Here is a 55,258-nt window from a genome sequence, read left to right as displayed (position 1 = left end):
GGCGCTGAACGACGTGCGCAAGCTCCTGGGCCCCGAGGTGCTGGTGTCGCAGCAGTACACCAAGGGGTTCTGGTCGTCACAGGGCCAGCTGGTGCTGCATTGGACGCCGCCCGCCGCCGAAGAAGACGAATGGGATGACGAAGACAACGCCGCCCCCGCGGTGGCGCCGCGGCCCATCCGCATCACGGTGGAGAACACGGTGCGGCACGGCCCGCTGGCCGGCTGGCGCCCGGCGGCAGCGGTGATCGAGACGCGCATCGGCGCCGTGGAGGGTGTGGACGACAACATGCGCAAGGCGTTTGCCAAGGTCAGCGCCCCCACGCTGACCACGGTGCGCCACCTCACGGGCAGCCACGACATGGCGTTCGCATGGCCTGCCGGCGAGGTGGGCGAGGGCGCAGACCTGGTGCGCTGGCAGCCTCTCACCTACCAGATGACGCTGAACGCCGACCGCAGCCGCCTGAGCGGCGACTTTGCCTGGCCCGAGATCACCGTGCAGTCGCAGCCACCGGCCGATGACGCGGACGACAACGACGACGAGCCCGCCGCAGATGCCGGCGAGGCCGAGCGCTATACCTTCGCCATGCAGGGCATGAAAGGCGACTTCAAGGTGCACTTCCAGGACGGCCTGTGGCTGCTGGCGCCTGGCGAGGGCTCGGGCACCGTAGGCAAACTCACGGTCACGCGCGCGGGTGCAGCGGCAGGCGCTGGTGCTGCGCCCGGGCCGCTGGTGGCTCTGCAGGATCTGACGTACGGCGTCACCATTGCACGCAACGGCGGGCACCTGGGCTGGGTCAGCACCCTGCGGGGCACGGGCAGCGTGGGCTCCGTCGCGCTGGAGTCGGTGGAGCTGAACGAAACCGTGAGCCGCATTGACGTCGAGGCCGTGAAACTGGTGCAAAAAGCGCTGGCCGACGCCTACAAGAGCGACACGGACAAGAGCGACGCGGACACCGCGCTTTCTGCCGCAGCGGAAATGCCCGGGGTCGCGTCGCTGATGGAGGCTGTGCCCCAATTTGTGGCGGCCCTGCCTGCCTACGCCATGAAGCTCACGGCCAAGGTGGACGGCGAACAGGGCGAGCTGCAGTACGGTGTGGAAATCAAAAGCATGCCCGATGCCCAGCAAGTGGCAGAAGGCGCCTGGGGCCCGGCCCTGCTCAAGAGCGGTGCCCTGCACGCCAGCCTGCGCATGCCCAAGGCCTGGCTGCCCCGCCTGGCGCAGGCCGCCGGCGACAAGGCCCCCCGCCCCAGCACCTCGAAGCGATGCTGGGCATGGCCCAGGCCCAAGGGTTCGTTCAGCAGGACGGTGCCCATCTGGTCAGCGCGGTGCGCATGGAAAACGGCAAGGTCGTACTCAACGGCAAGGAAATCGCCGTGCCGATGGGGCGCCGGTGAACCTGGACAAGGGCCTTGCGGCGGCAACCGTGGTGCTGGCGCTCTCGGCCCTGGGCGCGGCTGCATGGGCTGCGCCCGCCCCGTGGTACTACTGGCGCAGCAAGGTGGATGGTGTGCGCATCTGCGCGCAAACATCGCCCGGCCCCGGCTGGGAGCGCGACAGCGAAGCCTACGCAGGCCCGGGCTGCCAGCCCCGGCGCAAGGTGCTCATCGTGCCCATGCGGTAGCGCAAGCAACAGCAGTGGCGGCAACGGCCACTGCCACTGCCAGCCCATGGCACCAGGGAGGTGTTATAAAAATAATAGCTGCTGGCGCTTGCTGCATAAGCGCTGGAGGCCAAAACAGCTTGCAATGCTGTGCATACGTTCGATAATGGTGGCAGCCCCCCAACGCACCCTGTAACGCATCCCGCACGCCCCATGACCGAACTCATCCTCATCCGCCACGGCGAGACCGACTGGAACCGCGAACTGCGCTTTCAGGGCCACGTGGATGTACCTCTCAACGCCACCGGCCACGAACAGGCCCGGCGGCTTGCCGAGCGCCTGGCCTTTGATCAGCTGGTGGTGGACCACCTGGTCTGCAGCGACCTCATCCGCACCCAGCAGACCGCCACGCCCAGCCTGCAGGTGCTGTTCCCCCAGGCCCGCATCGACACCCTGACCGACAGCGCCCTGCGCGAGCAGGCCTTTGGCGTGGTGGACGGCAAACGCGTGGACGACGTCAAGCTGGAGCACGCCGATGCCTGGGCCCAATGGCTGCGCTTTGAAGCCGACTACGCCATGCCCGGCGGCGAGACCACCCGCCAGTTCCACACCCGCGTGATGGACGCCGTGTACCGCATCGCCCAGCAGCACAGCGGCCAGACCGTGATGGTGGTCACCCACGGCGGCGTGCTCGACATGATCTGGCGCACCGCCCGGGGCACGGGGCTGGATGGTCCGCGCCAGAGCGACATTCCTAATGCGGGTTTCAACCGCGTGCGAGTGCAGGGCGATGCGGTGGAGGTGCTGGACTGGGCCGACGTGCGGCACCTGGCGGATTTGCCGGAGCAGCCGGTGTATGACCAGACCAAGTTGGTGGTGCGGTAAGGGGGCCTGGTGGTTTACCCGCCCGCATAGATCACGCCCGGGCGGGTACCGTCCAGGTCATCGCTGTTGGAGTCTTGCACGGGCTCCACGCCAAACTTGTGCCCCAGTGACACAAAGCGGTAGTTGCTGCGTCGGTCGGTGTACACGGCCAATCCTTGGGGGGTCAGCGCGATGGGATGCCAGTCTCCCGCCACGCGTTCATCGGTTTGCTGGCTGAGCAGCTTGCCGTCTGCTCCGTAGAGTCTCAGCTCGCCTGTGGCCGTGAGTTGCTGGCGGCCCTGGTGTGAGGAGAAAGCACGCACCGAGTACAGAACATGTTGCCCACCGGGTGCCAGCGTGAGAGCGGGCTCTGGGTCGTTGCCAGGCACACCCTCGATCCGTACGGCGCTGCGCTGCATGCGGTGCAAAAGCGCATAAGCCACGCCCTGGGTGTCTTGAGATGCGGTGTATGCGATGAGCACGGTGTTTGCCGATGCCGCGAGCGGGGTGGCAAATGTCCACGTTGCGGCATCCGGGTATTGCTGGAGCTCGGCACGGAGCTCAACGGCAGGGTCGATTTCAGCCGGTTGGGGCTTCAGCTGCCCGTCGGCTCCCTGGGTGATTCTGGGCGGTGTTCCGTTGAGTACATCAAAGGTGCCCAGGTCCCGTTGGCCTTGCAAGGTCCATGCAGGCACTGAAAAGTTGAGGAGGCTGTAAGGCTTGCGCCCGCTGGTGTCGTCGCGCAGCCACTGCGCTGACGCAACGATGAAAGCCGTCCCGCTGCCCTGGTGGTTGGGATCTGCCAATGTGACCGGACGTGCCAGGCAACTGTCGGGACGCACACCTGCTCCCGGCAACTTGGCCACAGCGGGAGGGAGGCCGCTGCGGTCTGCCAGCTGGAACCCAGATACCTTTGTCTGCTTGGCCAGATCAAGGTGATCCACGGAGCCATTGCAATACACCACATACATGTGTTGTGCCGTTTCTTCGCCTTCGGGTGCCTGGTGATCAAGTGCTGGAGCTGCGGTGCTTGCGTTCTGCGGGGAGCACGCAGTCAGAAGCCATGAAAAGGCCAGTACGCCAGAGACAGCTAGCAGACCGCGTGGGCGGGTGGGAGCGGGATCAGAAGTTGTCAGCACGTTCAGAAGTCCGATTGGGCCAGCACGTTTTCCACGTAGTTGGGGTCGCCTACCGTACCCCGGGCGGCTACGGGTACGCGCTCCCATTCGGCAAATCCCCGCTGGCCGCTGGGATCGAGCGTTACGAATAAAGCACCATTTTCCAGTCGAACCCTGTATTCATGCAGGCCATTGGCATATCCGTTGAAGCCGCGCAGCGTGTCCAGCTCAAGTTGCTCCGGGGTGTAGTCAGGTAATTCGACAGGTAAGACCGGGAGCCCCTGCGCCGTGCGTGCGCGGTTCCATGCGGTGACCAGATTGCGAAAGCGCTCTCCGCTGCGCACGTTGCGAGGGTAAGCGCGGGCAATGCGCTCTTTTTCCAGGTACAGCGCCCAGCCGCCACGTACGTTCTCTTTCCAGCTCCAGGTTTGATCGGCGGTGGGTGTGGGGCGTGTGAGCTGGCACAAACCCACTCCGCCAAGGCCATCGCTGCTGTACTTCGGCCAGTTACCAGGCGTTCGGAACTGTTGGAGCGAGCTTTCCTGGCGCATCTTTTTCCGGAACACCGCGCGGTTGGCACCGATGCTGTTGGCAAAGGCGCGTATGGCTGTGCCAGTGGGGTTGGTGCCCGCAATGGTCCACGTCGCCTGGGCGCGCTGCTCTGTGCCGCCGACGCGCAGGATGACTTGTACATTCAAAACGCCACCGCGCACTTCGGTGAAAGGAATTCGCCAACTGGCGCTGGCACTGACTTGCGGCGCGATGCGGCTGTGCTGTGTGCTTCTTCCGCCGCCAAAGGTGGCACTGGTAGCTGGTGAACTACCGTCAAATGCCAGGGTGGCCGACCATTCGTAAATGGGAGCTGAGCCTGCTGGCATGGGCTGATTTTGCAGGGTCGCGGTGACCACGATGGTTGGCATCTCCGCCTCGGCAGTGATGAAAAAGCGTGGACCAGCAGGCTGACTGGAAATGACGAGAGGCATGGGAGTTGCCGACGGTTCGCCTGAGGCGCTCTCTGTAGCACACGGGTGCGGGGAGTAACGCAGCCAACCAGTCAGCATGAAGTTTCAAAGCGCTTGATTGTCATTTCCGGACATCTGCGGAAACGGTTCAACGCGCCGTCTGAGCTGTATCTTGGTGTGACAGTCGTTACCCAACTTGCTGGTTTGGTAACCCCAATGCTGTATTGACCGCCCCCACCTGCCGCGCCAACCGCACCGACTCCGGCTGCGCATTCACCATCGGCTGCAATACGTTCTGCACCGCCGCCCACTGCCCATTGCGCTGCAGCGCATCCAGCCAGATCTGGTGAAACAGATCCCGCTGCGCATGGCTGCCGCCAATTTCCACCAGCCGGGGCAGGGCCACACCCAGTTTCTCCACCGCCGTCGCCCAATTGCCATCCGCGTGCGCCAGCAGGCCGTGTGCGGCGGGCACACACACCTGCTGCCACACGGTGCGCTCATGCGCCTCGGTGCGGGTGGCGGCGTGGGCTGCGATGTTGTCTTGCAGAGTGCGTGCGGCCTCCATGCGGCCAGCGCGGGCCAGGCCGTAGAGGTATTGCAGGTCCAGAAACGGCAACACATGGTCGGCCAGGCGCAGTGCCAGGTGGTCGGCCACGTCGCTCCAGCGGTCGCCGACATCCACGCCCGCCAGCTCCAGCCGGGCGAGCAGTGACACGGCGTTGATCTGGTCCTGCGTGTATTCCTTGACCACGCCCCACACGTGCTGGTCGTAGAGCGCCAGCACCTCGGCGTGGCGGCCCTGCTCCAGCAGGAACAGCGCCTGGTGCCACCAGTTGTGCGTGACCATGAAGGAGTTCAGGCCCGTCCATGTGTCGCTGACGCTGGCCATGAAATCGGTACCTTCGCGGATACGGCCCTGGGTCAGCATGACGTGGGCCAGCGCGTGGTGGGCCCAGGGTTCTTTACGGCACAGGGTGATGGCGTGGCGTGCGGCGGCCTCGGCCTCTTGCAGGCGGTGGCATTGCTCCCAGCCAAAGGCGAGCATGCCGTGCAGGTAGGGCACCTCGGCCGCAGCGGGCAGGGCCTGCAGCGCCAGGCGCAGCATGCCGGGCGAGTCGCCCCGGTTGAACAAATGGTATTGACCGAGCTTGAGGGAGGCGAGGTCGCGCGGGTGCAGGCGGGCTTGCTCCTCGTGCAGCGCGATGGCGCGGGGCAGGTCGCCATCCACCCACGCGGCGATGGCGGCCACAAAGCGCTGCTCACGCTCGCTGGCCTCTGCGGCACGGGCCAGGGCCTGGTCGATGAAGGGGCGGGCGTTGCGCGGGGCGTTGGCCGACTCGGCAAACATGTGCAGGGCGGCGCAGCTGGCTTGCACGATGGGGCTGGTGTCGGCCGCCGCGTTCAGCACGTTCACCGCGCGGGCTTCGCAAGCGATGAAGCCTTCCACAAAGTCATTCAGCGCGGCCGCGCTGGCCTGGTCGTGCAGCGTGACGGGGTTGCCCAGGCTGTCGGTCGTGCGGGTCTGCTTGGAGGATGGCATAGGGCCTTGTGTGTGGCTCAGCCGCCTTTGATGAGGGCCAGGTACGCGTTGCGCGTTTCGGCAGACACCGAGGCCACGAGCTGCTCGTGCGGGGTCTGGTGGCGCGCCAGCATGCGGGCGGTGGCGATGGTTTTGGACTTGCAGAACCAGTGGCAGGTGTGCTGCATGAGGAACAGCTCGGCCGACATCATGAAGGCGCGGTCTTTGGGCGCCAGGTGGCCGGTGTTCTGCACCACATGCGCGATGCCGCGCGCGTGGATGGCCAGGGCCTTGCGCATGTCAAAGGTGTAGCTGGGCAAAATTTTCTCCGCGAAGGGGATCGCCATGGCCAGGCGGCTGACCCGGGTATCGGGCTCGGGTTCTTTCGCGAATTCTGCGGCGAGCCGGCTGAATTGCTCGGTGAGTTGCGATTCGGTGGTGCTGAGCAGGCTCCAGATCTGGCTGCGGCGCTCATCGGTGCTTTCGCCCAGCGCACGCAGGTAGCCCTCGGTCAGGGCCTCCATGAGTTTTTCGATCTGGTAGTTGGCCAGGTGGCTGCCCAGCAGTGCGATGCGCTTGCGCTGCTCCTTGGCGTTGAGCATGTAGGTGCCCGCAGCGATCAGGATGGCCAGGATGAAGGTGTCCATTCGGTAGGGTGGTGTGGTGGGGTGTTGTGGGGTGGGGTGGGGCAGACCCTGGGCCGCCGGTGAGTGTGTGTGTGCGTGCGCCAGCGACAGCCTGCCAGTGCGCAAGGTTACCGCCAACGCCGCACCGGCACGCCCGCGGTTAGCCCGCGGGCGGCTGTGGCCAGGGCCTCTGGGGGTCGCGGATCAGCTCGAACGCACGGGCCACCTGCAGCACGCCCAGGTCGTCAAAGCGCGCGCCCGCAATCTGCAGGCCGATGGGCAGGCCGGTGGTGGTGTAGCCGCAATTGACGGAAGCAGCGGGCTGCTCGGACATGTTGAACGGCACGGTGAAGCCGATGTGCTCGAGTGGGCGAAGCGGGTCGTTGGTGGGCGAGGGCAGCTCGGCCTGGAAGGCCACGTTGGGCGCCACCGGCGAGATGACGTAGTCAAACGCACTGCAGGCCTTGACGGTGTTGACCCGCGTCAGGTGGAACTGGTGGCTGGCGTTGAAGACTTCAGCACCGCTCATGCCCGCAGCGCTGTCGGCCCAGGTGCGGATGTAGGGCAGCACCTTGTCGCGCCGCGCCGCAGGCAGGGCCTGCATGTCGATGTGCGAGCGCATGCGCCAGAAATGGTCCATGCCGTCGAGCATGGCCTGGGTCATGAAAGGCCGCATGGGCACGATGGTGGCGCCTGCAGCCTCCATGAGCCGGGCCGCGCGCTCCACGGCGGCTTTTACTTCAGGCTCTACGGGAAGGCCGCAGCCTGCGTCCAGCAGCAGGCCTATCTTCAAACCTTGCAGGCTGCGCGTGCGCCCGGCCAGCGTGTTGAACTGGCTCCAGGCGATGTCCTGGTAGGGCAGGCTCATGCTGTCGCGCGCGTCGGGCTGGCTCAGCACCTGCATCATCAGCGCGGCGTCGGCCACTGTGCGTGTCATGGGGCCGGCGGCGCGGCCCGTGTAGGGTGGGTCGATGGGGATGCGGCCCAGGCTGGGCTTCAAACTGAAGATGCCGCACCAGCTGGCGGGCAGCCGCAGCGAGCCACCAATGTCGGTACCGATGTGCAGCGGGCCGTAGCCTGCAGCTGCCGCAGCGCCACCACCGGCGCTGGAGCCGCCCGGGCCCTTGCTCAGGTCCCAGGGGTTGCGCGACAGCGGGTGGAAGGTGGACAGGCCCGAGGACAGCATGCCGTAGTCGGGCATGGTGGTCTTGGCCACGATGACGGCGCCCGCCTCGCGCATGCGGGCGGCGGGCGGCGCATCGGTTGCGGCGGGCACCAGCTCGACCGCGGCCGTGCCCAGCGGGGTCGCGTCGCCCTGCGTGGCGATGTTCTCCTTGATGGTTGCGGGCACGCCGTCGAGGGCTCCCTGGAGCTCGCCGCGCAGCCAGCGGGCCTCGGAGGCACGGGCATGGGCCAGCGCCACCTCGGGGCGCAGCAGGTAGGTGGCTTTGATGTGCGGCTCCCAGCGCTCGATGTGTGCCAGCACGGCCTGTGTGACCTCGACGGGGGACAGCGTGCGCTGGCGGTAGGCTGCCACCAGGTCGTGGGCGGGGAGGTCGTGCAAGGCGGTCATGGCGGGGGTGGGAAGTTTTATCAATAAAAAAGGCCGCCAGCGCTTATTGGTAAAGCGCTGGAAGCTATCTATTTAGGAGCTAATGGCTCCGTGCATTTCAGGTATCCAACGCGCTGGCACCGCTCGTAGCCCTGGATACTGGCACGGCCCAGTCGCAGGCAGCCGAGCAAGGGCCGCCCCGCAGCGAGGGCTGCGTCCCCCTGCCCGCATGGCGCAGCCATGCGAGAGCGGGGGAAGGCGCGAAGCGACTCAGGGGGGTGTCCGATCTCAACTCCACGACAGGGCCGACAGGTCATTCGCGAACACGGGCATGTCTTTCCACAGGCCCTTGAGGTTCTTGTTGGCCACCGTGATCCACTGGTTGGAATACAGGAAACCGTGCACCGCGTCCTCAGCCAGCAGGCGCTGCGCTTCGCCCAGCAGCCGTGCGCGGTCGGCAGGGCGGGCGGCGTTCTTGATCTGGTCGAACAGATCGTTGAACTTGGCGGACTTGTAGCCCCAGTAGTAGTCGGGCTTGGTGAAGTTGGCCAGGTCGAACGGCTCTACGTGGCTGATGATGGTCAGGTCGTAGTTCTTGTTGCCGTAGGTGCCGCTGAGCCACTGGGCCCATTCCACGTTCTGGATCTTGGCGATGATGCCCACCTTGGCCAGCTGGGCGGCCACCACCTCGCCACCCTGGCGGGCGTAAGGCGTGGGGGGCAGCGTCATGGTCAGCTCCAGCGGCGTCTTGATGCCGGCTTCGGCCAGCAGTTTCCTGGCCTTTTCGGGATCGAAGGGGTTGATGCCCGTGGTGTCCACATAGCCGAACGCGCCGGGCACATAGTGGCTGCCGATGGGCGCGCCGTAGCCGTCGCCAGCACCTTCGATCACGGCCTTGCGGTCCACGGCGGCGGCAATGGCGCGGCGCACGCGCACGTCGTCGAGCGGCTTCTTGGCATTGTTGATGGCCAGGATGGTCTTGGCGCGCGAGCCGCTCACCACCACCTGGAACTTGGGGTTGGCCTTGAACTGCGCGACGCTGCGCGGTGTGACGCGTGGGAAGGCGTCCACATCGCCTGCCAGCAGCGCGGCCACCTGCGCGGCGGGGTCGGAGATGAAGCGGAACGTGGCGCGCTTGATCCGGATGGTGGCCGGGGCGCGGAAACCGTTCCAGGCCGTCAGCACCACCGATGAGCCCTTGTTCCACGCCTGCAGCTGGTAGGGGCCGGTGCCCACGGGCTTGTTGGCGTTGGTGTCTGCGCTTTTGGGCTCCACGATGATGGAGGTGGCCTGGCCCAGCACGAAGAGCAGGTCGGGGTCGATCTCCTTGTTGAGCAGCACCACGGTGTAGTCGTCCACCACCTGCGTGGTGAGGCCCGCAAAGGTGCGCTTGTCCTTGTTGGTGCTTTTTTCGCCTGCTGCGCGGTCGAACGAAAACTTCACGGCGGCGGCGGTGAAGGGCTCGCCGTTGCTGAACTTCACGCCCCGGCGCAGCTTGAAGGTGTAGGTCTTGAGGTCGGGCGAGACTTCCCAGCTCTCGGCCAGCAGCGGCGACACGCTGCCGTCGGCGTTGATCTTGGTGAGCGTCTCGAAGATGTTGTAGTGCACGATTTCAGCAATGGCCGATGCCGCACCGGCGGTCGGGTCCAGGCCTGGGGGCTCCAGCGTCATCGCCAGCGTCACCGCATCTTTTCGGCCTTGCGCCAGGGCGGCGAGCGGGGTGGACAGAGGCACGGCGGCGATGGCGCCAGTGGCAAGGACGGTACGGCGGTTCAACATGGTGGGAGTCTCCAGACAATAACCAGACAAAAAAACCAGAGCAGGGCCCGCCGCAATTGCGGTGAGGGCACACAAAGCTTTCTACACCATCGCGTGCAACCCGGGTTATCCGTTTGTTGCTGCGGCAGCAGCCGCTGCCCGGCGTGCGCGTGCGCGGCCCGGCTGCACCTGCGGCACGGCGCCCACCAGTGCCTGGGTGTAAGGGTGCTGGGCGTTGCGGAACAGCTCGCCGGGCGCTCCCCGTTCCACGATGCGCCCCTGGTACAGCACCACCACTTCGTCGCACAGGTGGTTGACCACCGCGAGGTCGTGGCTGATCAGCATGTAGGTGATGCCGGACTGCTGCTGCAGGTCCTGCATCAGGTTCAGCACCTGGGCCTGCACCGACACGTCGAGCGCGCTCACGGGTTCATCGGCCACGATGAGGCGGGGCCGGGTGATGAGGGCCCGCGCAATGGCAATGCGCTGGCGCTGGCCGCCCGAAAATTCGTGCGGGTACTTGGAGAGGTCGTTGGTGCGCAGGCCCACTTGCGACAGCACCTCCCCGGCCTGCTCGCGCTGCTCGGCGCGCGTGGTCTGGCCTTGCGCCTGCAGTGGTTCGGTCACGATGCGCTCCACGGTCTGGCGCGGGTCCAGCGAACCGTACGGGTCCTGGAACACCATCTGAAAATCGCGACGCGCCTGGCGCAGTTGCCCTGCGGGCAGCTGGTGCAGGTTGCGGCCCAGCAGCTCTACCGTGCCGGAGGTGGGCGCATCCAGCGCCATCACCAGCCGTGCCAGGGTGGACTTGCCCGACCCCGATTCGCCGACGATGCCCAGGCTGCGGCCAGAGGCAATCGAAAAGCTGACGCCATTGAGCGCATGTACCTTGCCCGGCGGGTGAAACAGGTGCTCGCGCGGCAGCGTGTATTCGCGCACCAGGTCGGTGACCTGGAGCAGGTGCGCGGTGGGCTGGGCTGAGGTCATGCGGCCCCCTCGGCAGTGGTCCGCACGCCAGCACTTTGCGCTTCGGCAATGGCCTCGCTCCGAAGGCAGCGCACTTCGTGATCACCATCTTCGTCCGTAGCCACCAGCGTGGCGGGTGGCACCTCGTGGTGACAGGCATCCACCGTGTAGCTGCAGCGCCCTGCAAAGGGGCAGCCTGCGGGCAGGTCCACCAGCTCGGGCACTGTGCCCGGAATGGTGGACAGGCGCGGGCGTTGCCCGGGCGCATGCACAGCACCCAGGTGGGGCCGTGCGGCAAACAGGCCTCGCGTGTAGGGGTGCGCCATGGCAGAAAAAACCGAGGCGGTGGAGCCGCTTTCGACCACGCTGCCGCCGTACATCACCATCATGCGGTCCACGTTCTGCGAGATCACCCCGAGGTCGTGCGAGATCAGGATCAGCGCCATGTTGCGCTCGGCCACCAGATCGCTGATGAGGTCCAGGATCTGCTGCTGGATGGTCACATCGAGCGCTGTGGTGGGCTCGTCGGCAATCAGCAGGTCTGGCCCGCAGGCCAGCGCCATGGCGATGGTGATGCGCTGGCGTTGCCCGCCCGAGAACTGGTGCGGATAGGCGTCAAAGCGCTGTGCGGCGTTGGGGATGCCCACGCGGTCCAGCAGTGCAATCGCTTCGGTGCGTGCGGCTGTTGCGTTCATGCCCCGGTGCAGGCGCAGCGGCTCTGCCACCTGGCGGCCAATGGTGTGCACGGGGTTCAGGGCCGTCATGGGCTCCTGGAACACCATGCCCATGCGGTTGCCGCGCATCTGGCACATCTGTGCATCGGTGCGGCCCACCAGTTCCTGCCCGTCAAAGCGGATGCTGCCGGTGACCTGTGCGCTGTCAGGCAGCAGGCCCATGAGCGACATGGCAGTGATGGACTTGCCGCAACCCGATTCACCAATCAGGCCCAGGGTTTCACCGCGCGCCAGCGAAAAGCTCACGCCGCGCACGGCATCGGCCGGGCCCCGGTGCGTCTGCAGGCGGATGCGGAGGTCGGAGACTTCAAGCAGTGGCATGGCAGGGGATCGTCATCGTTCGCAGTAATTTCATCTCAGCAAAATGGGCCAGTGAAACTGGCGCGACCCGGGCCAGCGCCCCCGTGCAAGGGCCGCCCCGCCGCACTGGGGGCGTCCCCCTCCCGCGAAGCGAGAGAGGGGGAAGGCGCGAAGCGACTCAGGGGGTGTCATCTCTTCCTCGAGAGGCGGGGGTCGAGCAAATCACGCAGCCCGTCACCCAGCAGGTTGAGCCCCAGCACTGCCAGCGCAATCGCCATGCCAGGCCAGACGGCCAGCAGCGGAGCCTGGAACATCAGCGTCTGCGCTTCACTGAGCATACGGCCCCAGGAGGGTTGGGGCGGCTGGGTGCCCAGGCCCAGGTACGACAGGGCGGCTTCGGCCAGGATGGCGATGGCGAACTGGATGGTGGCCTGCACGATGAGCACCGACAGGATGTTGGGCAGCACGTGTTCCAGCGTAATGCGCCAGCTGCCCTTGCCGCAGGCGCGCGAGGCCAGGATGTATTCGCGCGACCACACGGCGTTGGCCGATGCGCGCGTGACGCGTGCGAACGTGGGGATGTTGAAGATGCCGATGGCGATGATGGAGTTGACGATGCCCGCGCCGAACACCGCCGTCATCATGATGGCCGAGAGGATGGCGGGAAAGGCGAACGTGAAGTCTGCCAGCCGCATGATCAGCTCTTCCACCCAGCCGCGCTTGGCCGCCGCCAGCAGGCCCAGCGCCGTGCCAATGGTCAGGCCAATGCCCACGGCGATCACGCCCACCAGGATGGAGTTGCGCGCGCCCACCAGCAGCAGCGAGGCGACATCGCGCCCAAAGGCATCGGTGCCCAGCCAGTGTGTGCCAGTGGGTGGTTGCAGCTTGTTGGCCAGGTCCATCTCGTAGGGCGACCAGGGCGTCCAGACCAGCGAGAGGGCGGCCGCCAGGACCAGCAGCAGCGAGAGCACGGCGCCAATGACGAAGCTGCGGTGGCGCAGCGCTCGGTACAGCCAGCCGGGCGCAACAACGGGAGGGGTGGCGGGGAGGGCGGCGCTCATGGCAAATCAGATGTCGCTGGCTTTGACGCGGGGGTCGATCACGGCGTAGAGGATGTCCACGACGAAGTTCACGATGACCACCATGGCGGCGAGCAGCATCACGCAGTTGCGCACCACGATCAGGTCGCGGTTGGAGATGGACTGGAAGATCAGCCGACCCAGGCCGGGCAGGTAGAACACGTTCTCGACCACGATGGTGCCCGCCAGCAGGTTGGCGAACTGCAGCCCCATCACCGTGATCACCGGAATCATCGCGTTGCGCAGCACATGGCCCCAGAGCGCCGCGCGCTGCGTGAGGCCCTTGGCCCGCGCCGTGCGCACAAAGTCTTCACGCAACACCTCCAGCACCGCCGAACGCGTGATGCGCGCCAGGATGGCCGCCTGCACCACGGCCAGCGCAATGGCGGGCAGCAGCAGGGCCTTGAGGGCTTCGAACGGGCTGCCGCCCGCATCTTCGGTCCAGCCCGGAAAGCCGCCGGCCGAGAACCATTGGAGCTTCACCGAGAACAGCAGGATCAGCAGAATGGCGAACCAGAAGTTGGGGATGGCAATGCCGATCTGGGCCAGGCCCATCACGCCCACGTCCCCCAGCCTGTTATGGCGCGATGCCGCATACACACCCGCCGCCAGCGCCAGTGCCGTGGTGATCACCATGGCCAACAGGGCCAGGGGCACGGTGAGGGCCAGGCGTTCCAGCACCAGCTCCAGCACGGGGGAGCTGTAGGCGTAGCTCTCGCCCATGTCGCCCACCATAAGGCCGCTGACCCATTGCCAGTAGCGCAGCGCGGCGGGCTGGTCCAGCCCCAGCTTGCTGGCCAGGGCGGCCACTGCTTCCGGCGCCGCGTCGGGGCCCATCAAGATCTGCGCGGCGTTGCCCGGCAGGATCTCCAGCACCATGAACACCACCACGGAAGCGCCGATCAGCGTGGCCAGTAGCGTGATGAACCGTTTGAGAAAAAACAGACCCATGGAGTGGCGTTGGAGAAGATGGCGGGCGCGGCGGAATTAATGTGTATACACAGCATAACGGCAAAAACATCCACGCCAGCGATGGTGTGTTGCAGTGTGGCAGGCGGGGCACATTCCACCGCGCGGGATAATACGCAGCATGAACCGCAGCGCACACTCTCTTGGCCTGGCCACAGGCACCGTGATCCGGGAGGCCCTATGGCACTGATGATCACCGATGAGTGCATCAACTGCGACGTGTGCGAGCCCGAATGCCCCAACCAGGCCATCTACCTCGGGCAGGAGATTTACGAGATCAACCCGGACAAGTGCACGGAATGTGTGGGGCACTTCGACGAGCCGCAGTGTGTGCAGGTCTGCCCCGTGGCATGCATCCCTGTGAATCCGCAGCATGTCGAGAACCGTGAAACACTGTGGCAGAAGTTTCAGCGCCTGCAGGCGGCCTCCTCGGTGTGAGATTGCAAGCCAAATCAGCCCTCAGCGCTTATGCAGCAAGCGCCAGCAGCTATTAAATCAGTAGTATTTCGTTTTCCCGCCGTCGCGGCTTCCTTCCTTCTTTCTTTCCATTCATTGAACGGAATCCGGCAAGTAGTTGGACCGGCGCAGGTGGCGGTTGAGCCACGATTTGCGTACGCACACCAGGGGCAGGCCCAGGAGGGCAAACACGGCGCCAGCATAGATGCCGGTGCGCTTGCATTCGTCGGAGGTGGTGAGCTCCTGCTGACAGCGCATGGCGATGTCGGGGCGCTGCAGCGCCTGCCAGTTCCATGCCATGAGCAGCAGGCCAAACAGGACCGCCAGCCATCCGAAGGTGCGAATCGCCCAGCGGGCGCGTCGGAGTTCGTTGTCGTTCATGGGCGGTGGGGTGTTTTGCGAGGCGTTTCAGTCTTCCGCCGGGCGCGGGGGCTTTGGCCGGGGCGGTTTCGTGGTGTGGATGAGCAAGGTCGCCTTGTCCATCTCGCCAGCCAGCAGGGCCGGGCAGGCTTTGAGGGAATGGGCAATGCAGTCTTCGATCAGCGTGCGCTGGTCGGGAGACGGTTTTTTGAGCACCCAGTTGGCCACTTCGCTTTTCACACCGGGGTGGCCGATGCCGATGCGCAGGCGCCAGTAATCGGGTGAGCCGAGTTGCCCGTGGATGTCCCGCAGGCCATTGTGTCCGGCGTGGCTGCCGCCGCGCTTGAGCTTGACCTGGCCGGGTGGGATGTCGAGTTCGTCGTGCGCCACCAGGATTTCTTCGGGCAGGATCTTGAAGAACCGCGCAAGGGATGCCACCGACTTGCCTGAGAGGTTCATGAAGGTCTGCGGCTGCAGCAGCCATACGCTCTGGCCATGCACCGTGGTGCGCGCCACCAGCCCGTGGTAGCTGCGCTCGGGCACCAGGGTGGTCTTGAGCTCGCGGGCCAGGGCGTCAATCCACCAGAACCCTGCATTGTGACGGGTGGCCTCGTAGTCGGGCCCCGGGTTTCCAAGGCCTACAAACAGCTTGATCATCTGTCGGATTATCTGTGGGCCAAGGCACGGCGAAACCGGACAGTCCGCGTGTCTGGCACAACTGTGGCCTGGGTGGGGTGTCTGGCCTGCAACGTTGGTAATGAAAAACGGCCCACACAAGGTGGGCCGTAACTCGGGCCAGTCTTGCCGGGGCAAGCCTGACCGTGCGGGAGAGCGAAGCTGTCCGTTGAAGGATTACTTCTTGCCCTTGCCCTTGCCCTTGGCGTCGGCTGCAGGAGCGGCTTCGGCAGGGGTTTCCACGACCACGACGGGAGGCACCACGGACACCAGCACGGGGTTGTTGTTCTGGCCACCACGGACCTTGGCCACCACGCCCTTGGGCAGCTTGATGTCCTTCAGGTGCAGGGACGTGCCCTTTTCCAGCTTGGACAGGTCCACGGCAATGAACTCTGGCAGGTCAGACGGCATGCAGGTCACGTCCAGTTCGTTCACGACCGGGTTGATCATGCACTTGTCGACCTTGACGGCTGGCGATTCTTCTGCGCCGGAGAAGTGCAGTGGCACCTTCATGTGCAGCTTGGTTTTTTCGTCCACGCGCTGGAAGTCGATGTGCAGCACGAGTTGCTTGAAGGGGTGGTATTGCACGTCGCGCAGCAGCACCTTGGACGTGGTGCCGGCGACTTCCATGTCCAGCACGCTGGAGTGGAAAGCTTCCTTCTTCAAGGCATGCCACAGTGCGTTGTGGTCCAGCTCGATCAGTTGGGGTTCGGTGGTGCCACCGTAGACGATGCCAGGCGTCTTGCCCGAATTGCGCAGACGGCGGCTCGCACCCGTACCCTGCTTGGCGCGCTCAAAAGCGACGAAGTTCATAGTTAGCTCCTGAAAAGGGTAGACCGCGACCAGTCCTACCCCGATTAAAAAAGACCTGTGACGCCTTCATGGCGGCAGGCCTGCGCATTGCTCCCGAACAGACAAGCCTCCCGAAGGAGGCCTGCGTGCAATCCGGCTGCAACGCTCCCGGGGGAGCGTGTCAGAACAGATTGTCCTGGTCCGAGAACAGACTCATCACCGATTCGCCCTTGGCAATGCGCTGGATCGTCTCTGCGATCAGCGGGGCCACAGACAACTGGCGAATCTTGGTGCAACCCCTTGCGTTGTCGTTCAAGGGGATCGTGTTGGTGACCACCACTTCATCCAGTGCACTGCCCTGGGCAATGCGCTCAATGGCGGGGCCGGAAAAAATAGGGTGTGTGCAGTAGGCGTACACCTTCTTGGCGCCACGCTCCTTGAGCACTTCGGCCGCTTTCACCAGCGTACCGGCGGTGTCGATCATGTCGTCCATGATCACGCAGTTGCGGCCTTCGATCTCGCCGATCACATGCATCACTTCGGAAACATTGGCCTTGGGGCGGCGCTTGTCGATGATGGCCAGGTCGCAGTTGAGCTGCTTGGCCAGCGCGCGGGCGCGCACGACGCCACCGACGTCGGGGGAGACCACAATCAGGTCTTCATAATTTTTCTGGCGCAGATCGCCCAGCAGCACCGGCGACGCGTAGATGTTGTCCACCGGGATGTCAAAGAACCCCTGGATCTGGTCGGCATGGAGATCCATGGTCAGCACGCGTGCCACACCCACCGCCTGCAACATGTTGGCAACCACCTTGGCGGTGATCGGAACACGGGTGGAGCGAGGGCGGCGGTCCTGGCGGGCGTAGCCGAAGTAGGGGATCACGGCGCTGATGCGTTCAGCCGACGCGCGCTTGAGCGCATCGACCATGATCAGCAGTTCCATGAGGTTTTCGTTGGTGGGTGCGCAGGTGGACTGCACCACGAAAACATCACGTGCGCGCACGTTTTGCTTGATTTCAACGGTGACTTCACCGTCGGAGAACCGGCCCACGTCGGCAGCACCCAAAGTGGTGCCGAGGTGTTGGGCAATTTCAGCTGCCATGCCAGGGTTGGCATTGCCGGTGAAAACCATGAAGTCGGGGTGGTTGGCTTGCATGAGCGTCCCAGCAGTCTGAAAAAAAAGCCCGTACGCGGAAAGCGTTTGGCAGGGGAAGAAGGATTCGAACCTTCGCATGCCGGAATCAAAATCCGGTGCCTTAACCAGCTTGGCGACTCCCCTACACAGGTCGACTGCCGAAGACAATCAACCCAAATTCTCACCTGATGCCCAGCCTGCCAGAGGATGAACCATCAGATTTGCACATTCCCTGACTTGCCAGCCCTGGGGAGGCTCTCTCAAGTCAGCATCGTGTGACATTTGCGCAAACACCGCACTGCCCGAGCCTGTCATCCGGCCTTGCAATCCGCGAAGCCGGAGCCATTCAATGGCTTCAGAAACGTCGGGGCAAAGTGCCTGGGCAACCGGCTGGAAGTCATTTCGACCGAAGTCAAAGTGTGCTGCAGCAAAGCCTAAGATTGTAGCACTATCTGAATCGCGTTTCAAATCGGGTGAAGAAAAAATTGCTTTTGTCTCCAAACCTGCTGCCGGCTTCACAACGACGAAACGCGCTTGCGGTATTTGCTGTGCTTTCTCAAGCGGCGTGATTGTCTCACCAATTCCCTCGACCCACGCGTTGCGGCCTCTTAAAAAAAACGGAACATCTGCGCCAATGCTCAGGCCGATGGTTTCAAGTGCTGAACGGGGCAGTTCCAGATTCCACAGCTTGTTGAGGGCCAGCAAGGTAGTGGCGGCATCCGACGAGCCTCCTCCCATGCCTGCCTGCGCCGGGATGCTTTTCAATACACCAATGTGTGCGCCCAACTTGCACCCGGTGGCTTGCTGCAACGCGTGGGCGGCTCTCAGTGAAAGATCCAGGTCCGGCAGAGTGGTGGCGCCCAGATCTTCGCGCGTGATGCCGCTTCCTGCGGTGCGTTCGAAATGAAGCGTATCGCACCAGTCGATCAGCATGAAGACCGACTGCAGCAGGTGGTAGCCATCCGCCCTTCGCCCCGTGATATGCAGAAAAAGGTTGAGTTTGGCCGGAGCGGGCACGTCATACAGCGATTGCATGGCAGAAACGGTCAGCGAACGAACATCAGGGGCCAGGCTAGCGCGTCAGCGCAATCCGTAGCGTTGCCTTCGGAGCGGGGTCATCGCGGCGCGCCACGAGGCGTCCGTCCTCCAGTGCAGAGAGGTCTGCGCTCCAGCCAGGAATGGTGGAATGTTCGCCCTTGAGCCACCCGAATAACGCAGCAACAGGAATCCGGGTCCCGGTGGCCTCCTGCAAAAGGGCGTCCAGTGAGTCGGAGGTCCGAGTCTCCTGGGCGCTCGTCAGCTGTGCGTGTCCGTCTTTCCACTCCAGCTGCGCAAAGCGATTGCCCAGCGGGCTCACCAGCACGAGTTCACCGCTTTGCGCATTGCCCCGCAACTCAAATATTGCAGAGAATGATTGAGATGGCTGCTCTTCCACCTGCAGGGCAATGCGCCCACTCCACATATCCGCATCATTGCCCGGCATCTTGACCGGCTGCGCACAGCCGGCCAGCCAGAACGCACTGAAAAACAGCAAGAGGGCCCCCCAAAGCCGCTGGGGGCCATGCAGAAACTCCTGGCGGACCAAGGGTATTGATTTCCCGTCCCGCATCAAAGGTTCACTCCGAGGCGTGCCAGCGTTTCTTTCAAGGTTTCGTTGCCGGGGCTGGTTCTCAATCCTTCTCTCCAGATCTTCATGGCAGCGTCCTTGTCACCGAGGCTCCACAGCACTTCACCCAGATGCGCCGCAATTTCGACATCGGGACGTGCCTTGTAAGCGGCTTCCAGGTGCCGCCTGGCTTCACTCTTGTTGCCCAGGCGAAATTCCACCCAGCCGAGGCTATCGGTGATGAACGGGTCGGAGGGCGCAAACTCGAGCGCCTTGAGAATGAGCTGTTTGGCTTCTTCCAGCCTCACGCCCCGGTCTGCGAGCGAGTAACCCAGAGCGTTGTAGGCATGGTGGTATTGAGGGTTTTGGGCAATGATCTGACGCAGCAATTGCTCCATGGTGTCCGGCTGGCCGGCTTTCTCCGCAAGCATGGCTTGGTCGTAGACCAGCTCCGCGTCATCGGGCGCGAGTGTCACGAGCTCAGTCTGAACTTCGTAAGCCTCCTTGAACAGCTGCAGGTTGCGCAAGAGTTGAACCTCTGCGGCCAGCTTCGTGCGCTTGTCATCCGATGATGTCCCCGGCAGATCGCGCAGGAGCGCCCGTGCCTGCGCCACTTTGCCTTGACGCGCCAGCAGCGAGGCGCGGCGGGTTTGGGCACCAAACACTTCGTCAGCGTTGTCGATGCGGTTGAGCCACGCTTCTGCTGCGGTGAAATCCTGTTTTTTCTCCGCGATCTGCGCATGCAGAAGATACGCTTGGGTAAGTCCCCTCTGACGAACTTGTGCATCGGTAGCGGAGGAAAGCAGGTCCATGTAGCGCCCAAGCGCAATTTCCGCCTGAGGGAGCTGGTTGTCCTGCACTTGCAGCGTGGCCAGGACGAGCCAAGCTTCCAGAGCATCGGGCTTTTCCTTTGTCACGTATTCCATTTGCTGTCGCGCGTCGGAATAACGCTGCAGGCCCAAAAGAACCCGTGCGTACGACATGCGCAACTCAGGTACCGGTTGCTTGGCAAGGGACTTTGCTGCCAGTGCTTCGGCCTCGGGTGTGTTTTCCTCCATCAGATCCAACGCCAGCCTGGCAGCGCCTTCATTGGCGTCGTCGAGTGCCTGTGCCTGCTGCGCGGCGTGCAGCGCGCCGGCTCGGTCTCCAGCCGCCAATCGCAGACGCCCCAGGGAGACCCAGGCTACGGGACCAGTGGCTGGATGTGCGAGTTCATCCACCAGGGCTGACTCCACCACTTTTGCGGCGAGGACTTTTTCACTCGCACGGCCATACATCTGCGGCAGCGCAGACAGCGTTGAGGCTTTGGTGCGGGGGGGGGCCTGGGCAAGTTCCTGGCGTAACAGATCACTGGTTTCGCCGATGCGATTGAGCGCAATCAGAATCTGGAGTACGTAGCGGTTTGCTTCGCGCGACTCGGGGAGTGCTTCTTTCCATGCTTTGGCGGCCGCAAGGGCATGCTCACCTGATCGTGACTGCAGTGCGATATCCGCAGCTCTTTGGTAGAGCTGGCCGTCGGCGCTGCGGCGTGCAGCTTCCAGCATGAAAGCGTAGCCCGCGCCGGGGTCGCCCGTGCGGGTGCTGAGTTCGCCCAGGAAGATCTCGTAAAACAACTCTGCGTCCAAGGCGGAACCGGACGCTACCTGGGGTTTGCCGATGACGTCGATTGTTTCACTGCCCGTCTTTTGCGCCCATGCCGAGTGGACGGTTACCGCAACCACTGTTGTCAAAGCGGCAATCCGAAAGCTGTGAAGTAGCACCATCGGGCCATAATAATCCATGCCTCTAAACCCGTCGTCGGGCCCTTTGTATGCCTGAGTTGCCCGAAGTGGAAGTGACACGCCTCAGCTTGGCCGAGCCGATCAGGGGCGCGCGCATTGAGGCAGTCACTCTCGGGAAACCCTTGCGTTGGCCTTTGGGTTGTGCACCCCAGGATTTGGTGGGGCAAGAGGTCGTGGGGCTGCGCCGGCGCGGCAAATATTTGCTGGCTGATACGAGTGGTGGACTACTGCTCGTGCATCTGGGGATGTCGGGCAGCCTGCGCTTCGGTGGGGGATTGCCACCTGCTGGGGTCCATGATCATTTCGAGATGCTGACCACACGGGGCACACTGCGACTGCATGACCCACGCCGGTTTGGAGCCGTGGTGTACGTTCATGGGGAGCAAGACCCCGTTGCGATGAAACTTCTGGACGGCCTTGGAATGGAGCCGCTGTCCGACGAGTTCTCGCTCACAGCTTTTCAGGCCGGGCTGAAAAAGAGCCGCATGCCCATCAAACAGTTGCTCCTGGCGGGTCGGCTGGTGGTGGGCGTGGGCAATATCTATGCTTCCGAAGTGCTTTTTATGGCCGGTATCCGCCCGACGACCAGTGCCGCGCGTATCGGACCTGTACGGGCACAAAAACTGCACGCCGCCATTCGGACAGTACTGGCGCGGGCCGTTTCCATGGGGGGCAGCACGCTGCGCGATTTTTCCAGCGCAGAAGGAGTGGCGGGCCATTTCCAGAACCAGACCAGCGTCTATGGACGAGATGGAGCGCCATGCCATGTGTGTGGCACGCCCATAAAGGTGTTGCGCCAAGGTCAAAGGAGCAGCTATTTCTGCCCGGCGTGCCAGCGGCCTTGACTCGGGCGATGCACGAATTCCCCATTCGATGATAGGCCACGAGCGGTCGATGCTATATTTTGTGTATGCCTGCCGCGCAGGTCATTCTTAGATCTCTGGGAGCAAAGTGGGACCTTCATTCAACGAACAGTTCGACCAGCATGGTGCCTGGCGGCGGGAGTTCGCCCAGCAACTCAAGCGGCTGGCCGAGTGGATGTCCTCGCACGAACTCATGGATTCGGCTGTCCAGGAGCGGTTGCAGCGCCTGGAGGAGCAGGTTCGTAGCGACAAGGTCATGGTGGCGTTTGTGGCTGAATTTTCGCGCGGCAAGTCCGAGTTGATCAATGCGATCTTCTTTGCAGACTATGGCCGCCGCATCATGCCTGCGAGTGCAGGGCGCACCACCATGTGCCCCACCGAACTCGGATACGACGCCAGCGTGGTGCCCAGCCTTCGATTGCTGCCGATTGAAACCCGACTGCAGATGCAGAGCCTGGCGGAGTGGCGGGTCAAGACGGACCGGTGGCTGGAAATTCCCCTGGATGTCGGTAATGCGGACCAGATCGCCAAGGCGCTCGAAAAAGTGGCGGAAGTCAGAAAGGTTAGTCTGGACAATGCGCGGGCATTGGGCTTCTGGCACGATGACTTGACCGATGAGAATCCGGTCCCTGATGCGCAGGGGTTGGTGGAGGTGCCGATGTGGCGCCACGCCCTCATCAATATTCCGCATCCTTTGCTCAAACAGGGGTTGGTCATTCTGGATACACCCGGCCTGAATGCGGTGGGTGCTGAACCTGAACTTACCGTCAACCTGATCCCGCAGGCGCATGCGGTTGTTTTCATCCTGAGTGCAGACACCGGAGTGACCCGGTCTGATCTTTCCATCTGGCGAGAGCATCTGGCGATCTCGGCCGACAGCATGGATGCCCGCTTGGTGGTGCTCAACAAGATCGACACCTTGTGGGATACGCTCAATTCTGCAGAGCAGGTGCACGCGCAGATGGAGCGCCAGTGCAGCACGTCTGCAGAGATGCTCGGTGTGCCGTTGGAGAGGGTTGTCCCCGTGTCAGCGCAGAAAGGGTTGGTTGCCAAGATCACTGCTGACGATCTTCTGCTCGAAACCAGCGGCCTGCCTGTTCTGGAAGAGGCGCTGGCCAAGGGCATCATGGGTCGGCGGCAATCCATCTTGCGGGCGGCTGTGGCCAATGGTGTGGCCAGTTTGCGCACGGAGACTTCCCGGGCCATCAACATCCGACGTCGAGATCTCGACGACCAGATGGCTGAATTGCGAAGCCTGCGCGGCAAGAATGCGTCCGTCATTGAATCGATGCGGCACCGCATCGAGCAGGAGCAGCGGGAGTTTGACCTGAGCACTTCCAAAATTCAGGCGGTCCGTGCAGTCCACCTGAAGCTGCTTCGAGATGTGTTTCAGCAGCTGGGTGCCAAGGCGCTCAAAGTCGAGCTTGCAGAGTTGGCGCAGACCCTGCAGCAAAAAGGGCTCAAGCTGGGTGTAAAGAAAATTTACCTTCAAACGTTCGACAAGTTGCGCGGTACGCTGGACAAGGCGCAGGCTTCAGGCACCGAGATCCAAGCGATGCTGGGTGGAACCTTCAGGCAACTCAATGCCGAGTTTGGTTTTTCTCTGCAGGTCCCCTCGCCTCCGCAACTGGAGCACTTCACGCATGATCTGAGTCAGATTGAACAGAGTCATCTGCAGTACCTTGGCATGGGCAACGCATTGAAGCTCGCCCAGCCCGAGTTTGCGGAACGTCTGGTTCGCGCTCTGGCCATGCGTCTGCGCACTGTGTACGAATCGGCGGCGAACGATCTTGAACTCTGGAGTAAATCCGCTACAGCCCAACTGGACGCCCAGTTGAGGGAGCGGCGACGCAGCTTCGCGCGTCGCATCGAAGCTGTAGACCGCATTCAACAGGCAGCCAGCGGTTTGGTGGAGCGCATCGCAGAAATTGAAGCGAGCGAGGATGAGCTGATTGCGCTGGAGCAGAGGCTGCAGGAGTTGACCTCCCAGCTGGTTGCTGTGCCCGGCCTTGACCCCGTGACATCGGATCGGCAATTGGTACCTGCATGAGCGACGGGGGGCGGGAGGGCGCAGCCTCACTCGTGGTCGCATGGCAGGCATCTCACGGCCGCAACCACCTGCCTTGGCAACAGACGCGGGATCCGTACCGGGTCTGGCTGTCCGAAATCATGCTGCAGCAGACCCAGGTTGCCACGGTGCTTGACTATTACGCGCGATTCCTCGCAAGGTTTCCCGATGTGCGCGCCCTTGCCACTGCGCCAGAAGACGAGGTGATGGGGTTGTGGAGCGGGCTTGGCTACTACACGCGGGCTCGCAACCTGCACCGTTGCGCACAGCAGGTGGTGGCCGAGCACGGAGGTGCCTTTCCGCGCAGCGCCGAGGCGCTTGCCACACTCCCTGGCATCGGTCGCTCCACGGCAGGGGCTATCGCGGCGTTTTGCTTTTCCGAGCGGGTTCCGATTCTCGATGCCAATGTGCGCCGGGTGCTGACCCGCTACCTGGGTTTTGATGCCGATCTGGCGCAGCAGCGAAACGAACGCCTTCTGTGGGACCGGGCACAAGAACTCCTGCCGCAGGAAGATCTGGGCAATGCCATGCCCCGGTATACGCAAGGGCTGATGGACTTGGGCGCTACCGTGTGCTCCCCACGGGTGCCCCTGTGCGGGCAGTGTCCCTTGAATGGAGGTTGTGTCGCTTTTCTTGCGGGCAACCCCGAGAAGTACCCGGTGCGCACGCGTAAGCTCTCGCGCAGGTCGGAGTCGTGGCAGTTGCTGCTGCTCAAGAACGAGCGCGGGCAAGCCTGGTTGCAGAAGCGTCCCGCCAGTGGCATCTGGGCTGGCATGCATTGCGTGCCGGTGTTTGAGGACAGCGCGGCACTGCACCGCAGTGTGGAATCGCTGCGCGAAGGGGCCCGCCTGGAGATCGGGGAGCTGCAGCCTTTCGTGCATGTGCTCACCCACCGCGACCTGCACCTGCATCCGGTGCTCGTGTCGGGGGCGTTGCCGGAGCGGCCCCTGGAAGAGGGCAGCTGGTTCGCGCTGGATCAGTGGGATGCGATCGGTTTGCCGGCGCCGATACGCAAGCTGCTCGAGGCGACGCAGGCACAGCTCTGGTAAACGCCGGAATTCAAGTCAAATTGGCCTTCAGCGCTTATCTGGTATGCGCGAACAGCTATTAAAATAATAGCATCAAGCATGTTTGAGCGGACTATCGACCATCCATTTCCCGGTGCCTGCGCAGGGCTGGCCAGCGGCTGCTGAACGCCTCTGCCAGCCGTTCCACCAGGTACACCGAGCGGTGCTGGCCGCCGGTGCAGCCGATGGCCACCGTGACATAGCTGCGGTGGTTGCGGTCGAGCATCTCCAGCCAGTGCGCCAGGAAGTTCTCGATGTGCTGCTGCATCAGCGCCACCTCGGGCTGCTGGCGCAGGAAGTCGGCCACCGGGGCGTCCTGCCCGGTCAGGTCGCGCAGCGCGGGCTCGTAGTGGGGGTTGGGCAGCATGCGCACATCGAACACGTAGTCCGCATCCATCGGAATGCCGCGTTTGAACGCGAAGGACTGGAACACCAGCGTGAGCTGGCCCGGCGTGGCGGCCATCAGCCCCTTGACGTAGCTTTGCAGCTGCGAGGCGCGGATGGTGCTGGTGTCTATCACATGGGATTGCTCGCGAAGCGCGGCGAGCAATTCGCGCTCCACCTCGATGATCTGCACCAGCGCCTTGCGTCCCTGCTGCAGGTCCGCGTGCGACAGCGGGTGGCGGCGCCGCGTTTCCGAAAAGCGCCGCACCAGGGTGTCGATCGTAGCGTCGAGGAAGATCGAGTGCACCGAAACGCCCTCGCTGCGCAGCCGGTTCAATTCCTGCGGCACCTGGTGCAACGACGTGGCGCTGCGCACGTCCATCGCGATGGCCAGCCGGTTGCCGTGGTGGCGGTGCTCCAGCGCGACGAAGGCGGGCAACAGCTCGGGCGGCAGGTTGTCGACGCAGTAGTAGCCCGCGTCCTCGAGCGCGTGCAGGGCCACCGACTTGCCCGATCCGGACATGCCGGTGATCACCACGATCTCAAGCGTTGCCATCACCGCGCCCTTTCCACCGCTGCGTCCGCCAGCTCCAGCATTTCGCGCGCATGCGCCAGAGTGGTTTCGGTGGACTTCTCGCCGCCCAGCATGCGGGCGATCTCGGCTACGCGCACTTCACCCTGGATGGGCTGGACGCTGCTGGTCGTGCCTTCGGCCTGCTTGCGCTTGATCACCTTGAGATGGTGGTGCGCGCAGGATGCCACCTGCGGCAGATGCGTCACGGCCAGCACCTGCCGGTCGCTGCCCAGCAGCTGCATGAGGCGTCCCACCGTCTCGGCCACCGCACCGCCCACGCCAGAGTCCACCTCGTCGAAGATGAGCGTGGGCGCGGCACCTAGCTGGCTGGTCGTGACCGAGATCGCCAGCGAGATGCGGGAGAGCTCGCCGCCCGACGCCACCTTGCCGATGGGGCGTGGCGACATGCCGGGGTGCCCCGCCACCAGGAACTCGACATCGTCGATCCCATGCGCAGCGGGCTCGGCCAGCTTGGCCACGGAGACCTCGAACTTGCCCCCCTCCATGCCCAGGCCCTGCATGGCATGCGTGATGGCGGCCGAGAGGCGGGGCGCCGCCTTGGCCCGCGCCTGCGACAGGGTGCGGGCCGCAGCGTGATAGGCCTTGGCGCTGGCAGCTTCGGCAGCCTCCAGTTGTGCCAGATCGGTCGCGGCGTCCAGGCGGCGCATCTCGTCTTTCCAGCCCTGGAGCAGGGCGGGCAGCTCCGCAGGCGTGCGGCGGTACCGGCGCGCCAGGGTCATCCAGGAGGAGATGCGGGCGTCAAGTTCCGCAAGGCGCTGGGGGTCCATGTCGGCATGGCGCAGATACAGCTGCAGCGAGTGGGCCACGTCACCGGCCTGCGCAAGGCAGGACGAGAGGATGTCGGCCAGGTTGGCGAATTCGGGCTCGATATCTTCCTGCCCGTGCAGCAGGGAATGTGCGCGGGTGAGGGCTGCCAGCGCGCCAGCGTCGTCGTCCTGCAGCACCTGGAGCGCGGCCTGCGCACCCTCCATCAGCGCCTGCGCATGCGACAGGCGCTTGTGCTGCGCTTCCAGCTCTTCCCATTCGTCTGCGGCAGGCGCGAGCTTGTCCAGCTCGCCGATCTGCCACTGCAGCCGCTCGCGTTCCTGCTGCAGTGTGGCCTGGTCCTGCCGCGCCTGCTGCAGCGTTTTCTGGTCGGCACGCCATCGGCTCCAGTGCATCGTCACGTCAGCCTGGCTCAGGCCAGCATAGGCGTCGAGCAGTTCGCGCACCGAATCGGGGCGGGTCAGGCTTTGCCAGGCATGCTGGCCGTGGATGTCAAGCAGCATGTCGCCCAGCGCCCGCAGCTGTGTGGCGGTTGCCGGCGTTCCGTTCACCCATGCCCGGCTCTTGCCCTGCGCGTCGATCGTGCGGCGCAACAGCAGGGTGTCGCCCGACTCGAAGCCTGCTTCGTCGAGCCACGGTTGCGCTGCGGCCGGGCAGTCGAACTCGGCACTGATGTCGGCACGGGATGCGCCTTCGCGCACCACGCCCGCATCTGCGCGCGCCCCGAGCGCCAGTTGGACAGCGTCGATCAGGATCGACTTCCCCGCGCCAGTTTCACCCGTCAACACCGTGAAGCCTGTTTGCAACTCCAGATCCAAGGTCTGGACAATGACGAAGTCCTGCAAAGTGATCCGCCGCAGCGCCATGGTCAGGAACCCCCTTCATTCCAGCGCAATTTTTTGCGCAGAGTGGCAAAGTAGTTCCAGCCTTGAGGATGGAGAAACCGCACGCAGTGCTCTGACCTTTTCACCAGAATGCGGTCGCCATGCAGTAGTGAGGCCAGCGACTGCATGTCAAAATTGGCACTGACATCCCGACCACTCACAACCTCAACCGCCACCTCGGTGGCATCCGACAGAACAATCGGTCGATTGGACAGCGTATGGGGGGCGATGGGCACCAGCACCCATCCGGGAATAGAGGGGTGAAGCATGGGACCACCGGCTGACAGCGAATACGCCGTTGACCCTGTGGGTGAGGCGATGATGAGTCCGTCTGCGCGTTGGTTCGCCACAAATCGCCCGCCGACCTCGACCCGCAATTCCACCATGCCTGAAGTCGCGCCTCGGTTCACAACAACATCGTTCATCGCGAGGGCTTCGAAGACGACGCGCTCGTCGCGCACGACCGTAGCGTGCATCAGCGGTCGCAAGTCTTCCTCGTATTCACCCTGAAGCATGGGGGGCAGAGTGGCCTGATAGGTATCGAAAGGAATGTCGGTGATAAAGCCAAGCCGTCCCTGGTTGATGCCGATCAGGGGCGTCCCAAACCGGGCGAGCCGCCGACCTATGCCCAGCATGGTGCCGTCACCCCCGACCACCAGGCCCAAATCGCACCGACTGCCTATCTCGTCTACATTCAGGACTGGATAGTGTGTGAGCCCGGTGTTGCTTGCGGTCTCAGCTTCCAGCATCACTTCGCAACCCTGGCGCTCTAGAAAATGGGCGATGTCTTCCAGGGCCAGACGGGAGCTTTCACCGATGGAGCCCGCCGAAGAAGCTTGGTACTTGCCTATGAGTGCGACATGGCGGAAATTGGACGTCATCACGAAATTACATCATTAAAATCATCCCATGCTCGATGACCGTGCCAAGTTGTTGCTCAAAGCGCTGGTCGAGCGCTATATCGCCGATGGGCAGCCTGTCGGATCCCGCACCTTGTCGCGCGCGTCCGGGCTGGATTTGTCTCCAGCCACCATCCGAAACGTCATGGCGGATCTGGAGGAGCTGGGGCTGATCGCCAGCCCCCACACGTCAGCTGGTCGCATTCCCACGGCACGAGGCTATAGGCTGTTTGTGGACACCATGCTGACAGTGCAGCGGGACCCCCTGACCCCTCCCCAGCTAGCGCCCGAACAGCCGCAGAAGGTGATCGCCAACGCTGCGCAGTTGCTGTCCAGTCTTTCGCAGTTCGTGGGTGTCGTGATGGCGCCTCGCAGAACGTCGGTGTTCCGCCACATTGAGTTCTTGAGGCTGTCCGAGCGGCGGTTTTTGGTCATCATCGTTTCGCCAGAGGGAGACGTTCAGAATCGTGTGATCTTCACGGATGTGGACTACTCCCAGTCGCAACTTATCGAGGCTTCCAACTTTCTGAACGCGCATTACGCCGGGCTTGCAATGGAGCAGGTACGTGAGCGACTGAAATCTGAGGTGGATGTGCTGCGCGGCGAGATTGCTTCGCTCATGCAAGCTGCGGTGAATGTGGGGTCCGAGGCCCTGTCTCAGGCACAAGACGAGGTCGTGATTTCTGGCGAGAGGAACCTGCTGGCGGTAAGCGATTTCTCCAGCGACATGGGCAACCTGCGGCGTGCATTCGATCTGTTCGAGCAAAAGACCCAGATTCTGCGGTTGCTGGATATCTCCAGCCAGGCTGAAGGGGTGCGCATCTACATTGGCGGTGAAAGCCATGTGGTGCCGTTCGAGGAACTGTCTGTCGTCAGTGCGCCCTATGAGGTGGATGGCAAAGTGGTCGGGACGTTGGGCGTGATCGGTCCCACGCGCATGCCATACGACCGCATGATCCAAATCGTGGACATCACATCAAAGCTGGTGTCCAACGCCCTCAGTTACCGCAAGTAAAGCCCCTACAATACGGCGCTTGCCCCGTTGTATAGCGCTGGAGCATGGCTTGGGGCGTTAGCTCAGTTGGTTAGAGCAGAGGACTCATAATCCTTTGGTCGTTGGTTCAAGTCCAACACGCCCTACCACCCATTCATCCGAATGGGCGATCAACAGGATCGCAGCCAGCTTTCTTTTTTGCGATGAGCGCCTTTCTTTTTTGGAGTCGCTCCAGTGCATTACAATCTAAGGCTGCATTGATTTGTATTTTTGCTGGCCAGGCCAACGCGGTAGGTGTCAGTTAAAAATTGATTTCAAGGGTCGCCAAGAAATCATGCTATAATTCAAAGCTTAGCGGCTGTAGCTCAGCTGGATAGAGTACTTGGCTACGAACCAAGGGGTCGTGGGTTCGATTCCTGCCAGCCGCACCAATGTTTAAAGCCTGCAATCGCAAGATTGCAGGCTTTTTCATTTGTCCCAGCGTTTTCGCTGAAGGGGATACCTGCCATGAGCAAGGCCTTTACCAAAGAAACCGATGCTTCCGATGAGGATGAATTGGTGTTGCCTGCGTTGCCTGCGGGCGGCAAGAACTACATCACTCCAGCAGGATACGCGCGCCTGCGTGATGAGCTGCTGAACCTCATTGACAACGAGCGGCCCAAAGTGGTGGAAACCGTTCACTGGGCTGCGAGCAATGGAGATCGGTCTGAAAACGGCGACTACCTCTACGGCAAGAAGCGTTTGCGAGAGATCGATCGGCGAATCCGATTTCTCACCAAGCGGCTCGAAATTGCCGAAGTGGTTGATCCCAGCCAGCACGTGGGAAGCGAACAGGTGTTTTTTGGCGCGACGGTTACTTACGTCGAGGATGAAGGCACAGAACGCACAGTCACCATCATGGGCATTGATGAGGCAGACAGCCGCGAATTGCAGGTGAGTTGGATTTCCCCTGTCGCGCGTGCGCTATTGAAAGCGCGCACAGGGGATGAAGTCCTGCTCCCCACTCCAGGAGGTGTTCGAAGTCTTGAAGTGGTGTCAGTGAAATATCCGCAACGCAACGACCGTGAGGATTAAAAATAGCGTCCGGCAGAGCTGAGTTCTCCCGGACGCTAAGGCTAGCGACGCTGCTTACCGCGCTGTGCGCGTTCATGCGGCCTGCGGGGTGATGCGTGCGGCGCGAATGACGGCCTGGGTGCGACGAAGGTTGCGAAGTGCTGTTTCGAGGTGGGCCTGATCCCGCACAGCCACGATGAAACGCAAGTCCGTGGTGTCAAGGGCGGCCTCGTCGTCCATGTCCACATGGGTAATATCTGCTTCCGAGTTGGCCAGTTCCGCAGCTACGCGGGCGAGTACGCCTTTGCCGTTCGTGACCGTCACCACGACCCCGGTTTCAAACATGCGCGTTGGTTCGTCCGACCAGTCCACCGCGATAAAGCGTTCACTATCCTTGTGCTGTAACCGCTTGGCGACGGTGCAGTGAACGTTGTGAACGACCAGGCCTTCACCGCGGCCCAGATAACCCACGATGCTGTCTCCAGGCACGGGGCGGCAACAGGACGCGTATTGCACTGATGCATTCTCGCTGCCGTCGAGTGTCACAGCACCCTGCGAAAGCGTCTCGTGGGATGTGTAGCGTTCCCGCGTCATCAGCAGCGCGTCGGGGCGGTGCCCGTGTTCAGACATGAGCACCATGAGCCGCTTCGCGACAATGCTGGCGATACGCTTTCCCAAACCCAGGTCGGTCATCAGTTCGCTGCGGGTACGGTTTCCTGTAAAACGCAGGAGCTTGTCCCACATCGGCTGGGTCTCGGTGTTCATGGGCGGCAACCGCTCTAGCCCTTCCGCGCGGATAGCCTGAGTCAGCAGTTTCTCGCCCAGGCCTTCCGATTCGTTCTGCGCCAGCGTTTTCAGGTAGTGCCGAATCTTGGAGCGCGCGCGGCCCGTGCGCACAAAACCCAGCCAGGCCGGGTTCGGCGTGGATACCGGGGCAGTGATGATCTCCACAACATCGCCATTCTTGAGTTCGGTGCGCAACGGCACTTGCTCGTTGTTGATCTTGGCTGCCGTGGTGCGGTCGCCCACGTTGCTGTGGATGGCGTAGGCAAAGTCCACCACGGTGGCGCCACGTGGCAAAGCCATGATCTGGCTCTTGGGGGTGAAGACGTAGACTGCATCAGGAAAAAGGTCCACCTTGACATGGTCCCAGAACTCTGCGGCATCGCGGGTCTCGTTCTGAATGTCGAGCAGGGACTGCAGCCATTTGGTTCCCAGCCTTTCGGCCGACGAGCCGTCACCGTCCTGTGCCTTGTACAGCCAGTGTGCAGCCACACCGGCCTCGGCTATGACGTGCATTTCGTCCGTGCGCATCTGAAACTCGATATTCACGCCAGACGGGCCCACCAGCGTGGTGTGAAGGGACTGGTAGCCATTGAGCTTGGCGATGGCGATGTGATCCTTGAACTTGCCGGGTACCGGCTTGTACATCTGGTGCAGCACGCCCAGGGCGGTATAACAGTCCGTGACGGTTGGCACGATCACCCGGAAGCCGTAGATGTCCGTCACCTGGGCAAAGCTCAAATGCTTGAGGTCCATCTTCTGGTAGATGGCATACAAAGTCTTTTCACGGCCGGCCAGGCGAACTTTCATGCCGATTCTCGAAAATGCAGCATCCACTTCGGTCTGCACTTTCTGAACAAGGTCACGCCGGCGGTTACGCGATTTGTTGACCGCCTTGGACAACGTCGCGTAACGCCATGGGTGCAGGTGCCGGAATGCCAGGTCCTGCAGTTCCCGGTACGTCTGATTGAGACCCAGTCGGTGGGCGATGGGCGCATAGATTTCGAGCGTTTCCGAAGAAATGCGACCCCATTTGCTGCGTGGCATGTCCGACAGCGTGCGCATGTTGTGCGTGCGGTCCGCCAGCTTGATGAGGATGACGCGCACGTCGCGCGCCATGGCCAGCAGCATCTTGCGAAAAGACTCAGCCTGGTTTTCCTCGCGCGTATTGAATTGCAGCTTGTCCAGCTTGGTGAGCCCGTCCACCAGTTCGGCCACGGGGGCTCCAAACCGGTCAATCAGGTCGGCCTTGGTGACGCCGCAATCCTCCATGGCATCGTGCAGCAAGGCGGCCATCAGGGCCTGCGCGTCCAGCTTCCAGGTGGCGCACTGTGCAGCCACGGCAATGGGGTGGGTGATGTAGGGCTCACCGCTGTTGCGCAACTGGCCCAGGTGGGCCTCGTCAGCGAAACGGTAGGCTTGGCGTACCTGTTCGATGCTCGAGGCGTCGAGGTAGTCAAGGCTGTCCGTCAACGCGGCAAAGCTGGCCGCAGCCGCATTGGCGGCCGCGGCGGCTGCCGACAAAGTGCCTGCCGTCGGCGTTTCGCCCGGCTCGGCTAGCGTTGCAGAAGGTGAGTTGAGCACCGCGTTCATGCCTCAAATGTAGCGCGGGAGCGCACCACACCGCTTCGGGGCAAAAAAAGCACCGCTTTTGCGGTGCTGTTTGGGGCTGCGCCCGAGAAAACCTCAACCAGGAACCTTCTTGAGCATCTCAAGGCCCACTTTGCCTTCGGCGATTTCGCGCAGGGCAGTGACTGCAGGCTTGTTGCGGCTTTCGATCCGGGGTGCATGGCCCTGGCTCAGCATGCGGGCACGGTACGTGGCGGCCAACACAAGCTGGAAGCGGTTGGGGATCTTTTCCAGACAGTCTTCTACGGTGATGCGTGCCATCGTTTTACTCCGGGATTCAGGTGATATTGAGCGACTGGAAGGTGTCAGCACGGGCGCGGCGCTGGGCGGCGTACTTGAGTCGCTGGGCGTGAACTACGGCTTTCAGGTCGAAAAGCGCGCGCTCAAACAACTCGTTGATTATAACGAAGTCGAATTTGCTGACCTGGGCCATCTCCTCGGCTGCATTCTTCAGACGGACTTCGATGACTTCCGGGGAGTCTTCGCCCCGTCGCTCCAGGCGCGAACGCAGTTCTTCCCAGCTCGGCGGCAGGATAAACACGAGGATTGCATTGGCGAAAGCCTGCTTGATCTGTAGCGCGCCCTGAAAGTCGATTTCCAGAATCACATCCGAGCCTTGGGCAATGCGCTCCTCGATCGCCTTCTTGGAGGTGCCATAGCGGTTGCCGTGCACGTGCGCCCACTCCACGAAGGCGTTGCCTTCCACCATGGCATCGAACTCTGATTGCGATGCAAAGTAATAGTCGCGGCCGTGCTTTTCCTGCCCGCGCGGCGCGCGGGTGGTGTGGGAGATTGACAGGTGGACGTGCGAGTCCAGCTCCAGCAAGGCCTTGACCAAGCTGGATTTGCCAGCGCCGCTGGGGGCCGCAACTACGATGAGATTTCCGGGATAGTCCATGGCTGATGTGCGCGAAGCGCTATCAAAAAATGAGTTTTATTCGATGTTTTGAACTTGCTCGCGCATTTGCTCGATCAGCACTTTCATGTCCACGCTGATGCGGGTCAGGTCAAGGGCCGCTGATTTGGAGCCCAGCGTATTGGCCTCGCGGTGGAGCTCCTGGATCAGGAAGTCCAGGCGCTTGCCCACCTCGCCGCCTTTCTTGAGAAGGCGTTCGATTTCGTCCAGGTGGGAGTCCAGCCGGGTGATTTCCTCGGCAACATCAATGCGGATGGCAAACGCCGTGGCCTCGGTCAGGGCGCGGTCACGGGCGGCCTCGGGCAGGGTGGCGCCGTCGGTCAGCGCCATGGCTTCCTTCCAGCGCTCCATGAAGCGCAGCCGTTGCTGCTCGACCAGCAGCGGCACCATGGGGACGGCCTGTTCGGCCAGGGCACGCAATTGCTTGACCCGGTCCAGCAGCATGGTGGCCAGGCGCTTGCCCTCCCGTTCGCGGGCGGCCATCAGGGCGGTCAGGGCTTCTTCGGCCAAAGCAGGAACCGCATCGCTCCAGTCCTCAGAGCCGGATGGGGCGTTGGCGCACAGGCGCAGGGCGTCAGCTACCGTGAGGGGTGCCGCCGCCGGCAGCCATGCCTTGACGGAATCCTGCAAAGAATTGAGCCGCTGCAGCAGCCGCGCGGGCGGGTCCTGCAGGGTGTTGCTGTCCTCGTTCTCCAGGGCGGCGCGGACTTCAACCTTGCCGCGCTTGAGGCGGGCGGTCAGCAGGCTGCGCAGCGCGGGCTCCATGGCGCGCAGTTCATCGGGGAGGCGGAACGAAAGGTCCAGGAAGCGGCTGTTGACCGAGCGGATTTCCAGCCCCAGTCTGCGTGATTGGGGCGCGCGGGTGTCGTTTTCAGCGCCAGTGGCAGATGCGCCATGCTGTGCGCTGGCGTATCCGGTCATGCTGTAAACTGGCATTGGACTTTTTGATGGTTGCTTGCGATCCGGCGATTATCCGGGTTCCGCTCCACCCCCGAGTCATCTTCGCAAAATATGTCAAAAATCAAGCCGGCTCCTTTGCCGCCCGATACCGCAATAGGCGGCTACCGCGTGGTGCGCCGGTTGTCATCGGGCGGTTTTGGTGTGGTCTATCTGGCCCTGGACGCCGAAGGGCAGCAGGTCGCCATCAAGGAATACCTTCCCTCCTCGCTGGCCACGCGTGCACCGGGCGAGCTGCTGCCCAAGGTACAGTCCGAAAAACTCTCGCTCTACCGCCTGGGGCTCAAGAGCTTCTTTGAAGAAGGCCGGGCGCTGGCCCAGATCTCGCACGCCTCTGTGGTGAGCGTGCTCAACTTCTTCCGCGAAAACGAAACCGTCTACATGGTGATGAACTACCTGGAGGGCGCGACCCTGCAGGACTTCATCATCACCGCGCGGGACCTGAAAACGCAGAAGGTCTTCCGCGAATCCACCATCCGCTCGCTGTTCGACGAAGTGCTGCGCGGGCTGCGCATCGTGCACCAGCACAAGATGCTGCATCTTGATATCAAGCCGGCCAACATCTTCATCACCGACGACAACAAGGCCGTGATGATCGACTTTGGCGCCGCGCGCGAGGTGCTGTCCAAAGAGGGCAATTTCATCCGCCCGATGTACACGCCCGGCTTTGCCGCCCCCGAGATGTACCGGCGCGATTCGTCCATGGGCCCCTGGACCGATATTTACGCGATTGGTGCCTGCATCTACGCCTGCATGCAAGGCTTTCCGCCCAACGAGGCACCCCAGCGCATCGAAAAGGACCGCCTGTCGCTGGCCTTGACCAAGCTGCGTGGCGTGTACTCCGACAACCTTATCGAGGTGGTGGAGTGGTGCATGGCGCTCGATCCGCTGTCGCGCCCGCAGTCGGTATTTGCGCTGCAAAAGGAACTCAGCCGCGAGGGCGAGCGCCGCTACACCAAACTGACGGTGGCCGAGAAGATGCGCCTGCAGCTCGACACCCTGGTGTCCGACACCAAGAAAAACGTGCAAAAGGTGGGTGAAGCCACCGGTATCGGAGCCAAACCCAAATGAACACGACGCCCTGTTTGCGTGATTCGCTATGAAATTCTCGGTTTTCCAGATCAGCCGCCGTGGTGGCCGCGAGAAGAACGAAGACCGCATGGGCTATTGCTACACGCGCGAATCGGGCCTGTTTGTGCTGGCCGACGGCATGGGTGGCCACCCGGAAGGCGAAGTGGCGGCGCAGATCGCGCTGCAGACCATCTCCGCGCTGTTCCAGCGCCAGGCCAAGCCGCAGCTCAAGGATGTGCAGGAGTTCCTGTCGGGCGCGCTGCTGGCGGCGCACCACCAGATTCTGCGTTACGCCACCGACAAGGGCATGCTCGACACGCCGCGCACCACGCTGGTGGCTGCGGTTTTGCAGGGCGGCACGGCCACCTGGGTGCATTGCGGCGATTCGCGGCTGTACATGGTGCGCGACGGTGATTTGCTGACCCGCACCCGCGACCACTCCTACATGGAGCTGCGCAACTCCCCACCGCCCGGCCTGGAGCGCATCAATCGCAACGTGCTGTTCACCTGCCTGGGCTCGCCCACCAAGCCCATCTATGACATCACCGGCCCGGTGTACCTGGAGCAGGGCGACCGCATTCTGCTGTGTTCGGATGGGCTGTGGGGCACGCTCAGCGACGAGGAGATTGCCAAACAGCTGGCCCGCAACACGGTGTCGCACGCGGTGCCCGAGCTGGTGGAGGACGCCCTGCGCAAGGCGGGTGACAGCAGCGACAACGTGACCGTGATCGCGCTGGAGTGGGAGACGCCCGACGCGTTCGAGTCCACCCAGGGCGTGTCCACCGACAGCATCAGCGACGACGTGTTTGCGTCCACCATCCAGGCCGGGCCACTCGATGGCCTGGTGGACGACCTGGACGATGCCGCCATCGAGCGGTCCATCGCCGAGATCAACGAAGCCATCCGCCGCTCTGCTGCACGGAAAGCCTGAGCCTCCCCCTGAGTCGCTTCGCGCCTTCCCCCTCCTCTCGGCTTCGCCGGGGAGGGGAACGCCACCAGCGCGGAGGGGCGGCCCTTGCGCGGTGGCCCTGGCCGGGGGCGCGCCAGTTGCATAGATTGCGCTACGAATCAAGAAAGAACGCTATGACCTTTAAACGCACCGGCGACCGCGCTGCCAACCAGCTGCGCCCCGTGCGCATCACCCGCCACTACACCATGCACGCCGAGGGCTCGGTGCTGATCGAGTTCGGCAACACCAAGGTGCTGTGCACCGCCTCGGTGGAAGAGCGCGTGCCGCCCCACAAGCGCGGCAGCGGCGAGGGCTGGGTCACGGCCGAATACGGCATGTTGCCTCGCGCCACCCACACCCGCAGTGACCGCGAGGCCGCGCGCGGCAAGCAGACCGGCCGCACGCAAGAGATCCAGCGCCTCATCGGCCGCAGCATGCGGGCCGTGTTTGACCTCAAGCTGCTGGGCGAGCGCACCATCCAGCTCGATTGCGACGTGATCCAGGCCGATGGCGGCACCCGCACCGCTGCCATCACCGGCGCCTGGGTGGCAGCGCAGGATGCGGTCAACCAGCTGCTGGCCAGCGGCAAGATCACGCAGTCCCCCCTGGTGCAGCCGGTGGCAGCCATCTCGGTGGGCATCGTGCAGGGCACGCCGCTGCTGGATCTTGAATATGTGGAAGACGTGGACTGCGACACGGACATGAACGTGGTGATGACGGGCGCAGGCCACTTTGTGGAAGTGCAGGGCACGGCCGAAGGCGTGGCGTTTAACCGGGCGGAGATGGACCAATTGCTCACGCTGGCCGAAAAAGGCATCGCAGAGCTGGTGCAGTTGCAGCAGCGGGCGCTGCTGCAAACCCCGTAACCCGCTGATACTCACTAATTGATAGCTGCTTGCGCTTGCTGGATAAGCGCTAGATGCCAATTTGAATCATGAAAATCGTTCTAGCATCCAACAACCGTGGCAAGCTGGCCGAGCTGCAGTCCATGTTCGCGCCACTCGGGGTCGAGTTGGTTCGCCAGGCCGACCTGGGCGTGGGTGAGGCCGAAGAGCCATTTCGCACGTTTGTGGAGAATGCCTTGGCCAAAGCCCGCTTTGCCTCGGCCCACACCGGCCTGCCCGCCTTGGCGGATGACGCCGGCATGTGTGTGGATGCCTTTGGCGGCCTGCCGGGCGTCGATACCGCCTACTACTGCACCCAGTTTGGCTACGAGAAGAGCGACGACAACAACGTGCGCGCCCTGCTGGAGAAGTTGCAGGGCGTCGCCAACCGCCGCGCCGCCATGGTCAGCACCCTGGTTGCCGTGCGCAGCCCGCAAGACCCGGAGCCGCTGATTGCCGTGGGCCGGGTGGTGGGCGAGATCACCACCGAACCCCGGGGCAGCAACGGATTTGGTTTTGACCCTGTGATGTTCATCCCCGAATTCGGCAAGACCTTTGCCGAGCTGCCTGTGGAAGTGAAGAACGCCCACAGCCACCGGGGCCGCTCGGCCGCGCAAATGCTGGCGCTGATGCGTGAACGCTGGCTGTAAGAGGGGCACTGAACGTGGTTCATATTCCGATCACGCCGCAGGCAGAGGCCGAACCCGCCGTGGTGCGCGACATCCAGCACTACATGCGCCCTGGCCTGCTGCAGTTGCAAAGCCTGCCACCGTTGTCGCTTTATGTGCACCTGCCGTGGTGCCTCAAGAAATGCCCGTACTGCGACTTCAACTCGCATGAGTATCGCGAAGGTGGCGGGGATGCGGCTGGCAATGCAGGGGTTCCCGAGCAGCGCTACATCGACGCGCTGATGGCCGACCTGGAGGCCGCGCTGCCGCTCATCTGGGGCCGCACGGTGCACAGCATCTTCATCGGCGGTGGCACGCCCAGCCTGTTTTCACCAGCCGCCATTGACCGGCTGATCGGCGACATCCGCGCCCGCCTGCTCCTTGCGCCCGACTGCGAAATCAATCTGGAGGCCAACCCCGGCACGTTCGAGAAAGACCGCTTTCGCGCCTTCCGCGCGGCCGGTGTCACGCGCCTGTCGGTGGGGGTGCAAAGCTTCAACGACCAGCACCTCAAGGCCCTGGGCCGCGTGCATGACCGCGCCCAGGCGATGGCGGCGGTGGAAGAGGCCGCCGCGTCGTTTGACACCTACAACCTCGACATCATGTACGCGCTGCCGGGCCAGACGCCGCAGGAGCTGGAGCAGGACATGTTGACGGCATTGGCCTTCAAGCCGCCGCACATCTCCATCTACCACCTCACCATCGAGCCCAACACCTACTTCGCCAAGTTTCCGCCAGCCATCCCCGAGGACGACCAGGCCTACGCCATGCTCGACCGCATCACCGAGATGACGGGCCAGGCGGGCATGGCGCGCTACGAAATATCAGCCTACGCGCTGCCAGGCCATGCGTGTTTCCATAACACTAACTACTGGCAGTTTGGCGACTACCTGGGCATTGGTGCGGGCGCGCACAGCAAACTGAGCTTTGCGCACCGGGTGGTGCGGCAGGTGCGCTTTCGGGAACCCGCCCGCTATATGGATAACGCGCTGGCTGGACGGGCCATGGCGCAGGACGAAGACGTGCGCCGCGCCGAGCTGCCGTTTGAATACATGCTCAACGCCTTGCGGCTGCGTGATGGGTTTGCGCTGCAGGACTTCATGGACCGCACTGGCCTGCCCGTCACTGCTGTTGCCAGGGGCTTGGAGGCCGCCGAGCGCAAGGGGCTGATCGAGCGCAGCCTCACGCATGTGCGCCCCACGGAGAGGGGTTTTGACTTTTTGAGCGATCTGCAGGAGCTGTTTCTGGCGGACTGACCCAAAAGTGGCCCGCCAGACAGCAGGTGTTCCTGTCAGCCGCAGGTCACCGCCAGGATGCGGCCGTTCGCGTCTACCTGCAAGTTCAGGCGCTGGGCGTTGAACTCCTTGGTCACCATTTGCCCCGGCCGCACGATGCGCGCCATTTGCGAGCCTGAGCGCACCCGGGCGGACTCCATGACGGACGCCGTGCTGTTCTGGCCCACTGCAAACTGGGCTGGCTGTGCATTGCACGCAGTGGCGGGCGCCGGGGCTGGTGCGGTGGCAGACGGGCTGCCGGGCGGGGCAGGTGCTGGCCCGGGGCTGGCGCAGCCTGCCAGGGCGGCGCCCAGTGCCAGGCTGCATGCGAGAGTCCATGCGGTGGGTCGGTTCATAAGTGACATGCTCCTGAATGCAAGCCATCACCATAACGGATGCGGGCGTCGCTGACGCCCATACCGCGCCTGCACAGGTCACCAGTCGTAACCGCATGTGCACGAGCACAAAAATCAGAAGCGTCCTACATCCCGGGCGAATTCTGCGGCCTACCATTCAGACGTCGATTCCCCCTCGACATCCCTCCCGCTTGCAACGCGCAAGTGTTCAGCCCGCAACCTGCGGGCTTTTTTTTGGGCCGGGTTCGGAGACTGCGGAATCTGCAGCCCTTCCGAAAGCCCGAGTGCGCTATTGGTTTCTGCGGTTGTTCAATGTGGCGATGCGCATTTGTGGGCAACATACAGGGCGTCAGCAAACCTGCCATCACAGGGCCATAGCAGCCGACTACACAAGCACAATGATTTTGTACAAACCTGGCGCGCAGTTTCTTTATAAAGGCCGAACGGTCAGCGTGGATTACGTCATCATCAAACGCACGGGCTTGTGGATACGGCTGGCTGACAGCGATACGGTTTACCGCCCCGAAGAGCTCACACCCCTCGGGCAGGGAGCCAGTCAGGCCGGATGAGTCCGTCGGGAAGCCGGGAAAAGAAAACGGGCCGTGAAGGCCCTTTTTTGTGTGTGCTGGCGGAGACTGTGTCTTACTCGGGGCCGTTTCTGCCGTGCCCCATGTGTCCCCTAAGCCGTTGATTTCAAAAGAAAATGCGCGCTCTATTGTCCCGGACTGTATCACCCGGTATCATGCGATCCAAGAATCTATGGCGGGTTACATGGGGGGTAAGCCAGATGGCGAAGGTTGCAAAGGCATTGACGGCGCTGGAGGTAGGGCGGCTGGAGGCTCCCGGGTATCACGCTGTGGGCACTGTCCCGGGGCTGTACCTTCAAGTGACGCCGGGCGGCGCCAAGAGCTGGGTCATGCGCGCCAAGGTCGGCGCCAAGCGGCGCGAGATCGGTTTGGGGCCGTATCCGGCCGTGAAGCTCGCGCAGGCACATGAGAAGGCCCGGCAGACCCGGGACCAGATCGCTGGAGGTGTTGACCCTATCGAACACAAAAAGTCGCTGCTGTCGGAGCTGCTTGCCAAGCAGGCGCAAGAGCTGACCTTCGAGGCTGCAGCCCGGGGCTATGTGGCGGCCCATCGTGACGGCTGGAAAAACGCGAAGCATGGCAGTCAGTGGGAGGCCACGCTCGCCACGTATGCCCACCCTATCATCGGCAAGATGAACGTGAAGGACATTAATCTGCCCCACGTCCTGCGAGTGCTTGAACCCATTTGGGCAACGAAGAACGAAACGGCATCCCGGCTGCGCAGCCGTATGGAGCTGGTGCTTGATTGGGCCAAGGTGCGGGGCCATCGGTCGGGCGAGAACCCGGCGACGTGGCGCGGCAACTTGGACAAGCTCCTCCCCAAGCCGTCCAAGGTTCAGGCGGGCGAGAACCATCCGGCTGTCATGCTGCGCGAGGTGGGTGCCTTCCTGCGGGACCTTCGCCAGCATCAAGGAGTCGGGGCGCTGGCTCTGGAATTCGCTTTACTGACGGCCGCGCGATCAGGCGAGGTGCGCGGCGCCACGTGGTCGGAAATCGACATGAAGGCCGGGGTGTGGGTGCTGCCAAAGGAGCGTATGAAGGCCGGCAAGGAGCATCGAGTCCCCTTGTCCGATGCAGCCTTGGCGCTGTTGTCAAAGGCGCCACGGATGGAGGGCAGCGAGCTGGTGTTTACGTCAGTGCGCGGCGGCGAGCTGTCCGACGCGACCATGAGCCAACTCATGCGGCGCATGGGCTACAAGGACGCGGCGGGCCGTCTGGCTGTTCCGCACGGCCTGCGCTCCACTTTCCGGGACTGGGCGGGCGAGCGCACCAGCTACCCGCGCGACGTGGTGGAGGCCGCACTCGCCCATGTGCGCGGCGACAAGACCGAAGCCGCCTATTTCAGATCGGACCTGTTCGACAAGCGACGCCGGATGATGACCGAGTGGGCCGCATTCGTGGCGCGCGTAGAGGTGCCAGCCGATAACGTGGTGGCGATGAGGGCGGGGGCATGAAGCGGCGGCGCCTGCCAATAGCGACTGTTGCGGCACTCGAAAAGATCGAGGAGCGGGCGGCATGGGTGGAGGCAGAGTACAGCGCGGGGCGCTTGTCACTGGAGGATGCCGAGGAGCTGGCGCACGGCTTGCGGGAGGTGCTGGCGCTGGTCGTGCTGCGGGATTCTGTGCGGCCGGTGGGCAGGCCAAAGGGGCGAAGCAATCCAAGAGGCAAGCCGGGCGGGATGCTGGCGCAATACCAGAGCAAAAAAGCGGAGACGCGCGGGCGTAAGAGGCTGTGGCCGGTAGGGTTCGACGTGGTCACATATCAGGCCGTGACGCGGCGCATGGATCGTGATGGGCTGGGAGTGACGGCGGCTGTCGAGGCACTGCTGAGGGACACGGCGCGGGTGCTGGGGATGCGTGAGAGTCGGGCCATGCTGGATAAAAAGAACATCCCGGCGCTTTACTACCAAGGACGGGCGAAGGCGATGGAAGCCGCAAGGGAAGAGGCCGAGGGGTGCTGAAGGAGTAGGCAAGGCGCCTGTAATGGCAGCGCCAGCACAAGCACCGGAGCGGGGGAATATCAGGCGTTTATTTATTACAAGGAACACGAGGACCCTACATGGGATGCATCGCGCGTTTGTGACGCGATGCCGGAAAAAGGAGTCCCATGAACGCTGAAACCCTCAACGACGACGCCTTGTTGCGTGTCTCGCAATTGACCAACAAGCCCGGCAAACCCGGCCTGCTGGGTGTATCCCGGTCTAGCTTCTATCGGCTGTTGGATGCCGACTTTCCGAAGCCTATTCGGCCGCTGCCGGGTGTTGTCGCATGGCGAGCTGGCGACGTGCGCCAGTGGATTCGCTCGCACTCCCCAAGCTGAGGGGTGCCACATGACCGAAGCACAAAAAATGGCCGCGCTGCTCGACACAGACACGGCCACCGAAACACACGCAAAGTGTACCGCGGTGCCTACCAAAGAGGAAGACGTTTTGCGGGCTCTGACCCACGATTCGCTCAACCGATTTGAGGCTGAACGCATCGGCGACCACTGCCTGAACAGCACGGTGTCGCAACTGCGAAAAAAGGGCATCGTGATTCTTGACGAGTGGGAGCGGGTGCCCACCCGTGGGGCTCGCGGTTACACGCCGGTAAAACGCTACTGGGTGGCGCCGGAGCCCAAGAACCTTGCGCGGGTCCGTTCCCTGCTGGGATCAGAACAGGGTGGCGAGTAGCCTGTTTTTTTCCGTTGGCACCATCGGGATGTCAACGAGGGGCGGGCGCAAGCCTTCCAGTATCGTCATGGCGGCGCGCCACAACATGCGCGCCAGTCAGAACGAGCGCGGCGCACGGGCCAACATAGACCCGGCGCTGTCGCACCTGAACCAGCACCTGCGCGGGCCGTCAACGCCTGATACGGTGGCGGCGCTGGCGCTGTCCACCATGGCGGCGGCTGGCGTGGCCGTGGACAAGCTGCGCAAGGACTACGCGCAGGCCGTCGAGCTGCTGTTCAGCCTGCCACCTGACACTCAGATAGACACCGGCCGGTACTTCGTCGCGTGCGTGGAATGGGTCGAACGCCGGTTCGGGGCTGGTCACATCCTCAGTGCTGACGTTCACCACGACGAGGCCGCACCCCACTGCCATGTGCTGGTGCTGCCGCTGGTCGATGGCCGCATGGTCGGCTCTGCGCTGGTGGCGCGGGCGGAGCTGGCGAAGATGCGAGACGCCTTCTACCGCGAGGTCGGGCGATCCTTCGGGCTCAAGAAGGCCGCGCGCATCGATGGGACCAGCCGGGCGGCGCTCGCTGCGGCCGTGCTGCAACGCCTGAACGCGATCAGCGATCCCATCATGAGGAGTGGGGCATGGGCGGCCGCGCGCGGGGCCATAGAGCGCGATCCTGAGCCCTTCGCGCAGGCCCTTGGGGTGGAGGTGGCGAAACCGTCCAAGAAGCTGCGCACCATGGCTGATGTCTTCACGAGCAAAGGCAAAAAGACTGCGGAAGATCGAAACCTAGGTTTCAAGCCCCAAAAAGATCGAAACCTATCCTGTGTAGGTTTCGCCCCATCTCAAGCGCCAATTTCCCCGGCAGAGCGGCCGAGCTGCGAGGCCCAAGTCCGAGCGGCCGACGACGCGCCTGCGCCAGCACCAACACCAGACGACGACCACGACCAGACCTTTGCCCGCATCCGTGATGACGACATGGCGGCCGGGCAGTGGTGCGAGGAGCTGGGCGAGTGGGTGCCCAGCAGTGAGAAGCCCAAGGGCACCCAGCGAGCCGCGGCCGATGGCTGGGTGGCTGATGCGCTCGCTGCCCGTGGTCAACGCGGATGGGAGGTCATGCGGATGTAGATCGATGACCAGCCCCAGCACCACACCAACAACAACCCCCATCCACCCAAGGAGGAACACATGGGCACAGGATTACTTTTCGCGGGCGCACTGACCGGCAGCGCGCAGGCCGTAGGTCAACTGGCAGACCAAGCCATTGCAAACCGGGATGCAGAACAAAAACGCCGCACATCCATCATGGACCGGCGGGAAGAGCTGCTGTTTGAGATGAAGCTCAAGGCAGATTGGGCGCGCCAGACCGACGCAGCCGAAACCGGTAAGTTAGAGCAGCAACGCACCATGAAGAACCAAGCCATCTCAGGCAGGCTTGATGCCAATGCCGCGGAGGCACTGGGCGCCAGATATGCCGAGCCCATCATGGGAGACGAGCCCCTGACGCCTGAGCAGCAGGCCGTTTTTGATGAAGGCATGAGACGCCAGCGCGTTGAAAAAGAACGCGACAAGCTCAGGTTCACACGCGACCCTGAAAGCATCGTGCGCGCTGCCGTGGAGGAGGGTTTTGAGAGCCCTGTGACGCTGATGCAGAACGACACCAAGCAGCAGATTGCACAAGTTCGCTCTGATGCCGATACAGCCCGGCGCGCTCAGGCTGTCGAGCTTGCTCTGGCGAAGCTGGAGGGCAAGTCCGGCAGCAAGGTGCCAGCCGGATACCGGGAGACACCAGACGGCAACCTACAGGCCATCCCCGGCGGCCCTGCGGATCAAAAAATTTCGGGCGCCTTCAATGCCGACACGGCGCAGCTCGCTGGCACCAGTGACAGCCTCAACCGACTAGCGGCAGGTGCCAACGAGCTTTTGAGCCATCCGGGTCTCAAGGGCATTGTGGGCATACAAGGCAAGTTCCCCAACATCCCCGGCGGCGACGCTGCCAACGCTCAGGCACTCCTTGAAACGCTCAAGTCTCAAGTGGGCTTTGGCGTGCTGCAAGCCATGCGCGACGCCAGCAAGACCGGCGGCGCGCTGGGTGCTGTCTCTGACGCTGAGGGCAAGCGACTGGAGGCCAATCTCGCGGCGCTGTCGCAGGCGCAGAGCATCGAACAGTTCCGCGCCAGCCTTGGAAAGATCATCGAATACAGCAACGGCGCGAAAGATCGGTTACGTGAAGCCTTCAACCTGAAACACAGCGACAAGGCACCAGCCACAGGTGCGCAGCCGCCCGCGCCTGCCATGGCAGCCCCCAAGGTGAGCAGCCGCGCAGAGCTTGATGCGCTGCCGTCTGGTGCCTTGTTTACTGCCCCTGATGGGTCGATTCGGAGGAAGCCATGAGCGGTAAGTGGTGGGACGAATACCCTAAGGTCTCCCCTATGGACGCGGCGCTCGCTGCGGAGGGTGTATCCGGCACTTTGGCCGACGTGGCACGCAGCATCTACGCGCAGGAGTCGGGGTCCGGCAAGAACACGACCACATCCAACGCGGGCGCCGTGGGCGGGATGCAGATACTGCCGGGGACGTTTCGGGAAGTTGCGGATAAGGGGTGGGACATTGACGACCCCATACACAACGCGCGCGCCGGGGTGCGCTACATCAAGGCCATGGCCGAACGTGTGGGCGGCGACCCGGCTTTGACTGCGGTGGGCTACTACGGCGGGCCGGGTGGGCAGGACAAGGCAAAGAAGGGCGTGGCGGTATCTGACCCGCGCAACCCCAAGGCACCCACAACCCTTGAATATGCCGAGCAAGTGGTGGGCAGGTTGGGTGACAAGCCCCAGCAGGCCAGCCAAAAGGCCGCAGGAGGTGGCGAACTGCCAAAAGCCTACCCAGTGGCCCAGCCCGAAGCCAAAGAGCCCCCACGGGCCAATGCTGTGGCCGATAAGCCCAAGGGCAAGCCATCGATGGGCCGTGAGCTGCTGCGGCAGGTGGGGCTTACCGCACGGGCCGGGGTCAATGGGCTGGCTGCCATTCCTGTCATGGCATCGGATGCGATTACCGGCCCCATCAATGCTGGCTTGGACAAGCTGCGCGGCGAGGGTAACGGGTTCCGGTTCAAGAAGGCCGGGGCATCCATCAATGACCTGATGACCGGCGCGGGGCTGCCTGAGCCCCAGAACGCGACCGAGCGAGTCGTGGGCGATGTGGCCGCAGCCATGGCGGGCGCAGGTGGCTTTGTGGGTGCTGGCAAGGCACTGGCACAGACCGGCGGAGCGGTCGCAAAGGGGGTTGGCAACGCTCTGGCAGCCGGGCCGGGGCTACAGGTCACAAGCGCTGCCACTGGGTCGGGTGCTGCTGGAATCGTGCGCGAAGAAGGAGGCGGGACTGGGGCTCAGGTGGCGGCAGGTATCGCCGGAGCGCTGGCGCCGTCCGTGCTGCCTGCGCTGGGTGGAGCTGCGGTCCGTGGTGCCATCCGTGGCGGCGAAGCTGGGCGGCAGGCCGTGGCCGATACCGTGGAGACGTTCAAGGGGGCAGGCACATCGCCTACGCTGGGACAGGCCACGGGCGGGCGCTTTGTCCGGGCCACGGAGTCGCTTTTGTCCAAGACACCGGGCGGCGCTGGAGTCATGGGCGAGTACGCGAACAAGCAGGCCGACGACTTGGCAAAGGCGGTACAGCAACTGTCTGATGAACTGGCGCCAAGTGCCAGCGCTGCCAATGCGGGCGATGCCATCGTACGCGGGCTGGGTGCCTTCAAACAGGGCATCAAGGAGGTTCAGCGGCGCCTGTATCGCAACTTGGACAAGCACATCCCGTCAGAAGCGACCGTATCCGTCGAGAACACGCGCAACGCTCTGGCAGCGCTGAATGCTGACATTGACGGCGCGGTGAACCTGTCCGCGATGTTCAAGAACGCCAAGATAGGCGGCATCGAACGCGCACTGCTGGCCGATTTGGACGAGGCGGCGAAGGTCACGGCCGGGGCTGCTGATGACGTGGCTGCGCAGGCGGTGGGGCTGCCCTATGAGGCCATCAAGAAGCTACGCACGTTGGTCGGCAACGAGCTGGCAGACGCATCGTTTGTGTCTGATGTGCCCCGGTCGAAATGGTCGGCACTGTACGGCGCCCTGTCCGACGATTTGGGCGTGGCCGCCAAGAACGCCGGGCCGGAGGCGGAAGCCGCGTGGCAGTGGTCAAACCAGTTCACCAAAACCCAGTTGGGGCGGCTGGAGGAGCTGTCCGGCATCGTGACGAAGGACAGCCCCGAAAAGGTGTTCGCGGCTGCGGTGGCTGGCACTGCCGAAGGCGACACCATCGCCAAGCGGGTTATCAGCGCTCTGCCGATGCAGGAACGCCGGGAGGTGAGCGCAGCCCTGTTGCAACGCCTTGGACGCGCTACCCCGGGGCAGCAGAACGCGGTAGGTGACGCATTCAGCGCGGAGACGTTTCTCACGAACCTGTCCAAGATGAGCCCCACGGCGCGCCAGACCCTTTTCGGCCGCACTGATGTGGATGGCGTGATTGAAAAGCTGCAGCAGTTCGCAGCCGTGGCCGACTCCCGCCGGGAGGGTGGGCGCATCTTTGCCAATCCATCTGGCACGGCACCAGCGGCGGCGCAGATCGGTTTGGGCAGTGGTATCGCTGGCGGGGTGGTGGCTGCGGCGGCCGGGCAGCCCTTGCCACTGATGGGCGCACTGGCAGTGCCAGCACTGGCGAACGCTGGCGCCAAGGCCGTGACATCCCCGGCGGTGCTGGAGATGGCCGCCACCAAAACCGCCCTGAGCCCCGGCGCTGGTGCTGCCATGGTCAACGCTGCCGCGAGTGTGGACGCGCAGCCCCAGCCACTGGCACCGGCATTGGCACCGGCAGATGATGGGTCATGGTGGCAGGGGGCGCCGATGGTGGACGCCGGGCCGGGGCTCAATGGGGTAGCAGGGCCGATGCCTGCGCAGCCCTTGGACCTGCCAGCCGTGGCACCACTGGCGCCGGTTGACCCGCTGGACAACATGCCCGCGGTCGATACCCGCACCCAGATGCAACGGCTGTCTGAGGCCGCCACGGTAGACGAGGCCATCGCATCGCTTCACGAGCCATCGCCGGTTGACGTGGCGCGGGCGCAGGTGTCGCAGATGCAGACCGAGCGCCAGAAGCTGGAAGAGATGCGCGAACGTGCCAGAGCCGCCCGCATGGAAGCAGACAACGAGATGGCGCAGGCCCGGGCCATGCGGATTGCTGCAGAGAGAGAACGGCTGGCCGCCATGAGGTTGCGGGCCATGAGCCCCTGACGCAGTAGCCATACACAACGCCCCATTCGTGGGGCTTTTTTGTGGGCGGCGGGGAATTTCGACACAAGTACGCGCGCGCGAGGGATGAAACCTAGGTTTCGGTTCGGCCGCTGTTGTGGGTGCGCTACAGGGCGTGATTTTGTTGTGCTGACCCGAGTCAATCGCTTTGGTTGACTGGCCTACCGCGGGCCGCCTGTGGGGTGGTTGACCGGGACGAGTGGGGCACATTTGCCGGGGTCAATCGTTTGGGTTGTCTGGGCAACTGAGCTGGATAAAGGGGCATGAGGCCAGCCGGGCCGATGCACAGGAAACTGGAGGCACTGCGATGCGCAGCAACCCAAAAGGAGCCCCCAATGAACCTGATTGCAACGACCAGCCAAACCCGCGTGACAACCCGCAACGCTGCCGCACCATCCCGCCTATGTGGCGTGGCGCTGGTGCCCGCTGGCCTGTGTGCCTACGGCGCTGCGGTTGATGCGGACGATGTGATGCGCGTGGACTTCGACTGCGACCGCATCGGTCGGGACGGGCTCTACCTTGTCGAAGCCATGACGCACGACGGCGTGGCGTGGATGGGCTGCCGCCGGTTCGCGCGCGGTATCGACGGGGCTCTGAGCGTGGACGACTCAGGCCGGGGTGGCTGGCGCGGAGTGGGCGCCGGGGATGCGGGCGGGTTCCGGGTGGTGGGGTACGTCGAGCAGGTGTACCGGGCGGTTTGAGTTTTCCGAGGCCCTACGCGCGCGCGAGGGGCCGGGTCCGTCGTCAGGCCGGTAGGTGACGGCAAGGCGGCGCGCGGCTGATGCTTGGAGGATTGCAAGACCAATGCTGCAAGCATCGCGCGCGCGTGAGGGATGCGGGTTTTCAACGACCCAGACCCCAGAAACAACAAAGCCCCATCGTCGGGGCTTTTTTCTTGGACATTCAACCCGACCAGTCTTTGGAGGGTTGCATGGCGGGTAGGTGGGGTGAATCGCCTTGAAACCCGCATGGATGCTGGGTCCGTGGCGGAGACTGTGAGATTCGAACTCACGGACGGTTGCCCGTCGGCAGTTTTCAAGACTGCTGGTTTAAACCACTCACCCAAGTCTCCGGGGGGAAGGCGCGAATTCTAGCCGACTGCGGGTGCTTGTTTTTTCAGCATGCCCCGCGTCTCGATGAACTTCACCACATCGGCCACGCCTGCCAGGGTTTTCAGGTTGGTCATCACAAAGGGCTTGAGGCCCTGGGCGTTGGTGCGCATGCGGGTGGTGTCGGCGTGCATCACGTCCAGGTTGGCGCCCACGTGGGGGGCCAAGTCGGTCTTGTTGATGATGAACAGATCGCTCTTGGTGATGCCGGGGCCGCCCTTGCGGGGGATTTTTTCGCCGGCGGCCACGTCGATCACGTAGATGGTGAGGTCCGAGAGCTCGGGGCTGAAGGTGGCGGCCAGGTTATCGCCGCCGCTTTCCACAAACACGATGTCGGCGTTGGGAAACTCGCCCAACATGCGGTCGATGGCCTCCAGGTTGATGGAGCAGTCCTCGCGGATGGCGGTGTGGGGGCAGCCGCCGGTTTCCACGCCCAGGATGCGCTCGGCGGGCAGGGCGCCGCTCACCGTGAGTAGGCGCTGGTCTTCCTTGGTGTAGATGTCGTTGGTGATGGCGATGAGGTCGTAGTCGTCGCGCATGGCTTTGCAGAGCATCTCCAGCAGGGTGGTCTTGCCGGAGCCCACGGGGCCGCCGATGCCGACGCGCAAAGGGGGCAGGTTCTTGGTGCGGTGGGGGATGTGGTGCAGTGTGTTCGTCATGGTTCTTGCGGACTATGAATTTGATAGCTGTTAGCGCATATGGGATAAGCGCTAGGAGCGGAAAAGTCTTGAATATTGCACTTCGTGCTGCGCGCTCAAGATGGCGAGCATGGGCGAAAAGGCCTGGCGCTCGCTGTCCATCAGGCCTATGGCGTGGTCGGCGGCGGCGGGGATTGCGTCCGCCAACTTTGCCAGGATGCGCTGGCCTGCGCTTTGGCCCAGCTGCATGGATTTGAGGGCGGCCTGCACCATGTTTTCGGCCCAGCCGAAGGCGTAGGCCAGCAGAACATCGCGCACGGGCGCCTGGGTGGTGGAGGCGGCCAGCGCGAATGCCACAGGGTATGTGGGGGGCAGTGCGGCCAGGTAGCGCACGGCGGGTATCAGGGCCTCGTCGCCCTGGTATTGGTTGCGCAGCCAGTCGGCCATGGACCGGCCCATTTGCTCGGTCTGCAGGCGCAGTTCGCTGGTTTCTCGGGTGTGCAGCACCCAGTCGTTGAGTTCGCGCACGTGCGCCCAGTCGCCGCGCCGCCACGCTCCCACGGCCTTGGCGATGAGGGCCATGTCGCCCCGGGCCTGGGTGATGTGGAGCTGGTCCAGCAGCCAGTCGGCCACGGCGGTTTCGCTGGCGACGCCTGCGTTTTCAATGGCGCTTTCCAGCCCTTCGGAATACGAGAACCCGCCCACGGGTAGCGCGGGAGAGGCCAGCCACATCAGCTGCAAAAAGCTGGCGGCCGGCAGCGGCGCGGGGCGGTCCAGGCGCATGGGCGGTGGCTCAGTGGTCGTGGTTGCAGTTCGGGCCGTGCACGTGCCCTTGGGCCACCACGGGGATGGACACGGTGCGGCCTTGGGCTGGGGGCGTGGCCGCAGCCGGTACCTTTGTGTGAGCGTGCCCGTGGTCTTGGCCATGATCGTGCGCGTGACTATGCTCGTGATCGTGATCGTGATCGTGATCGTGATCGTGATCGTGACCCCCATGGTGGTGCCCGCCGCCATGCCCCGCAGCATAGGCACCGCCTTCGGGTTCAAATGGCAGGTTTTGCTCGTTCACGATGAGGTGCATGGCGCGCAGCATGTCTGCCAGCACGTGGTCGGGCTCGATCTTGAGGTGGTCGGGCTGCAGCTCGATGGGCACATGGCGGTTGCCCAGGTGGTAGGCGGCGCGGGTCAGGTCAAACGCGGTGCCGTGGTTCTTGCAGTGCGTGATGACCAGCACGGGCTGTGGGGCGGCGATCACGCGCACCATGGAGCCGTCTTCGGCCACCAGCACATCACCGCCACGCACCAGCGTGCCGCGCGGCAGGAAGATGCCCAGCTCGCGCCCGGTGGAGTCGGTGGCGGCAAAGCGGCTTTTCTGGCGCACGTCCCAGTCCAGCTCGATGGTGGTGGCGCGCTTGACCAGTATGGGGGCCAGGCCCTTGCCTTGGGGGATGAGTTTGGAGGCTTGGATCATGGAGATTCTTGGGTTGCAGCGGGCAAACGCGCATTGTGTGCCAGGGGCTCGGCGCGGTTCGATGCATTTACTTTCAGCGCACGGGTCATGAAAAAGCTGGAGGGGTCGAGGCAGTAGTCGGCAAAAGGGCCACATTCGACGAAGCCGTTCTGCAGGTAGAGCTGCCGCGCGGGTTCGAAGTAGGGTTGCGTACCGGTCTCCAGGGTCACGCGGGCAAAGCCGCGTGCGCAGGCCTCTTGCAGCAAATGGTCCAGCATTTGGCGCGCAATGCCCCGGCCGCGATAGTGGGTGCTGGTGCGCATGGATTTGAGTTCAGCGTGGCTGGTATCGAGCCGCTTGAGGGCGCCCGTGCCCACCAGCATGTCGCCATCCGCTCCGGTCAGCCAGGCAGACCAGAACGCGATGTTCGGCTGGCGCAGCTGGTCCATGTCCAGCGCGTGCACGCTTTCAGGCGGTGACACGGCGCGCATGTCCACCAGGTGCTCTTGCATGAAGGCTTCAATGCGCGGATCGCTCAGGTCGTCCAGACGGATCATCAGGTCTTGCAATACGGCGCTCATGGGACGTGGACCTCAGAACAAAAAGTAGCGCTGCGCCATGGGCAGCACGGTGGCGGGCTCGCAAGTGAGCAGCTGCCCATCTGCGCGCACAGAGTAGGTCTGCGCGTCGATTTCCATCTTGGGCGTGTAGCTGTTGTGCACCATGTGCTGTTTGCGCACGCCCCGGATGTTGTGCACGGCGCTCAGCGTTTTGCGCAGGCCGAAGCGCTCAACGATGCCCGCCGCCAAACCTGCCTGCGAGACAAAGGTGAGGGAGGTTTTGGCAATCGCTCCGCCAAATGCGCCAAACATCGGCCGGTAGTGCACGGGCTGGGGTGTGGGGATGGAGGCATTGGGGTCGCCCATCGCAGCCATGGCGATCATGCCGCCCTTGAGGATGAGCGCAGGCTTCACGCCAAAGAACGCGGGCTTCCAGATCACGATGTCGGCCCACTTGCCCACTTCGAGCGAACCCACCTCGTGGCTGATGCCGTGGGCAATGGCGGGGTTGATGGTGTACTTGGCCACGTAGCGCTTGATGCGCGTGTTGTCGTTGCGGGCACTGTCGCCTTGCAGGCTGCCGCGCTGCACCTTCATCTTGTGCGCGGTCTGCCAGGTGCGCAGGATGACCTCGCCCACACGTCCCATGGCCTGGCTGTCACTCGACATCATGCTGATGGCGCCCAGGTCGTGCAGGATGTCCTCGGCGGCGATCGTCTCCTTGCGGATGCGGCTTTCGGCAAAAGCCAGGTCTTCGGCTATCGATGCATCGAGGTGGTGGCACACCATGAGCATGTCCACATGCTCGTCGAGCGTGTTGTGCGTGTAGGGCATGGTGGGGTTGGTGGACGATGGCAAAAAGTTGTCTTCACCCACCACGCGCAGGATGTCCGGCGCGTGGCCGCCGCCCGCGCCTTCGGTATGAAAGGCGCAGATGCCGCGCCCGCCCACGGCGGCAATGGTGTTCTCCACAAAGCCCGATTCGTTGAGCGTGTCGCTGTGGATGGCCACCTGCGTGTCGGTGGCTTCGGCCACGTCCAGGCAGTTGCTGATGGCGCTGGGCGTGGTGCCCCAGTCTTCGTGTAGCTTCAGGCCAATGGCACCTGCGCTGATCTGCTCGTGCAGCGCATCCGGCAGGCTGGCGTTGCCTTTGCCGAGGAAACCCAGGTTCATCGGGAAGGCATCGGCGGCCTGCAGCATGCGCTCCATGTGGAAGGCGCCGGGGGTGCAGGTGGTGGCCAGGGTGCCGGTGGCGGGGCCGGTGCCGCCGCCGAGCATGGTGGTGATGCCGCTGGCCAGCGCCTCTTCGATTTGCTGCGGGCAGATGAAATGGATATGGCTGTCGATGCCGCCTGCGGTGACGATGTTGCCTTCGCAGCTGATGACCTCGGTGCCGGGGCCGATGATGATGTCCACGCCGGGCTGGGTGTCGGGGTTGCCCGCTTTGCCGATGGCCGCGATGCGGCCGTTCTTGAGGCCGATGTCGGCCTTGATGATGCCCGTGTGGTCAATGATGAGCGCGTTGGTCAGCACGGTGTCGACCGCGCCACCTGCTGCGGGGCCCGAGCCTGCCGCGCCGTCACGGCTGCGTTGGGACTGCGCCATGCCGTCGCGAATGGTCTTGCCGCCGCCAAACTTCACCTCTTCGCCATAGCTGCCTGCGCGCAGGGTGTAGTCGGCTTCGACTTCGAGAATGAGTTCGGTGTCGGCCAGGCGCACGCGGTCGCCCACGGTGGGGCCGAACATTTCGGCGTAGGCGCGTCGTCCAATGGTTGCCATGGGTGTGCTCCGCGAGAACTGAGAACTATGTTTTTGATAGCTGCTAGCGCTTATCCAATAAGCGCTATAGGCTGTTTTGGCTTAAATTTTTACAGCGCGCCGTGTACCAGGCCCTGAAAGCCGTACACCCGGCGCTCGCCCGCGTAGTCCACCAGCTCCACCGTGCGTTCCTGGCCGGGCTCAAAACGCACAGCCGTGCCGGACGCAATGTTCAGCCGCATGCCGCGTGCGGCTGCGCGGTCAAAACCCAGGGCGTTGTTGGTCTCGGCAAAGTGGTAGTGCGAGCCCACCTGGATGGGGCGGTCGCCCGTGTTGCGCACCACCAGCGTGAGGGTGCGACGACCGGTGTTGAGCGGGTGCTCTCCGCTGTCGGTCAGCAGTTCACCTGGAATCATGTGGTTCTCCCGGGTGAGGTCACTTGCGGCCTTGCCATATAGCCAGGGCGACCACCAGGCCCATGGCGACAAAGCCCCACAGATCGGTGGCGTGCCAGTGGCTGCCGTGCGGGCTGTGGCCATCATGGGCCCATGCGCTGCCTGCGCATACCCAGAGGGCGCAAGCCGTGATGAATCGGTTGGGGTGGGCGGTGGTGCGCGGCATGAGGAAGGGTCCTGTGAGAGGGCTGATCAAAGAATGGGTTGGTGCACGGTGACGAGCTTGGTGCCGTCGGGGAAGGTGGCTTCCACCTGAATGTCCGGGATCATCTCGGCGATGCCGTCCATCACGTCCGCGCGGGTCAGCACGCTGCGGCCCTCGCTCATCAATTGCGCCACGGTCTTGCCGTCGCGCGCGCCTTCCATCACGGCGGCACTGATCAGGGCCACGGCCTCGGGGTAGTTGAGCTTGAGGCCCCGGGCCTTGCGACGCTCTGCCAGCAGGGCGGCCGTAAAGATCAGTAGCTTGTCTTTTTCGCGAGGAGTCAATTCCATGTCGTTTCACTCAATGCTGGGGTCAATGGCTCGCGCGACCGCAGGGGCGGCCGAACGCGAGGGGTCAGTTCCATATCGTTTTACTCAATGCTGGTGTCATCGACTCGCGCGGCCACAAAGCGTGTCGAACGCGAGGAGTCAGTTCCGTTTCGTCTCATGCCTGTCTGCATTCAAAAAACACAGATCCGTTCACGCTGAGCTTGTCGAAGCGCCGCGCGAGGCTTCGGCACGCTCAGCCCGAACGGGTCTTGTTGATCGACCACGAAGTCGGTACTACTCCAGGGTGTACCGGGAAATCTGCTTGAGGCCGTTTCATCATAGGCAGCAAGCC

Annotated in this window: 55 protein-coding genes, 4 tRNA genes and 1 pseudogene (1 of these 60 only partly in view); 25 read left to right on the top strand and 35 right to left on the bottom strand. The window is 63.5% G+C overall.

The window, feature by feature from the left end:
- From KYG_RS25370 to KYG_RS11660, 4 genes and pseudogenes are all read left to right on the top strand, one after another.
- Positions 1-1,225, top strand: a pseudogene (locus tag KYG_RS25370) (DUF945 family protein); its annotated part reaches 104 nt to the left of the window's first position; the annotation flags it as partial.
- Between the two features lie 38 nt (positions 1,226-1,263).
- Positions 1,264-1,395, top strand: coding sequence for a DUF945 family protein (locus tag KYG_RS25485; RefSeq protein ID WP_369749867.1), 132 nt, complete (start codon positions 1,264-1,266; stop codon positions 1,393-1,395).
- Positions 1,396-1,424: 29 nt separating this feature from the next.
- Entirely contained in the window at positions 1,425-1,622 is a 198-nt protein-coding gene (locus KYG_RS25180; protein WP_237707252.1) for a hypothetical protein, read from the top strand.
- 192 nt (positions 1,623-1,814) lie between these two features.
- A complete protein-coding gene (locus KYG_RS11660; RefSeq protein WP_008905102.1) occupies positions 1,815-2,486 on the top strand; it encodes a histidine phosphatase family protein in 672 nt (223 codons plus the stop codon).
- 14 nt (positions 2,487-2,500) lie between these two features.
- Here the strand turns inward: KYG_RS11660 and KYG_RS11655 are convergent, their stop codons facing one another.
- From KYG_RS11655 to KYG_RS11610, 10 genes are all read right to left on the bottom strand, one after another.
- The gene (locus KYG_RS11655) at positions 2,501-3,271 is read right to left on the bottom strand and encodes a hypothetical protein (protein ID WP_139019368.1); all 771 of its coding nucleotides are present in this window, start codon (positions 3,269-3,271) and stop codon (positions 2,501-2,503) included.
- Between the two features lie 335 nt (positions 3,272-3,606).
- Positions 3,607-4,566 carry a hypothetical protein gene (locus KYG_RS11650; RefSeq protein WP_008905100.1) on the bottom strand — a complete coding sequence of 320 codons (960 nt, stop codon included), beginning with the start codon at positions 4,564-4,566 and terminating at the stop codon, positions 3,607-3,609.
- 166 nt (positions 4,567-4,732) lie between these two features.
- Positions 4,733-6,088 carry a tetratricopeptide repeat protein gene (locus KYG_RS11645; RefSeq protein ID WP_008905099.1) on the bottom strand — a complete coding sequence of 452 codons (1,356 nt, stop codon included), beginning with the start codon at positions 6,086-6,088 and terminating at the stop codon, positions 4,733-4,735.
- Positions 6,089-6,105: 17 nt separating this feature from the next.
- Positions 6,106-6,714 (bottom strand): hypothetical protein, encoded by a 609-nt coding sequence (locus tag KYG_RS11640; protein ID WP_008905098.1) that lies wholly within the window; start codon positions 6,712-6,714, stop codon positions 6,106-6,108.
- A gap of 139 nt (positions 6,715-6,853) precedes the next feature.
- Entirely contained in the window at positions 6,854-8,266 is a 1,413-nt protein-coding gene (locus KYG_RS11635) for an amidase (protein ID WP_008905097.1), read from the bottom strand.
- A 267-nt stretch (positions 8,267-8,533) separates the two neighbouring features.
- Positions 8,534-10,024 (bottom strand): ABC transporter substrate-binding protein, encoded by a 1,491-nt coding sequence (locus tag KYG_RS11630; RefSeq protein WP_008905096.1) that lies wholly within the window; start codon positions 10,022-10,024, stop codon positions 8,534-8,536.
- Between the two features lie 105 nt (positions 10,025-10,129).
- Positions 10,130-10,990, bottom strand: coding sequence for an ATP-binding cassette domain-containing protein (locus KYG_RS11625; RefSeq protein WP_008905095.1), 861 nt, complete (start codon positions 10,988-10,990; stop codon positions 10,130-10,132).
- Positions 10,987-12,024 (bottom strand): ABC transporter ATP-binding protein, encoded by a 1,038-nt coding sequence (locus KYG_RS11620; protein ID WP_008905094.1) that lies wholly within the window; start codon positions 12,022-12,024, stop codon positions 10,987-10,989. The genes KYG_RS11625 and KYG_RS11620 overlap by 4 nt, the downstream gene beginning before the upstream one ends.
- A 167-nt stretch (positions 12,025-12,191) precedes the next feature.
- The gene (locus KYG_RS11615; RefSeq protein ID WP_008905093.1) at positions 12,192-13,064 is read right to left on the bottom strand and encodes an ABC transporter permease; all 873 of its coding nucleotides are present in this window, start codon (positions 13,062-13,064) and stop codon (positions 12,192-12,194) included.
- A gap of 6 nt (positions 13,065-13,070) precedes the next feature.
- The gene (locus KYG_RS11610) at positions 13,071-14,033 is read right to left on the bottom strand and encodes an ABC transporter permease (protein ID WP_008905092.1); all 963 of its coding nucleotides are present in this window, start codon (positions 14,031-14,033) and stop codon (positions 13,071-13,073) included.
- A gap of 198 nt (positions 14,034-14,231) precedes the next feature.
- Here KYG_RS11610 and KYG_RS11605 point away from each other — a divergent pair, with 198 nt between their 5' ends.
- On the top strand, positions 14,232-14,489 hold the full coding sequence (locus KYG_RS11605; protein WP_008905091.1) for a YfhL family 4Fe-4S dicluster ferredoxin: 258 nt from the start codon (positions 14,232-14,234) through the stop codon (positions 14,487-14,489).
- Between the two features lie 111 nt (positions 14,490-14,600).
- Here the strand turns inward: KYG_RS11605 and KYG_RS11600 are convergent, their stop codons facing one another.
- From KYG_RS11600 to KYG_RS11565, 8 genes are all read right to left on the bottom strand, one after another.
- The gene (locus KYG_RS11600) at positions 14,601-14,888 is read right to left on the bottom strand and encodes a hypothetical protein (protein WP_008905090.1); all 288 of its coding nucleotides are present in this window, start codon (positions 14,886-14,888) and stop codon (positions 14,601-14,603) included.
- Between the two features lie 27 nt (positions 14,889-14,915).
- Positions 14,916-15,524, bottom strand: a complete 609-nt coding sequence (gene pth / locus KYG_RS11595; RefSeq protein ID WP_008905089.1) for an aminoacyl-tRNA hydrolase — start codon at positions 15,522-15,524, stop codon at positions 14,916-14,918.
- 195 nt (positions 15,525-15,719) lie between these two features.
- Positions 15,720-16,355 (bottom strand): 50S ribosomal protein L25/general stress protein Ctc, encoded by a 636-nt coding sequence (locus tag KYG_RS11590; protein ID WP_008905088.1) that lies wholly within the window; start codon positions 16,353-16,355, stop codon positions 15,720-15,722.
- Positions 16,356-16,515: 160 nt separating this feature from the next.
- Entirely contained in the window at positions 16,516-17,490 is a 975-nt protein-coding gene (locus KYG_RS11585) for a ribose-phosphate pyrophosphokinase (protein ID WP_008905087.1), read from the bottom strand.
- A 46-nt stretch (positions 17,491-17,536) separates the two neighbouring features.
- Positions 17,537-17,613, bottom strand: a tRNA-Gln gene (locus tag KYG_RS11580).
- Between the two features lie 24 nt (positions 17,614-17,637).
- A complete protein-coding gene (gene ispE, locus KYG_RS11575) occupies positions 17,638-18,504 on the bottom strand; it encodes a 4-(cytidine 5'-diphospho)-2-C-methyl-D-erythritol kinase (protein ID WP_008905086.1) in 867 nt (288 codons plus the stop codon).
- Positions 18,505-18,541: 37 nt separating this feature from the next.
- The gene (locus KYG_RS11570) at positions 18,542-19,003 is read right to left on the bottom strand and encodes a lipoprotein insertase outer membrane protein LolB (protein ID WP_369749846.1); all 462 of its coding nucleotides are present in this window, start codon (positions 19,001-19,003) and stop codon (positions 18,542-18,544) included.
- A gap of 74 nt (positions 19,004-19,077) precedes the next feature.
- Entirely contained in the window at positions 19,078-20,856 is a 1,779-nt protein-coding gene (locus KYG_RS11565) for a tetratricopeptide repeat protein (protein ID WP_034694234.1), read from the bottom strand.
- A 29-nt stretch (positions 20,857-20,885) separates the two neighbouring features.
- On the opposite strand from KYG_RS11565, the gene mutM reads away from it, so the two are divergent.
- The 3 genes from mutM (at position 20,886) to mutY (ending at position 24,836) form a co-directional block, all read left to right on the top strand.
- Positions 20,886-21,701, top strand: coding sequence for a bifunctional DNA-formamidopyrimidine glycosylase/DNA-(apurinic or apyrimidinic site) lyase (mutM, locus tag KYG_RS11560; protein ID WP_008905083.1), 816 nt, complete (start codon positions 20,886-20,888; stop codon positions 21,699-21,701).
- Between the two features lie 106 nt (positions 21,702-21,807).
- On the top strand, positions 21,808-23,769 hold the full coding sequence (locus KYG_RS11555; RefSeq protein WP_008905082.1) for a dynamin family protein: 1,962 nt from the start codon (positions 21,808-21,810) through the stop codon (positions 23,767-23,769).
- A complete protein-coding gene (gene mutY, locus KYG_RS11550) occupies positions 23,766-24,836 on the top strand; it encodes an A/G-specific adenine glycosylase (protein WP_008905081.1) in 1,071 nt (356 codons plus the stop codon). The genes KYG_RS11555 and mutY overlap by 4 nt, the downstream gene beginning before the upstream one ends.
- A gap of 91 nt (positions 24,837-24,927) precedes the next feature.
- Here mutY and rapZ read toward each other — a convergent pair whose 3' ends face one another.
- From rapZ to KYG_RS11535, 3 genes are read right to left on the bottom strand one after another with little or no spacing between them, the layout of a single operon-like run.
- Positions 24,928-25,794, bottom strand: a complete 867-nt coding sequence (gene rapZ / locus KYG_RS11545; protein WP_008905080.1) for an RNase adapter RapZ — start codon at positions 25,792-25,794, stop codon at positions 24,928-24,930.
- Positions 25,794-27,464 carry a DNA repair protein RecN gene (recN, locus tag KYG_RS11540; RefSeq protein ID WP_008905079.1) on the bottom strand — a complete coding sequence of 557 codons (1,671 nt, stop codon included), beginning with the start codon at positions 27,462-27,464 and terminating at the stop codon, positions 25,794-25,796. The genes rapZ and recN overlap by 1 nt, the downstream gene beginning before the upstream one ends.
- A gap of 2 nt (positions 27,465-27,466) precedes the next feature.
- Complete coding sequence (locus KYG_RS11535) at positions 27,467-28,363, bottom strand: NAD kinase (RefSeq protein WP_008905078.1); 897 nt, start codon at positions 28,361-28,363, stop codon at positions 27,467-27,469.
- Positions 28,364-28,391: 28 nt separating this feature from the next.
- On the opposite strand from KYG_RS11535, the gene hrcA reads away from it, so the two are divergent.
- The 4 genes from hrcA to greB all read left to right on the top strand — a co-directional run bounded on the left by hrcA (position 28,392) and on the right by greB (position 30,449).
- Positions 28,392-29,396 carry a heat-inducible transcriptional repressor HrcA gene (gene hrcA, locus KYG_RS11530; RefSeq protein ID WP_008905077.1) on the top strand — a complete coding sequence of 335 codons (1,005 nt, stop codon included), beginning with the start codon at positions 28,392-28,394 and terminating at the stop codon, positions 29,394-29,396.
- Positions 29,397-29,447: 51 nt separating this feature from the next.
- Positions 29,448-29,524: transfer RNA gene (locus KYG_RS11525), tRNA-Ile, on the top strand.
- 205 nt (positions 29,525-29,729) lie between these two features.
- Positions 29,730-29,806 (top strand) — tRNA-Arg (locus KYG_RS11520).
- A gap of 76 nt (positions 29,807-29,882) precedes the next feature.
- Positions 29,883-30,449 (top strand): transcription elongation factor GreB, encoded by a 567-nt coding sequence (gene greB / locus KYG_RS11515; RefSeq protein WP_008905076.1) that lies wholly within the window; start codon positions 29,883-29,885, stop codon positions 30,447-30,449.
- A gap of 72 nt (positions 30,450-30,521) precedes the next feature.
- Here the strand turns inward: greB and KYG_RS11510 are convergent, their stop codons facing one another.
- The 4 genes from KYG_RS11510 to KYG_RS11495 all read right to left on the bottom strand — a co-directional run bounded on the left by KYG_RS11510 (position 30,522) and on the right by KYG_RS11495 (position 34,692).
- The gene (locus KYG_RS11510) at positions 30,522-32,804 is read right to left on the bottom strand and encodes a bifunctional (p)ppGpp synthetase/guanosine-3',5'-bis(diphosphate) 3'-pyrophosphohydrolase (RefSeq protein WP_008905075.1); all 2,283 of its coding nucleotides are present in this window, start codon (positions 32,802-32,804) and stop codon (positions 30,522-30,524) included.
- A gap of 93 nt (positions 32,805-32,897) precedes the next feature.
- The gene (rpoZ, locus tag KYG_RS11505) at positions 32,898-33,101 is read right to left on the bottom strand and encodes a DNA-directed RNA polymerase subunit omega (protein WP_005794722.1); all 204 of its coding nucleotides are present in this window, start codon (positions 33,099-33,101) and stop codon (positions 32,898-32,900) included.
- Between the two features lie 16 nt (positions 33,102-33,117).
- The gene (gene gmk / locus KYG_RS11500; RefSeq protein ID WP_008905074.1) at positions 33,118-33,738 is read right to left on the bottom strand and encodes a guanylate kinase; all 621 of its coding nucleotides are present in this window, start codon (positions 33,736-33,738) and stop codon (positions 33,118-33,120) included.
- Positions 33,739-33,774: 36 nt separating this feature from the next.
- Positions 33,775-34,692, bottom strand: coding sequence for a YicC/YloC family endoribonuclease (locus KYG_RS11495; RefSeq protein ID WP_008905073.1), 918 nt, complete (start codon positions 34,690-34,692; stop codon positions 33,775-33,777).
- Between the two features lie 75 nt (positions 34,693-34,767).
- Here KYG_RS11495 and KYG_RS11490 point away from each other — a divergent pair, with 75 nt between their 5' ends.
- From KYG_RS11490 to hemW, 5 genes are all read left to right on the top strand, one after another.
- Positions 34,768-35,784 (top strand): serine/threonine-protein kinase, encoded by a 1,017-nt coding sequence (locus tag KYG_RS11490; RefSeq protein WP_008905072.1) that lies wholly within the window; start codon positions 34,768-34,770, stop codon positions 35,782-35,784.
- Between the two features lie 28 nt (positions 35,785-35,812).
- Positions 35,813-36,715 (top strand): PP2C family serine/threonine-protein phosphatase, encoded by a 903-nt coding sequence (locus KYG_RS11485; RefSeq protein ID WP_008905071.1) that lies wholly within the window; start codon positions 35,813-35,815, stop codon positions 36,713-36,715.
- A 152-nt stretch (positions 36,716-36,867) separates the two neighbouring features.
- Positions 36,868-37,599: a ribonuclease PH gene (gene rph / locus KYG_RS11480; protein ID WP_008905070.1), complete on the top strand. Its 732-nt coding sequence runs from the start codon at positions 36,868-36,870 to the stop codon at positions 37,597-37,599.
- A gap of 68 nt (positions 37,600-37,667) precedes the next feature.
- Positions 37,668-38,267 (top strand): RdgB/HAM1 family non-canonical purine NTP pyrophosphatase, encoded by a 600-nt coding sequence (gene rdgB, locus KYG_RS11475; RefSeq protein WP_008905069.1) that lies wholly within the window; start codon positions 37,668-37,670, stop codon positions 38,265-38,267.
- Positions 38,268-38,281: 14 nt separating this feature from the next.
- Positions 38,282-39,541, top strand: a complete 1,260-nt coding sequence (gene hemW, locus KYG_RS11470) for a radical SAM family heme chaperone HemW (protein WP_008905068.1) — start codon at positions 38,282-38,284, stop codon at positions 39,539-39,541.
- Between the two features lie 35 nt (positions 39,542-39,576).
- Here the strand turns inward: hemW and KYG_RS11465 are convergent, their stop codons facing one another.
- Entirely contained in the window at positions 39,577-39,915 is a 339-nt protein-coding gene (locus KYG_RS11465; protein ID WP_008905067.1) for an I78 family peptidase inhibitor, read from the bottom strand.
- Positions 39,916-40,702: 787 nt separating this feature from the next.
- On the opposite strand from KYG_RS11465, the gene KYG_RS11460 reads away from it, so the two are divergent.
- From KYG_RS11460 to KYG_RS11430, 8 genes are all read left to right on the top strand, one after another.
- Positions 40,703-41,956, top strand: a complete 1,254-nt coding sequence (locus KYG_RS11460) for a site-specific integrase (RefSeq protein ID WP_008905065.1) — start codon at positions 40,703-40,705, stop codon at positions 41,954-41,956.
- Positions 41,953-42,462, top strand: coding sequence for a hypothetical protein (locus KYG_RS11455; protein ID WP_008905064.1), 510 nt, complete (start codon positions 41,953-41,955; stop codon positions 42,460-42,462). Before KYG_RS11460 ends, KYG_RS11455 begins: the two co-directional genes overlap by 4 nt.
- 146 nt (positions 42,463-42,608) lie before the next feature.
- The gene (locus tag KYG_RS23795) at positions 42,609-42,821 is read left to right on the top strand and encodes an AlpA family transcriptional regulator (RefSeq protein ID WP_008905063.1); all 213 of its coding nucleotides are present in this window, start codon (positions 42,609-42,611) and stop codon (positions 42,819-42,821) included.
- 10 nt (positions 42,822-42,831) lie between these two features.
- The gene (locus KYG_RS11450; protein ID WP_008905062.1) at positions 42,832-43,173 is read left to right on the top strand and encodes a hypothetical protein; all 342 of its coding nucleotides are present in this window, start codon (positions 42,832-42,834) and stop codon (positions 43,171-43,173) included.
- 28 nt (positions 43,174-43,201) lie between these two features.
- On the top strand, positions 43,202-44,290 hold the full coding sequence (locus KYG_RS11445; RefSeq protein ID WP_139019367.1) for a plasmid recombination protein: 1,089 nt from the start codon (positions 43,202-43,204) through the stop codon (positions 44,288-44,290).
- A 60-nt stretch (positions 44,291-44,350) separates the two neighbouring features.
- Positions 44,351-45,556 (top strand): hypothetical protein, encoded by a 1,206-nt coding sequence (locus tag KYG_RS23310; RefSeq protein ID WP_008905060.1) that lies wholly within the window; start codon positions 44,351-44,353, stop codon positions 45,554-45,556.
- Positions 45,553-48,444: a lytic transglycosylase domain-containing protein gene (locus tag KYG_RS23305; RefSeq protein ID WP_085942559.1), complete on the top strand. Its 2,892-nt coding sequence runs from the start codon at positions 45,553-45,555 to the stop codon at positions 48,442-48,444. The genes KYG_RS23310 and KYG_RS23305 overlap by 4 nt, the downstream gene beginning before the upstream one ends.
- A 353-nt stretch (positions 48,445-48,797) precedes the next feature.
- A complete protein-coding gene (locus tag KYG_RS11430; RefSeq protein ID WP_008905058.1) occupies positions 48,798-49,163 on the top strand; it encodes a hypothetical protein in 366 nt (121 codons plus the stop codon).
- Positions 49,164-49,446: 283 nt separating this feature from the next.
- On the opposite strand, the gene KYG_RS11425 is transcribed toward KYG_RS11430, so the two are convergent.
- The 9 genes from KYG_RS11425 to KYG_RS11385 form a co-directional block, all read right to left on the bottom strand.
- A tRNA-Ser gene (locus tag KYG_RS11425) sits at positions 49,447-49,534 on the bottom strand.
- An 18-nt stretch (positions 49,535-49,552) separates the two neighbouring features.
- On the bottom strand, positions 49,553-50,230 hold the full coding sequence (gene ureG / locus KYG_RS11420; RefSeq protein WP_008905057.1) for an urease accessory protein UreG: 678 nt from the start codon (positions 50,228-50,230) through the stop codon (positions 49,553-49,555).
- A gap of 51 nt (positions 50,231-50,281) precedes the next feature.
- Positions 50,282-50,992, bottom strand: coding sequence for an urease accessory protein UreF (locus KYG_RS11415; protein WP_008905056.1), 711 nt, complete (start codon positions 50,990-50,992; stop codon positions 50,282-50,284).
- 10 nt (positions 50,993-51,002) lie between these two features.
- The gene (ureE, locus tag KYG_RS11410; RefSeq protein ID WP_008905055.1) at positions 51,003-51,680 is read right to left on the bottom strand and encodes an urease accessory protein UreE; all 678 of its coding nucleotides are present in this window, start codon (positions 51,678-51,680) and stop codon (positions 51,003-51,005) included.
- Entirely contained in the window at positions 51,677-52,240 is a 564-nt protein-coding gene (locus KYG_RS11405) for a GNAT family N-acetyltransferase (RefSeq protein ID WP_034694228.1), read from the bottom strand. The genes ureE and KYG_RS11405 overlap by 4 nt, the downstream gene beginning before the upstream one ends.
- Positions 52,241-52,252: 12 nt before the next feature.
- Positions 52,253-53,998, bottom strand: coding sequence for an urease subunit alpha (gene ureC, locus KYG_RS11400; RefSeq protein ID WP_008905053.1), 1,746 nt, complete (start codon positions 53,996-53,998; stop codon positions 52,253-52,255).
- Between the two features lie 89 nt (positions 53,999-54,087).
- A complete protein-coding gene (locus KYG_RS11395; protein ID WP_008905052.1) occupies positions 54,088-54,393 on the bottom strand; it encodes an urease subunit beta in 306 nt (101 codons plus the stop codon).
- Between the two features lie 19 nt (positions 54,394-54,412).
- Positions 54,413-54,598 (bottom strand): hypothetical protein, encoded by a 186-nt coding sequence (locus KYG_RS11390; protein ID WP_008905051.1) that lies wholly within the window; start codon positions 54,596-54,598, stop codon positions 54,413-54,415.
- Between the two features lie 26 nt (positions 54,599-54,624).
- Positions 54,625-54,927 (bottom strand): urease subunit gamma, encoded by a 303-nt coding sequence (locus KYG_RS11385; protein WP_008905050.1) that lies wholly within the window; start codon positions 54,925-54,927, stop codon positions 54,625-54,627.
- Positions 54,928-55,258 lie beyond the last annotated feature (331 nt).

This window comes from Acidovorax sp. NO-1 (genome assembly GCF_000238595.1).
Taxonomy (GTDB): domain Bacteria; phylum Pseudomonadota; class Gammaproteobacteria; order Burkholderiales; family Burkholderiaceae_C; genus Acidovorax.
This window is presented reverse-complemented; position numbering and strand designations above follow the sequence as displayed.

Excerpts from the sequence above, each read along its gene's own strand:
- ureG (WP_008905057.1), bottom strand. The coding sequence starts at position 50,230 with ATGACGAACACACTGCACCACATCCCCCACCGCACCAAGAACCTGCCC.
- KYG_RS11600 (WP_008905090.1), bottom strand. The coding sequence starts at position 14,888 with ATGAACGACAACGAACTCCGACGCGCCCGCTGGGCGATTCGCACCTTC.
- hrcA (WP_008905077.1), top strand. The coding sequence starts at position 28,392 with ATGCTCGATGACCGTGCCAAGTTGTTGCTCAAAGCGCTGGTCGAGCGC.
- rph (WP_008905070.1), top strand. The coding sequence starts at position 36,868 with ATGACCTTTAAACGCACCGGCGACCGCGCTGCCAACCAGCTGCGCCCC.
- KYG_RS11490 (WP_008905072.1), top strand. The coding sequence starts at position 34,768 with ATGTCAAAAATCAAGCCGGCTCCTTTGCCGCCCGATACCGCAATAGGC.
- KYG_RS11625 (WP_008905095.1), bottom strand. The coding sequence starts at position 10,990 with ATGACCTCAGCCCAGCCCACCGCGCACCTGCTCCAGGTCACCGACCTG.
- KYG_RS11535 (WP_008905078.1), bottom strand. The coding sequence starts at position 28,363 with ATGACGTCCAATTTCCGCCATGTCGCACTCATAGGCAAGTACCAAGCT.
- KYG_RS11495 (WP_008905073.1), bottom strand. The coding sequence starts at position 34,692 with ATGCCAGTTTACAGCATGACCGGATACGCCAGCGCACAGCATGGCGCA.
- KYG_RS23795 (WP_008905063.1), top strand. The coding sequence starts at position 42,609 with ATGAACGCTGAAACCCTCAACGACGACGCCTTGTTGCGTGTCTCGCAA.
- KYG_RS11605 (WP_008905091.1), top strand. The coding sequence starts at position 14,232 with ATGGCACTGATGATCACCGATGAGTGCATCAACTGCGACGTGTGCGAG.
- KYG_RS11660 (WP_008905102.1), top strand. The coding sequence starts at position 1,815 with ATGACCGAACTCATCCTCATCCGCCACGGCGAGACCGACTGGAACCGC.
- KYG_RS11590 (WP_008905088.1), bottom strand. The coding sequence starts at position 16,355 with ATGAACTTCGTCGCTTTTGAGCGCGCCAAGCAGGGTACGGGTGCGAGC.
- KYG_RS11585 (WP_008905087.1), bottom strand. The coding sequence starts at position 17,490 with ATGCAAGCCAACCACCCCGACTTCATGGTTTTCACCGGCAATGCCAAC.
- KYG_RS23305 (WP_085942559.1), top strand. The coding sequence starts at position 45,553 with ATGAGCGGTAAGTGGTGGGACGAATACCCTAAGGTCTCCCCTATGGAC.
- gmk (WP_008905074.1), bottom strand. The coding sequence starts at position 33,738 with ATGGACTATCCCGGAAATCTCATCGTAGTTGCGGCCCCCAGCGGCGCT.
- KYG_RS11615 (WP_008905093.1), bottom strand. The coding sequence starts at position 13,064 with ATGAGCGCCGCCCTCCCCGCCACCCCTCCCGTTGTTGCGCCCGGCTGG.
- KYG_RS11640 (WP_008905098.1), bottom strand. The coding sequence starts at position 6,714 with ATGGACACCTTCATCCTGGCCATCCTGATCGCTGCGGGCACCTACATG.
- KYG_RS25485 (WP_369749867.1), top strand. The coding sequence starts at position 1,264 with ATGCTGGGCATGGCCCAGGCCCAAGGGTTCGTTCAGCAGGACGGTGCC.
- ureE (WP_008905055.1), bottom strand. The coding sequence starts at position 51,680 with ATGATCCAAGCCTCCAAACTCATCCCCCAAGGCAAGGGCCTGGCCCCC.
- rpoZ (WP_005794722.1), bottom strand. The coding sequence starts at position 33,101 with ATGGCACGCATCACCGTAGAAGACTGTCTGGAAAAGATCCCCAACCGC.
- KYG_RS11610 (WP_008905092.1), bottom strand. The coding sequence starts at position 14,033 with ATGGGTCTGTTTTTTCTCAAACGGTTCATCACGCTACTGGCCACGCTG.
- KYG_RS11465 (WP_008905067.1), bottom strand. The coding sequence starts at position 39,915 with ATGAACCGACCCACCGCATGGACTCTCGCATGCAGCCTGGCACTGGGC.
- pth (WP_008905089.1), bottom strand. The coding sequence starts at position 15,524 with ATGATCAAGCTGTTTGTAGGCCTTGGAAACCCGGGGCCCGACTACGAG.
- KYG_RS11415 (WP_008905056.1), bottom strand. The coding sequence starts at position 50,992 with ATGCGCCTGGACCGCCCCGCGCCGCTGCCGGCCGCCAGCTTTTTGCAG.
- ispE (WP_008905086.1), bottom strand. The coding sequence starts at position 18,504 with ATGCAATCGCTGTATGACGTGCCCGCTCCGGCCAAACTCAACCTTTTT.
- ureC (WP_008905053.1), bottom strand. The coding sequence starts at position 53,998 with ATGGCAACCATTGGACGACGCGCCTACGCCGAAATGTTCGGCCCCACC.
- rdgB (WP_008905069.1), top strand. The coding sequence starts at position 37,668 with ATGAAAATCGTTCTAGCATCCAACAACCGTGGCAAGCTGGCCGAGCTG.
- KYG_RS11650 (WP_008905100.1), bottom strand. The coding sequence starts at position 4,566 with ATGCCTCTCGTCATTTCCAGTCAGCCTGCTGGTCCACGCTTTTTCATC.
- KYG_RS11430 (WP_008905058.1), top strand. The coding sequence starts at position 48,798 with ATGAACCTGATTGCAACGACCAGCCAAACCCGCGTGACAACCCGCAAC.
- KYG_RS11385 (WP_008905050.1), bottom strand. The coding sequence starts at position 54,927 with ATGGAATTGACTCCTCGCGAAAAAGACAAGCTACTGATCTTTACGGCC.
- KYG_RS11565 (WP_034694234.1), bottom strand. The coding sequence starts at position 20,856 with ATGGATTATTATGGCCCGATGGTGCTACTTCACAGCTTTCGGATTGCC.
- KYG_RS11620 (WP_008905094.1), bottom strand. The coding sequence starts at position 12,024 with ATGCCACTGCTTGAAGTCTCCGACCTCCGCATCCGCCTGCAGACGCAC.
- KYG_RS11630 (WP_008905096.1), bottom strand. The coding sequence starts at position 10,024 with ATGTTGAACCGCCGTACCGTCCTTGCCACTGGCGCCATCGCCGCCGTG.
- KYG_RS11405 (WP_034694228.1), bottom strand. The coding sequence starts at position 52,240 with ATGAGCGCCGTATTGCAAGACCTGATGATCCGTCTGGACGACCTGAGC.
- mutY (WP_008905081.1), top strand. The coding sequence starts at position 23,766 with ATGAGCGACGGGGGGCGGGAGGGCGCAGCCTCACTCGTGGTCGCATGG.
- KYG_RS11645 (WP_008905099.1), bottom strand. The coding sequence starts at position 6,088 with ATGCCATCCTCCAAGCAGACCCGCACGACCGACAGCCTGGGCAACCCC.
- recN (WP_008905079.1), bottom strand. The coding sequence starts at position 27,464 with ATGGCGCTGCGGCGGATCACTTTGCAGGACTTCGTCATTGTCCAGACC.
- KYG_RS11450 (WP_008905062.1), top strand. The coding sequence starts at position 42,832 with ATGACCGAAGCACAAAAAATGGCCGCGCTGCTCGACACAGACACGGCC.
- rapZ (WP_008905080.1), bottom strand. The coding sequence starts at position 25,794 with ATGGCAACGCTTGAGATCGTGGTGATCACCGGCATGTCCGGATCGGGC.
- KYG_RS23310 (WP_008905060.1), top strand. The coding sequence starts at position 44,351 with ATGGGCACAGGATTACTTTTCGCGGGCGCACTGACCGGCAGCGCGCAG.
- mutM (WP_008905083.1), top strand. The coding sequence starts at position 20,886 with ATGCCTGAGTTGCCCGAAGTGGAAGTGACACGCCTCAGCTTGGCCGAG.
- KYG_RS11390 (WP_008905051.1), bottom strand. The coding sequence starts at position 54,598 with ATGCCGCGCACCACCGCCCACCCCAACCGATTCATCACGGCTTGCGCC.
- KYG_RS11445 (WP_139019367.1), top strand. The coding sequence starts at position 43,202 with ATGTCAACGAGGGGCGGGCGCAAGCCTTCCAGTATCGTCATGGCGGCG.
- greB (WP_008905076.1), top strand. The coding sequence starts at position 29,883 with ATGAGCAAGGCCTTTACCAAAGAAACCGATGCTTCCGATGAGGATGAA.
- KYG_RS11485 (WP_008905071.1), top strand. The coding sequence starts at position 35,813 with ATGAAATTCTCGGTTTTCCAGATCAGCCGCCGTGGTGGCCGCGAGAAG.
- KYG_RS11635 (WP_008905097.1), bottom strand. The coding sequence starts at position 8,266 with ATGACCGCCTTGCACGACCTCCCCGCCCACGACCTGGTGGCAGCCTAC.
- KYG_RS11455 (WP_008905064.1), top strand. The coding sequence starts at position 41,953 with ATGAAGCGGCGGCGCCTGCCAATAGCGACTGTTGCGGCACTCGAAAAG.
- KYG_RS11395 (WP_008905052.1), bottom strand. The coding sequence starts at position 54,393 with ATGATTCCAGGTGAACTGCTGACCGACAGCGGAGAGCACCCGCTCAAC.
- KYG_RS11460 (WP_008905065.1), top strand. The coding sequence starts at position 40,703 with ATGGCGAAGGTTGCAAAGGCATTGACGGCGCTGGAGGTAGGGCGGCTG.
- KYG_RS11510 (WP_008905075.1), bottom strand. The coding sequence starts at position 32,804 with ATGAACGCGGTGCTCAACTCACCTTCTGCAACGCTAGCCGAGCCGGGC.